Source organism: Ruegeria jejuensis (genome assembly GCF_041537905.1).
Classification (GTDB): Bacteria; Pseudomonadota; Alphaproteobacteria; order Rhodobacterales; family Rhodobacteraceae; genus Ruegeria_C.
In genome coordinates, this window is the sequence record NZ_JBGRUO010000028.1 from 1 (window position 1) to 56,479 (window position 56,479).

The window sequence follows — 56,479 nt, forward strand, 5'->3', positions numbered from 1 at the left end:
CTTCAGCTTCGCGTTCTCGGATTCCAGTGCCCGCAGCTTCTTGGCATCCGACGGCTCCATGCCGCCATACTTCGACTTGCATTTGTAGAACGTGCCCTGACTGATCCCATAGCGCCTGCACACGTCAGCCGTCTTCTCGCCAGCCTCCTGTTCCTTGATCATCTGAATGATCTGTTCGTCGGAGAACCTCGTCTTCATTTGTCCGTCCTTTAGTTGGGCGGACTCTACACAAAGCTGGAGGAGATTCAGGGGCTCAGGTCAACCCCCAAATGTATTGTGCCCTTCCCGGTTCCATCAGGCGGCCGTCGGTTCATCATCTGCCTCAATGGTGGTAGTGCCGTATCGCTTTCAATTCGCTCCGGCTATACCCTAGGTCGAGCAACTCTCTGTCCGACAATCTCCAAATCTCTCTTTGTTTCCTCTTGCGCTCTGCCCTCTTTTTGCGAGCAGCCTTTTGGTCCATCGAATTGGAGAACAGGTGCGGAGTAAGTCCGGTGTTGCTGGTCATTGTATGAACATGTTCCATCCGTTTTCTCCTGAGTGTCTGTTATTCTCTAGACTCCATATGCGCAGCACTTCTGAAGCTGACCGGAAGCAACTCTTAAGCTTTGTTCAGATGCTGGAATTTTGGCTTGCGTTCGGTGCTGCAAACCTAACCGTCTGTCGCACCGCCTCGGGCGACAATCTCAAGCACACCATCAGGCAATGCGCGTTGCAACGCCCCAGCTTCTTCCCAAGGCGCTGTCAGCCACGTTTCAAGCTCATCCGGCGTTTGAAGGATCACCGGCATGGCCTTCGGATGAATCGCGCCCACCACGTCATTCGGTTCAGTGGTCAGGAAGCCGTAGAGGTCTGCGTTGACTTCGCCTTCCTTGACCTTCCGCACACTGGTCTAGTTGGTCCAGACACCCGCGAAGAACGCTAATGGCCGATCCTCGTTGAGTGCAAACCAGACCGGCTCAGATTTTCCCTCTGCATTCCTTCCCGGTTCAGAGAATGAGGTAAACGGCACAAAGCAGCGATACTCTCTTCGCCGCGCAGGCCCTCCAACACAATGCGGATCTTCTCCTCCGCTGAATGGTGCTTCCGCGTCTTGCGGCGAATGTCTTTGACGACTCGTTCAGCCGTCGGTTTGTCGGTTCCAGCTTTCCGTCTCATCTTCTCTCCTTGACGGTTCAGATGAGCCAGAAACCTTCCGTCATGCAAATCCTCTAATCAGGCCCATAGGTGCTGATGTCAGACACTTTTTTGTACGTGAAGCCGAGCTTGCGTAGGAACCGGCCAATTGCATCAGGGTGCGTCTGAACGCCGGTCGCTTCCGCCAGCGCACCGGCCAGTTCGGGCATGGTCATGTCGCCGTCCTGCATTTGAGTTCGACGAGAAAAGACCGGTGGGGATCAAGCTTGCCCTTGCCTTGAGGCCGACCTTGCGGCGCAGCTCTGGCCTGTCCGGTTCGCCGGATTGCAAGTCCCCAGCGCGCCCCGGTGGCAGGCGAAAGCCTAAGCCGCAGCGCCGCAGCGCGACCACTTAACCCTTCCTCAATCAACTTTTGAAACCGCGCCCGAAGCGCATCCGGCAAAGGTGCTGACATGATCCATCCTCCCAAACAGGATGAATCACAAATCAGAACCAATGGGAATCCCAACGATCCAGGTTTTCGGCAGGACGCTTTAGCGTTTGCTGAAAGAAGGGTCGGCAGGCCCCATCAGGCAATTCAGCACCCAGGGATAGGCAGTGGTGACGTAGTAACCGTATTGCCCGTCCACACTCATGCCATTGCACCGGTCCAGGTCACCGTCGCCAGTGAACTCGTAATCCTCCAGATAAGTTCCGTCCGGCATCCCGCCCGGCCCGTTGGGCGGCGCGGGGCGTGGCTCGGTCTTGAGCGCATAACCGGTGCGTGCGGCGCGCACCGCCCCGGTCTCATCGCGAAAGAAGGTGCCGAAGATCGGAAACCCGTCAGCGGCGAACCCGATGACCGGAGAAGGCTCTGCATGGTCGTGATCCAGAAACAGGGCGTTGGGATTGGCGTGGTAGTGATACCGTCCGTCCGGCTGGGCATGGGCATTGTGCTGATCCACCCCGAAATACTCGTCATAGGCGGGCGGGTCGATCAGCCAGGGATCGGTATCGCGGCACCCGGCCAGCACATTGCCCTGCGCATCGGCGCGCCGACCGTCCGGACGCCAGCACCCGGCCGACAGCAAATCCACCGGCGTGCCGTTCAGCATCACCCCATCATAAAAACGCTGCGACAGCTTCGTGGGTGATCCCGAGGGTTTGGGGTTGCGCGGAATGCGAAACGTAGCGGGCAGTTCCTTGACGTTATTGGCGAAATTGGCGGTCGGGCCGTTGAAATCGTGGTTGGGGATGCCGTTCGACGTCAGGATGCAGGCGTCGCCCTCGACCGTGATGCCCACTTGTGAGGTGTATTTGGTCTGGCGCGAGATATCCTCGACCTCGGCCACGTAGCTACCGGCGTAGTCCGCGCAATCGCCGGACCTGTTGGTCAGGATGGCATTGGTGATGTCGGTGCCGTGCGCGATTGCTGTGGCCGGGACAGCGACGGCAACACACAGCACAGCGCCAAGTGGAATGCGGGGGTGAAACCTAATCACATGACATCCTTTCGGTTTGAAACAGAGTCACGCCAGAACAGCGGTTGACTGGAATTTAACATCTTGTTGGCCTGCAAAGTGGGCACTTCGCGCTCCTCCGCAGATTTCCATCGTGGCAAGAATGGAAGGCGCTGACAACGGGTCTTGTCCAAAACCCGAGGTGCCTCGCCATACATGGTCAAACGTCCCAATCTGCGCCCGCCGCGCGGCATCAGGGCTTTTCGCGCGGCGCAATAAGTGCGAAACTTGCTGGATGTTGGATACTCCGTCCCTCGCCTCCGGCTGGTGTCAGAGCCGCGCGCTTTGATGACCCCGCACAATCTCAAGGGGCTTCCGTGACCGACAGCGCCTCCTCCGATCCCGATCAGCCGCACACCGCCGAGCGTGCCGGATCAACCGGCTCTTATGGGGTCTGGACCTGCACCGCGCTTGTGGTTGGCAATATCGTGGGATCGGGCTTCTTTCTGGCCCCTGCGGCACTGGCCCCATATGGGGCGGTGGCGCTGATCGCCTGGGCCGTGGTCTCGATCGGGGCGCTGTGTCTGGGGCTGGTTTTTGCCCGGCTCAGCCGCATCGCACCCGAGACCGGTGGCCCCTTTGCCTATGTGCGGCTGGGCTTTGGGGATTTCGCCGGGTTTCTGGTGGCCTGGCTTTATTGGATCTCGATCTGGATCTCGCTGCCCGCCATCGCCCTTGGCGCGACCGATTACCTGCATTTCTTCGTCCCGGCCCTGCAGGGCAAACCCTATGCCAATTCCGCAGTAGCGCTGGCCATGATCCTTGCGGTCGGGCTGCTGAACCTGAAGGGCACGAAAGAGGTCGGGATGGTTCAGTTGATTGTTGTCAGCGTCAAACTGGTCCCGTTCCTGGCGGTGGCCTTCATCGGCCTGTTCTGGGTGGACTGGAGCCATTTCACTCCGGTCAATCCGACGCCGATGTCGTTCTTTCTGGCCTTTGCCGCAACCACGCCGTTCATCATGTACGCCTTCACCGGGCTCGAAACGGCGACCGTCCCGGCTGGAGAGGTTCGCGACCCGCGCCGCACCATCGCCATCGCAACCATCGCAGGGGTCCTGCTGGCCGCCGCGCTTTATACCTTCGGTACCATGTCTGTTATGGGGGTGATGTCGCGCACTGCGCTGGAGCAATCAAACGCCCCCTTTGCGGACGCCGCCGAGGTGATGTGGGGCAACTGGGCGGGCTATATGGTCGCCGCCGCCGCGATCCTGTCCTCGCTCGCCGCGCTCAATGGCTGGACGCTGGTGATGGCGCAGGTACCGCTGGCGGCCGCGCGCCACGGGCTGCTGCCGCGGGCCTTTGCCGAACTCAGCGCCAATGGCGTTCCGGCCAAGGGCATCGTGATCTCGATGTCGCTATCGATCCTGGTGCTGCTGCTGCAATCCACCGGGTCCAAGACCCTGTTGGCGGCCTATGAGTTCATCATCCAGCTGGCCATCGTGACCGAGATGGCACCATACGTGTTCTGCTGCGTGGTCGAAGGGATGATCCTGCTGTCATTGGGTCGACGCATCGGCTTCCTGCGACCGATGACCTATCTGCCGATCGCCATCATCGCCTTCGGCTTTTCGATGTTCACCATCTTTGGCGCAGGGTCCGAGCCGGTGATGTGGGCGTTTCTGCTGATGCTGGCCGGGTTGCCGGTCTATGTGGCGATCCGGCTGCAGCATGCTGACCCCGAGCTGTGATCCCGAGGCCGGTCCCGCTTTGGGCGCGCAGCCTTTCAGCGGCAGCTGAACGTATAGAGCGATCCGGTGCCGCCCCCGTCAGCCGAGATAAAGCGTGCATCCGGGCAAAGGTCCTTGGCTAATTCCACCATTGCGGCTGGCGGGCGGGCGCTCTGGCCCGTCGCCAGAGGACCGCTGATCACCACGGTGTTGCCATCATAAGACTGCACCCGCCCCGTTCTGGCATCCGACAGTCCCGCACACCCGGCCGTGGCCAAAAGTCCAGCGACGATAACAAAACGGTTCATCCCAAATCTCCAATCGGCCTGTTGTTGGAACCCTAGCATCGTCGCGGGATGCTGCAAGGGTTTGATCAGAAACGGGACTATTGCCGCGGCCCTGTTCCCTATCCGCCGCGCAATCGCTGCATGAGGTAGATTTCATTTTCCGCAGCCACTGGCGCGGTCAGGTCGCTGGCCATGATCCGCCCGTCCACCGACACCGACACACCTGCATCTATTGGTTCCTGCAATGCGGGATACAGACGCACCAATTCACGCAGCATGCCGCCGATGGTGGTGGCCTCGACCTCCACCACGGCCTGCCCGCCGGTCAGGGCGCGCAGCCCCGACCAGAGATGGACCTTAACCGTCACGGGCCTTGAGCGCCGCCAGAATACGCGGCGGTGACATCGGCAGATCGCGCATCCGCACGCCCGCTGCGTTGGAAACTGCGTTGGCTATGGCGGCCAGCGGTGGCACGATGCCGGTCTCACCCACACCACGCACGCCGAAGGGGTGGCCGGGGTTGGGGACCTCGACAATGACCGTGTCGATCATCGGCAGGTCGGAAGCAACAGGAATGCGGTAATCGAGGAAAATCGAGTTCTGCAACCGCCCGTCCTCGCCATAGATATATTCCTCGTTCAGCGCCCAGCCGATGCCTTGTGCGGCTCCGCCCTGATACTGGCCTTCCACATAGGCGGGGTGGATCGCCTTGCCCGCATCCTGAATGACCGTGTAACGCGTGATCGCGGTCTTGCCGGTCTCCGGGTCAACCTCGGCATCGACGATATGGGTGCCAAAGGACACACCCGCCCCTTCCGGCGTTGCCTCGAAATGGCCCGAAATCGGGCCACCGGTTGCGCCCATATTGGCGGTGATATCAGCCAGCGGCAGCGGGTCGAAATCGCCCGCATTGGGGCCCGAGGGCACTGCGCAACCGTCTTCCCATTTCACGGCATCGACCGGGATGCCCCATTTGGCCGCCGCCCGCTCGCAGAGCTTTTCGACCGCGTGCTTGGCCGCCTTGATCGTGGCCAACCCGCTGGCATAGGTCACCCGGCTGCCATGGCTCACATCATTGTAGCCCAGCGTCGCAGTGTCGGCGACGGTCACCCGGATGTTCTCGTATGGAATACCCAGCACCTCGACCGCCATAAGCGCCATCGAAGCACGTGAGCCGCCGATATCCGGTGTGCCGACCATGAGCTGCGCCGAGCCATCCTCCGACAGCGCCAGCGAAACGGAGGTCTCGCCGCCATGGTTGAACCAGAAGCCGCAAGAGATCCCGCGCCCCTGCCCCGGCTTCAGCGGCGCTGCATAGTGCGGATGCGCCTTGGCCTCTTCCAGCGTTTTGACCAGACCGATCTGATCATAGGTCGGACCATAGCTGGCCTTGGATCCATCATGAGCCGCGTTTTTCAGACGGACATCCAGCGGGTCAAGCCCAAGCTGATTGCACAGCTCATCCAGCACGGATTCCACGGCAAACGCCCCCATCGGCGCGCCCGGCGCACGGTAGGCGGCCTGTTTCGGGCGGTTGGCCATCACGTCATAGCCAACCTGTCGCACATTGCTCAAATCATAAGGCGCAAAGGCGCACATCGCGGTCATGTCACCCGGCGCACCCGGAAAGGCCCCGCCCTGCAGGCGAAAGATGCCCTCGGCAGCCGTTATGGTGCCGTCCTTCTTCATGCCGATCTTGATATCCATCGACGCCGAAGAGGTCGGCCCGGTGGCGCGGAACACTTCGGACCGGCTCATCACGATCTTGACCGGACGGTTGGCCTTGCGGCTGAGCGCCAGCGCCACAGGCTCGATAAACACGGTGGTCTTGCCACCAAAGCCGCCGCCGATCTCGGAGGCCGTCACCCGCAGTTGCGCGGTCTCGATCCCCAGAAGGGCAGCACAGGTCTTCTGGGCGATCCAGTGACCCTGCGTACAGCACCACAGCTCGCCCTTGCCATCGCCGCCCAGGGACGCCAGGCAGGCATGCGGCTCGATATAGCCCTGATGGGTGGCCTCGGTGGTAAAGCTGTCCTCGATCACCAGATCGGCCTCAGCAAACCCGGCCTCGACGTCGCCATGCCCGCTTTCGTGGTAGCGCACCACGTTGGGGTGCAGCCCCTCGGGCACCGAATAGTCGGCGGCCCCCTCGCGGATCACCGGCGCATCGGCGGCCATCGCCTTGTCCACGTCGGTAACATGAGGCAGCACCTCGTACTCGACCTCGATCAGCTTGAGCGCATCGCGCGCGGCCAGCGCCGAGGTCGCGGCCACTGCCGCCACAGCATGCCCGTCATAAAGCGCCTTTTCGCCCGCCATGACGTTTTCCAGCACGTTCCAGAACTCGCCCGCGAGCCCGGGCTTGAATTCCACCTTGTCGGAGAAATCGGCGCGGGTGACTACGGCCTTCACATCCCGATGCGCTTCGGCCTTCGAGGCGTCGATTTTCACGATCCGCGCATGGGCGTGGGGCGAGCGCAGGATTGCGCCATGCAGCATCCCGGCCGCATAGGCATCCGCGCCGAATTTCGCGCGGCCCGTGACCTTGTCGAGCCCGTCGGGGCGGTCGGGGCGTGTGCCGACAAATTTGAAGACGGATTTCTGATCGTCGAGTGCCATTATGAAGCCTCCCGCATGTCCGCCGCCGTGTCCATCACGGCGCGAATGATCTTGTCATATCCCGTGCAGCGGCAGAGATTGCCTGCCAGCCAGTACCGAGCCTCTTCCTCGGTCGGGTTGGGGTTCTTTTCCAGCAGCGCCTTGGCCGCGACCAGAACGCCCGGCGTGCAAATCCCGCATTGCAAGGCGGCATATTCGATGAATTTCTTCTGCAGCGGGTGCAGCTCTTCGCCCTCGGCCATGCCTTCGACCGTGGCGATGTCTTTGCCATCCGCCTCGACCCCCAGCATCAGGCAGGAACAGACCAGACGGCCATCGACGGTGACGGAACACGCCCCGCAATCGCCGGTGCCGCAACCTTCCTTGGCCCCGGTCAGGTTCAGCTTGTCGCGCAGGCAATCCAGCAGCGTCTCGCGCGGATCACACAGGAATTCGACGCTGTCCCCGTTCACGGTGGTGGATACGTGCAGTTTGCTCATGCTTGTTCTCCCTTCGCACGGGCATAGGCGATTTTTGCGGCGCGCCGGGCCAGAACCCCGGCCACGTCGGTGCGGAACGCGATGGTGCCGCGCTTGTCATCGATCGGGTTGCAGGCGGCGGAGGCCGCCGTAGCCAGTGCCTCAAGCGCAGCGTCATCCAGCGTGGTGCCGATGATCGCCTTCGCGCAGTCCTCGACCAGCAAGACGGTGGGCGCCACAGCGCCCAACGAGACGCGCGCCTCGGTCAGGGTATCGCCATCCAGCCGCAGGCTGACACCGCAGCCCACTACCGCGATATCCATCTCGGTGCGCGGGATGAAGCGCAGATAGGCGTCTCCAGCATTCTGACCGCGCGGCGGGATATTGACCGCCGAGATTACCTCGCCCCTGGCCAGCGAGGTCTTGCCGGGTCCGGTCGGAATGTCCTCGACCGGCACGACCCGCTCTCCGTTAGGGCCGGTGACAGTGACTGACACCCCCGCCGCGATCATCGCCGGAACAGAATCCGCCGCCGGAGACCCGTTGCACAGGTTGCCCACAAGCGTCGCGCGACCCTGCACCTGAGTCGATCCGATCAGGTCCATCGCCTCAACAATGCCGGGCCAGTCGCGGCCTAAATCGCCATGTTCGCTCATCTCGGCACCGGTCACGGCGACCCCGAGGGTCCAACCCCCATCAGGCGTGCGGGTGATGTCGCTGACGCCGTCGATCTTCTTAATGTCGATCAGCAGGTCAGGCGTCACCATGTCAGAGCGCAATTGCACCAGAACATCTGTCCCGCCCGCGAGGAAACGGGTGACGCCCGTTGTCGCGGCGGCCAGTGCCGAGGCTTCGGTGAAACTGGCAGGGCTGTGATAATCCATCGTCTACCTCGCATGTCCTGAAATGAGAGTCGCTAGGCTCTTGCCGGGACGTTAGTGCAGCAACCCGCCCTCGTCCATCATCGGAACACCGAAAAATCGCACCCTCGCGGTGGTTTTTGTCAGGCGCTATCAGGTCAAGCGCCAAAATCGACGGCGCGGCTTTGATTGTCCGAACCGGCCTTTCAACCTGTCGGGGCGGTCAACAACCCGATGATCTTGTTGAGGACCGCCTGATTGTCGGCCACGAACTGCTGTCCGGTCTTGCGGATAATAGCGATGTTTGCGGGTGAGGGGTCGAACTCGTTCACATCGGCGGGTTCCTCGGGCTTCAGCAGGAAGGCCTGCAGATCAATCGTCGACTCAAAGCCCGAATGGCGCTCCAGCGCATGCGCGCTGACGCTTGCCTCGCCCCGGAATACCATCCGCAGCATCGGCTTGAACCACTGGATCAACCCGCCCTGCTCGGCAATCTCGCCCGAGATCGAGTCGTTTCTGACAGTGCCGAGAGACACGACCACAAATTCCTCGGCCTCGGGCAAATGGGTGCGGGCATGCAGATAAGCGACTTCACCCGGCGCATTCAGGATCATCGCGGGATCGCTGATGAAATGTCCGTCGGCATGGGCGCCGGAAAAAACGATGGCGGGAAAATAGATCGGCGCGCTGGTAACACCGGTCACAAGCGCGCGAAGATACATGTTGCCCTCGACTTCATCCCAGTTGCGAAAGACCGTCAGCCCGTTACTCTGTTGCGAAAAGGCCGGAAACATGGCCGGGCGCAGCAGATCGTTGAACTGTCCGTCACCAAGCAACTCGTTTGCTACCTCAATCCGCCCCTTATTGCGGATCAGTGGGCCAAACAGCCCGCTTCCGGTCAGGATCTTGTGGTAAAGTGGGGTTTCCAGGACATCAGCCCCAAAGCGCGAATAGGCGTCGATTGCCTCAGCGGCGGTCATCGGTTCGCCGGTTTTTGGATCGGGATAGAACAACAGCGTGCTGATAACGGCGCCGGTCGAGGCACCCGCCACGAAATCGAACATTTCGTAGATGCGTTTGCCGGATCTTTCTTCGAGCGCCTTGAGAACCTCAAGCTCGGCGAGGCCGAACAGCGCGCCGCCCTCCAACGCCAGAATGCGCGCGCGTTTGGGATGATCGGTCTGCCAGACTGTTGGTTCACTGAACGCCTCGGTCTCGGGCCAGCCTGCGACCTCGATCTCGTATTCGACCAGATGGCGGTTATAGAGAAACGCGCTCAGCCCATAGAGCGCAATCACCGCAAACAAACACAGTGTTGCGATTCCGGAAATCTGAATCAGACGGCGCATGTACCCTCCAGCGTGAACAACCCCTAATTGCGCCAATTGGGCACCGCCTGCCAAGTCGCAATTGGCGAAACGTCACGTTTTTTTCAGCATGGGCCGTTGGCGCATACGAGCCGCGCGGCCGCTGTTGTCAGCCATCCAACAAGGCCTGCGCCAGAGGGGCCTCTGGGCGGCCCAGCCCTTCGATCACAGAGAAATGGTCCCGCTCCGGTTCATAGCTATTCGGGGCCTGCCAGGCCTCGGCGATCAATCGGGTCTGGCGGATTAGTTCTGGCCGCTCCAGCGCGCCCACCCAGAAATGCGCAGACACGCCCTCACGCGGTTTATGCAATGCCGGGCTCTCGGCCTCGGCCTCTGCCGCATCAAGGCCCAGCACCGCGTTCATCCGCGTGTGCAGCAAAGGGCGCAGATCGTGGATGCCGCTGACCGACAGCACCCGGTCCAGCCGTGTGGTGACCGCGCTATCGGCGCAGGCCAGGCGGGAGACCAGATGGCCGCCCGCCGAATGACCGATCAGCCGCACCGGCCCCGCAACCTGCGCTGCTGCGGCGTTGACGGCCGCAGTTACTTCCTGCGCGATGACGGTGAGACGCGCCTCGGGCGCCAGCGTGTAGCTGGGGATCGCCATCGCCCAGCCCTGCGACAGCGGACCAAGGGCCAGATGCGACCAGTAACTTTTGTCGAGCTTGTGCCAGTATCCCCCGTGGATGAAGACAACCAGCCCTTTGCAGACCCCATCTGGGCGAAACAGGTCCATGCGATTGCAGGGAGCGTCACTATAGGGGATATCGAGCTCTCCGGTCTGGTCGCGGAACACGACGGCCTCGGCGGCCCAGCGCGCCGGTAAAGTATCCGACCCCGGCACGTAGCTGGAATTGTCGAAGGCGTCGTCCCAGTCGATCATTCGCATCCCCCTGTTTGGCGGAACCCTAGAGCGATGACGACGCAGGTCCAAGCGTGAACGAACCACGCTCAGAGATCGATCTCGACCACGCCTCCCGGCTCTGCCGCGCGCGACTGGCACAGGATGATCGCCCCGTCGCGCTGCTTGGCTGACAGCACGAAATCGCGATGCTCAACCGCGCCCGAGACCAAACCGCATTTGCATACCCCGCAGATACCGTCGGAACATTTTACATCCACATGAATGCCGTTTTCGACCAGAACCTGCGCCGCATCCTTGTCCTTTGGCACGAAGATTTCACGCCCCGAGCGGGCCAGTTTCACGGTGAAATCATGGTTCTCATAGTCGGGCTGCTCGGGAACCGAGAAATACTCCAGATGCCGCGCCTCTTCGGGGAACCCCTGCGCCTCGGCGGCCTGCATCACCGCATCCATATAGCGGTCCGGGCCGCAGGTATAGACATGCCAACCGGGCTGGTACCCAGACAGGATCTCATCCAGATCCGCCCGCGTGTCTTCGTCCGAGATGTGCAGATGCACACGATCAGCCCAGGGGGCTGCGGCCAGGTCGTCCAGATACCCCGCCGATGCCCGCGTACTGGCCGAGTAATGCAGCTCGAACGCGGCGCCCAGAGCATGCAGACGGTGGGCAAAGGCGATCATCGGCGTGATGCCGATGCCGCCGCCCATCAAAAAGGTCCGCGTGGCGGTTTCGTCCAGCTCGAAATGATTGATCGGTTTCGAGATGAAGACCTTGCGACCTTCGTTGAATATCCGGTGCAGCAGCGCCGATCCGCCGCGTCCGTCATCCTCGCGCAACACACCGATCTGATACATCGTCCGATCCGAAGGATCACCCGACATCGAATATTGCCGCAGGTATTCCGGTGCGACCAGCACGTCCAGATGCGCCCCAGCGGTCCAGTCCGGCAGGGGCGTGCCATCCAGCGTGGTGAACTCGTACTTGGTGACGTCGTCGGTCATCACGTCCACCTTGGACAAGGCCACGCGCATGACCGGCGCATCACCGTCTATGCTGTAGCGATGGATGACGGAGGTGTCGCCATCCGCCAGCCGCGCCTTGTACTCATCGGCGCTCACCAGCGCCTCGTAAGCGGCGATTCCGGCCTCGCGATCCATCGGGAAGGGATGGGGCCAGGGATGCGGGGCCAACGGTGCGGGGTAGACCGCAAGCGTCTGGTCTTCGTATTTCAGGTCCAGATATTTCTGCAGCCCGCGCCGGTTCAGCGGATGTTCAGACGGGCGAAAGGCGCCATCCGCGCCCCGCTCGACATCCCACCACCACTTCTTGACTTCGTTCAGCCCGCCATTGCCCACCGCATCATCCAGCCTCGCCAGCGCCGACGCGGCAGCGGGGATATTCATCGCCGCCCAGCGGAAGGGCCGCTCCGAAAAAATGCCTTCGAGGTTCCACGGGCAGGTCTTCATGCAGCGCCCGCACATCGCGCCACCCGGCGTGGTGATCCGGTAGGTGGCGCATTTCTGGCTGTCCGATTTCCAGATCTCATAGCCATTGAACATCCGCTTCGGCCCCGCAGTGATCGCCCCCGAGGGGCATTCGCGGGCGCATTTGTTGCAGCTCTCGCAAAAGGCCTGCAGCCCGAAATCGATGGGCTTGTCATGGGTCGTCGGCATGTCGGTGGTCACCGCGCCTGATTTCAGCCGCGGACCCAGATAGGGGTTCAGGATGACCTCGCCGATCCGGCTGACCTCACCCAAGCCGCTGAGCAGCAAAAGCGGCGGCTGTAAAACCTCGCCATCCATCACTGTATGCGCGCGGGCCTTGTAGCCGAGATTGCGGATCTGCTGGGCGATCACGCCGCCAAGCAGCGAAAACCGTAAGTAAGCGCGCATGGACTGAGCGACGCTGATCCAGTCGTCGCCGCTGGCCCCTTCCATGGTCTCGTAGCCCTGATCGATGATCATGCTGATCGCCTGATCATGGGGCGGCACGATCTCCTCGCCGGTGGCGTCATGCGAGTACCACGTCCAGTCCGGGCAGCGCGACAGGCCCACCGCATCGACACCCAGAAAATAGGTGGCAGCCTTGAGATTGGCGGCGTTGCGCGCAGCATCCGTGGGTTTTGCCACCTCGGCGCTCTCGCCATCCTGTAACAGGACAAATGCGCCCAGCGCCCGCCGCTGCGCCGAGCTTGGCGCGGATTTCATCACGTATTTGCCACCCTTGGCGCCGTCCTGCAGCGCCTTGCCCATATCGCCGAAAAGCGCGCGCGCGAACATGTCGGTGCGCTTGGGCACCCGCGCCACATTGGCCTCGTCGAAATAGGTTGTGGGTGTTTCAACGCGTTTCAGGTTTTCGAACGGATGCGCCCCGTCCATATAACGCCGTTTGGCATAGGGATCGCGGTTCAGCGCGTTCTTGGCAAAGCCTGCGCCCAGCCACCAGGCCGGCCCGTTGACCTTGAGCCAGGGCTGCGCCGCCGCAGGCGCAAGCGGTTGGTCATGGGCCAGGTCCATATCGGTGGTCACCGCCGCCAGACCAAAGCGCGCCCCCAGCCACGGCGCGTTCAGTACTCCGCCCTCGACCGAGGCCAGCCCCGCAGCAACAGCCAGCCGGTTCAAATCCACATCGCTGGACGTCACACTATGCGCGCGCGCCGAGTACCCCAGCAGGCGGATGTATTGCGCGATCACCACTGCATTCTCGCTGGCCCGCAGGCAGGCCCGATGATCCTGCGCATCCATGATCCAGTCGCTGCCCGGCTCGTCCGGGTCCGGATCGCGGTGGTGTTCGTAGAGAAACACGATAGCGTGGCTATGCCCGTCGATCGAGCTGGGCTCCGCCGCCATCGCCTCTTTCAGGTCCGCCATGATCATGTCGATGCCAGAGGCCAGCGTCTTGGTCTGCCGGGTTTTCAGCGCATGGGCCAGCCGGTCGATCTCGGGGTTGCGGCGCGGCGCTGGCAACAGCGCCTCACGCTCAAGCGGGCCGATCCCCATCATCGAGGCATCGTTGAAATAGCCAAAGGCTTTCAGGTGGTTGGCGCGCTCAAGCGGGTCCTCGGGGATGTCCGAGCGCACCGGGTTTGCATGCCCCTCGCGGATGGCATCCATCATCGCCTGAAACTCGCCCATGGCATTGACGATGCTCTCGGGCCGCTCTGGCCGAGCGAAGCTGAGCGGGGCCATGGCGGGCACCTCGCCATAGGGCACCACTCCGGGCTGACGCGCCAACCGCTCCAGCGGGTATGGCCCCATATGAACCGGGCGTTTGCGATCCGAAAATACCCGGAACCCCATTTGATCCTCCTCTTGACCCGACAGGTTTACCCCGTGATCGACAACAAATCTATTCATGCCTATTAATAACCGGCATGAATGGTTTCGATTTCACTGACCTCGACGGCAAGGTCCTGCGCTGCTTTCTGACCATTCTGGAAGAAAGCTCTGTCTCGAAAGCCGCCGACCGGATGGGCGTCACGCAATCGGCTATGAGCCATACGCTGGGCAAGCTGCGCAGGGTGCTGGGCGACCCGCTTTTTGTCCGCTCCGGGCAGGGTCTGATCCCGACCGAGCGGGCGCTGACCCTGAAAGAGCCGGTGCAAGAGGTGCTTGACCGCATGAAGACGCTGACTGATGCGCGCCCCTTCGATCCGCAGCGCGAGGCGATGCAGTTCGCCATTGCGACCAATGACATGCCGCGCGATCTGATCTTTCCCGCGCTGCTGCGGGACAGCCTTGCGCAGGGGATCGGTCTGCGGCTGGATTTCGTGCCCTCGGGGGTTCCGGATGCAGATCTGCTGCGCAGCAATCGCTGCCAGCTGATGCTGACCCCGCTGCCACCGGATACGCGCGACCTTTATCAGAAACACCTGCTGACCAGCCCGATGCGGATTTACTACGACGCCACGATGCGCGACCCGCCCCGGACATGGGACGAATATTGCAACGCCGATCATGTCGCGGTCCGGTTTGCGGACGGGCGCAGCGCTCAGGTCGCGCTGCGCGGTGTCGATCAGGGCCAGATGCGCCCGCCGGTCGTCACCCTGCCCCATTTCAACGCGATCACGCCCTTTCTGCGCGGCAGCCGCTTGATCTCGACCGATACTGCGCTGATGCGGCTGGGACCGCTGGCCAGCCTCGATTGCGCGCCCCTGCCCTTCGACTGCCCGCCGGTCTCGATCTACATGGTCTGGCACGAGCGCTCACAGGCTGATCCGGCGCATCGCTGGTTGCGGGACCGGATCGAAGCGGTCGCGCGACCTTTGGCGGATCGTTCAAGTGTCGAGCCACGGATTTTCCGATAGATTTTCTATAGTCACAAGGCCGGCAAACTGATTGGCGAAAGCCGGCGGAGCCCGCCATCCTGTCTTCAGCACACAAACAGGAGACGATGAGATGGCAGATAAAGTGGCTCTGATCTCGGCAGGGGGCAGCGGCATGGGGGCCGATGCGGCAAGGCGCTTGGCGGCAGATGGATACAAGGTTGGCATTCTGTCCTCATCGGGCAAAGGCGAAGCTCTGGCGCAGGAGTTGGGGGGCGTCGGCGTGACCGGCTCGAACCAGTCCAATGAGGATCTGCAAAAGCTGGTGGATACGGCAATGGCCCATTGGGGCCGCATCGATGTGATGGTCAATTCCGCAGGCCATGGCCCCCGCAATGGGGTGTTGGAGCTCAGCGACGAGGACTGGCATTTGGGGATGGAGGTCTATTTCCTCAATGCCGTGCGCCCCTCGCGTCTGGTCACCCCGATCATGCAGGCCCAGGGCGGCGGATCGATCATCAACATCTCGACCTTCGCGGCGTTCGAGCCTGATCCGGTCTTTCCGACCTCGGGCGTGTTCCGGGCCGGGTTGGCGGCCTTCACCAAGCTTTATGCCGACCGCTACGCGACCGACAACATCCGCATGAACAACGTGCTGCCGGGCTTCATCGACAGCCTGCCGGAAAAGGAGGAATTCCGCTCGCGCATCCCGATGGGCCGCTATGGCAACAGCTATGAAGAGATCGCCTCGGTCGTGGCATTCCTCGCCTCCGAGGGCGGTGGCTATATCACCGGGCAGAACATCCGGGTGGATGGCGGCATCACCCGGTCCGTGTAGGCAGACGACAAATAAGAAAAAGGCGCTTCAAAGCGCCTTTTCCTAAGCATTCGAACGGCTTTGTTACGCCGCTCAGACGTCGATGGAGCGGGCAATCAATTCCTTCATCACCTCGTTGGTGCCGCCATAGATCATCTGTACTCGGCTGTCGGCATAGAGGCGCGCGATGGGATACTCCATCATGAAGCCATAGCCGCCAAAAAGCTGCAGACATTCATGCACCACTTCATTCTGGGTCTCGCTGCCCCAGTATTTCACCATCGAGGCGGTGGCCGCGTCCAACTCGCCCTTGTCCGCCTTGGCCACACAGTCATTGACGAAGCTGCGCAGCAGCTCGGCTTTGGTCTTGCACTCGGCCAGCTTGAAACGGGTGTTCTGGAAATCCATCACCCGCTGCCCGAACGCCTTACGCTCCTGTACGTATTTCACTGTCTCGGCGATGGCGAAATCGATGGCACCCAGCGCCATGATCCCGATGGTCAGACGCTCCCACGGCAATTGCTTCATCAACTGGTAGAATCCTTGCCCCTCTTCAGAGCCAAGAAGATTGGTCATCGGCACCTTGACGTCTTCAAAGAACAGCTCGGCGGTATCGTTGGCCTTCATGCCCAGCTTCTTGAGCGGCTGGCCCCGGCGGAACCCTTCGGCGCCCTCGGTCTCCATCGCGATCAGCGAAACACCCTTGGCGCCCTGGCTCTTGTCGGTCTTTGCGGTGACGATGATCAGATCCGCGGTCTGGCCGTTTGTGATAAATATCTTGGACCCGTTCAGACGGTAGGAATTGCCGTCTTTCTCGGCCGTGGTCCGCACCGCCTGCACGTCTGATCCCGTGCCCGGCTCAGTCATGGCCAGCGCGCCGACCATTTCGCCCGAGATCAGCTTGGGCAGCCAGCGCTGCTTCTGGTCCTCGCTGCCATAGGCGGTGATGTAGTGGATCACGATCGACTGGATTCCATACCCCCAGCCCGCATCGCCACGGGAGGCCTGTTCATACAGAACCACCGAGTCAAACCCCAGACCGCCGCCCGAGCCGCCATATTCCTCGGCGACCGCACCGCCCATGATCCCGGCCTCGCCAGCCTTGTTCCAGAACGCGCGATCAACCACACCATTGGCCGCCCAAGTGTCTGTATTGGGCACCAACTCGTCATCCAGAAACCGGCCCACCATGTCCGAGAACATCTGGTGCTCGTCCAGTTTCCAACTTGAAGTGCTTGTAAACAGGGTCATGCGGCAAACTCCTTATCGCGGCTTGAGACGAAGCCTAACGTGCGACAACAGAATTTCCAGACGGCTCAGACCGACGCTACGCAACGTTCTTTCAGACCTGTCGATGCCTCTGCCCCGGCATGGGCGGCGTTTCGGGACCACCTGCAAAACATTGGGCGATCGCCATCCACTCGGTCGCCACCGGGCCAGCGACAGCAAGACCGGTATCCGCGATGTTGCGGGTCTGTGCGACAACCTGTGCAAACTCGACCGCAGCGCCACTGATCGTGTTTGCCGCATCCTCACCGAAACGCCACAGCGCCCCTGAAGGCGCCGTCAGATGCAGCTGCGGGAGGGTTGGTGGCACCTTCCGTCCGTGTACCTGAAAGGACCAGCCAAAGGTGTTTACCCCCAGCATGACGATATTGCGAATGCGATCCTGTTCCTGTCGCTGCTGGCCAAGGATATCGAACACTTCCTGCCCGTGCGCCCAGGTCTCCATCTGTCGTGCTGTCATCGCCGAGCGTACGGACATGTCGGGCCCCACCCATTGCACTCGCGCCTTGGGGTCGAGCCCGGCCCAGCCCGCGCCGATCTCAAGATAGCGCGCGCGCCAGACGTCGCGCAGGGCCGGGCCGCGTTCGGTGACGCGCGCGTTTTCCGTTGCGCGAAAGCCGCTGGCGCTGATCGCAGCCGTAATGTCCCCGGCTTCGCGGGCGAACCCGCCCGGGTCTCGCAGGGCAAGGTCGACCATGCCGTTCCAGAAATGCAGATGCACCAGCACGTCATTGATCGTCCAGCCCTTGAATTGGGTGACGGTGTCCCAGCCCTCACCAACCAGACCGTCCAGAATGGCATCAAGCGCCTCACTTTCGGCGACAAAATCTATGGTCTGCTGCATTGCCCTGCCCCTTTTCCTTACCCGACCTGCTCGCCATCGGCCTCGATCTCGACGATCTCCATGCCTGCATCCAGTTGCTGCCCAACCGAAACAAGGACCCGCGCGATCTGTCCCGACATCGGGGCGGCGATCCGGTGCTGCATCTTCATCGCCTCCATCACGGCCAGCGTATCGCCCGCCGCAACCTGATCACCCTGAGCACAATCGATGCTCAGCACCACGCCCGGCATCGGCGCAACAACCTGGCCACCGGTCTCATCCATCGCCTGGGCCGAGGGGGTGACCTCGTCAAACACGAATTGCCCCGATTGCGTGGCAAGATAGACCCGGCTCTCACTCAGATGGGCCAGAACGCTGCGCCGTTCACCATCCAGATCGACCGAAACCTGCGCACCGCGCCGCGACAGGTGGAGGTGCGTTGTTACGTCTTCTTGTGTGACCTGCCATCCGGGGCCGTGAGCGGTGATCTTCATCTCCAGCACCTGCCCTGCGCAGCGCAGCCGCAGTGGTCTCGGTGCAAGCGGGGCCCCAGACCAGCCAATCAGGTCGGCATCTATGCCCCCTGCGCGCGCCGCCATCCGGTCGCGACGGTGCTGCACCAAAAGAGCGGCGGCGATCGCGGCATCCTGCGCCGTGGGCGACGGGGCGGAGAAGCCATCGGGGTAGGCTTGCGCCAACAGGTCGGTCGTCGCCTGCCCGGCCATGAACGCGGGCTGCGCCAGAACATCGGTCAGAAAGGCCGCATTGGTGTCGCATCCCAGCAGTACGCTCTCTGCCACAGCCCGCCGTAACCGGCGCAGCGCCGTGTCGCGGTCGGGGCCATGGGCAATGATCTTGGCCAGCATCGGATCATAAAAGGCGCTGACCTGCTGGCCTTGGGTGATCCCGGCGTCGATACGCAGACCCTCTGCCTCGGCCGGGTGCCAGAGATGGACCGGACCAGTTGCAGGCAGGAAGCCGTTGGCGGGGTCTTCCGCATAGAGCCGCGCTTCGATGGCATGGCCTGTGATCTGCACATCCCCTTGCGTCAATGGCAGTGCTGCACCCTGGGCAACCGCGATCTGCAATTCCACAAGGTCCAGACCGGTCACGCATTCGGTCACCGGATGTTCGACCTGCAGGCGGGTGTTCATTTCCAGAAAGTAGAACGCGCCGTCCTCGCCCAGCAGGAACTCCACCGTCCCGGCCCCGGTATAGTCGACCGATTTTGCTGCCGCGACCGCAGCCGCGCCCATGCGCGTGCGCTGGTCTTCACTCAGAATGGGGCATGGTGCCTCTTCGATGATCTTCTGGTGGCGGCGCTGCACCGAGCAATCGCGCTCGCCCAGATGCAGGACATTCCCTCGCGTGTCCGCAATGATCTGGAACTCTACATGTCTTGCATTTGTCAGCGCCCGCTCAAGGATCAGCGCCCCGGACCCAAACGCGCTTTCGGCCTCTGATCGCGCCAATGCCAGCGCCGGAACCAGAGCCTCGGGCGTTTCGGCAAGCCGCATGCCGCGCCCGCCACCGCCCGCCGCTGCCTTGACCATGACCGGATAGCCGATCTGGTCGGCGACCTGCACCAGCGCGTCATCGCTCTGATCCGCGCCCTCATATCCGGGCAGGCAAGGCACGCCGCTTGCGATCATCGCGGCGCGGGCGGCGGCCTTGTCACCCATGACGCGCATTGCCTCGGGCGAGGGGCCGATCAGGATCAGACCAGCTCGCGCCACCACCTCGGCAAAATCCGCATTTTCCGACAGGAAGCCATAGCCGGGATGGATCGCCTGCGCGCCGCTATCCTGCGCCGCCGCCAGCAGACGTTCAGCGTTGAGATAGCTGTTGCCAGCAGGCCCCGCGCCGATCCGGATGGCCCGATCCGCCGCCGCCACATGCGGCGCGGCGTGGTCGGCATCGGTATAGACGGCAATGGTGGTCAGCCCCATCCGGCGTGCCGTTCGGATGATGCGCAGGGCGATCTCGCCCCGGTTGGCGATCAGGATCGTATCGAAGGGCGCCATCTCAGAACCTCGCAACGCCATAAGAGCCGGGCCGGACCTGCCGCGCGCGCGCCTCTAGACAGGTTTGCAGGCAAAAGCCTAGTACCCGGCGGGTATCACGCGGATCGATCACGCCATGATCCAGACAGCGGCCCGAGGTATAGAACGCGCCCGCCTGCCGGTCGAAATGCTCCGCGATCAGCGCGCTTTGCCGCGCCAGCTTATCCTCGTCTATATTCTCGCCACGCCGCTGTGCCCCGGCACGGGCCACCATCTCCATCGTGCCTGCGGCTTGCGCACCGCCCATCACACCGGTTGTGGCGTTGGGCCAGGCAAACAGGAAATCGGGCTCATAGGCATAGCCGCCCATGCCGTAATTCCCGGCCCCAAAACTGGCCCCCACGTAAAGCGCGATGCGCGGCACATCGACCGAGGTCACGGCCTGGATCATCTTGGCGCCATGTTTGATCATCCCCGCCTGCTCATAGCGGGTGCCGACCATGAACCCGGTGGTATTGTGCAGGAAGATCAGCGGCGTGCCCGCCTGCCCGCAGAGCTGAATGAACTGCGCCGCCTTGGTCGCCCCATCGGGATCGATCGGGCCATTATTGCCGATCAGCCCCACCGACATGCCACAAATGGAAGCCTGCAGGCAGATCGTCGAGACACCATAGCCCGGTTTGAAATCGCGGAAGGCGGACCCGTCGGCGATGCGTAGCGCGATCTCGCGCATGTCATAGGGCGTGCGCGGATCGACGGGAACCGCCCCGGCTAGCTCATCGGGGGCATGCAGCGGGGCCACCGCGTCGCGCTTGATAGGGGACAGCGCTTTGTTCCAGTCCAGCCGGGCCACCACATCGCGGGCGATGGCGATGGCCTCGGCATCGTCACCCGCCAGATACTCGACCAGACCAGAGACCGAGGCGTGCATCTCCGCCCCGCCCAGCTCGCGCTCCTGTGCCGCCTCGCCGGTTGCGGCCTGCACCAGGGCGGCCCCGGCCAGCGCTGCCATGCCGTTGCCGCGCACACCGATCACGTAATCGGCCAGACCCGGCATATAAGCCCCGCCCGCGGTCGATGGCCCATGCAGCACCGCCAGATTGGGGATGCCCGCCGCCGAGAGCCGGGCCAAATTGCGAAACAGCTTGCCGCCATAGGCCCAGAGGTCAACGCGGTATTCCATCAGGTTCGCCCCGGCGCTTTCCACCAGATGCAGGAAGGGCAGTTTCTGGCGCAGCGCCACCTCCTGCGCGCTGAGGAAGGCGGCGGCGGTCATCTCGGACATGGCGCCCGCCTTGATGCCGCTATCATCGACCACCACCATGCAGCGCGTGCCCGAGACATAGCCGATCCCGATCAACACTGACGCACCGGGCACCGATTGCGCGGGGTCGTCGCTATCCCTGAGGTAGCCAGCCAGCGAGTGCAGTTGCAGGAAGGGCAAACCGGGGTCCAGCAACGCTGCCAGCCGGTCGCGCGGGGTCATCTGGCCGCGCGCCTCCATCCGCTCGCGACGGCGCTCGGACAGGTCTGCCGCCCGCCGTTCCAGACCGCGCAACTCATCGATCAGCGCGATCATGGCGCGACGGTTTTCGCCGTAGGCATCGCTGCCCGTCACGATCTGGCTGGTGAAACTCATTCCGCCACGCCCTCCATTCGATGTATCAGGGATGCGGGCACGGCGATGGACAGCGACAATAGCCGCTGCGCAAAGCTCTTGCCCTGCGGATCATTGCGCAGCGAGGCAATCCCGCCGCCGCCAAGAACCTGCGTCATCACGATATTCATGGCGTGCGACCCCGGCAGGTAATAGCGCTGAACCTCGCCCCTGAGTTCCGGTTCGAACAGCTGTGCGATCACCTCAGCGCTCAGCCCGGCCCAGATACGGGGCAGAGCGTCAGGATGCCGCGCGATGACGCCGATACTGGCACTGTCACCCTTGTCGCCCGATCTTGCCCAGGCGAGTTGCTCCAACGGCACGGTGGCTTGCTCTCCGCCGGTTTCAGGCGCGGGAGGCTGCGGGGCTGGTTCGAGTGTTTCCCGCGGGGGCGAGGGAAGGCCCGGCGCAAAAGCCAACTCGTCTTCATCCAGCGTCACGCGACAGGTAATGTCCGCCGCCTCAATCAGGAACGAAAACAGCGCCACCACCGGCGTGGGCTTCGGTCGGCCTGCCCCGGTGAAGAAATGCAGCCCCGGTGGGGTCGCAAGCGCGGTCCCCGTCAACTCCTTGAGAAACAGACCAACCGCGCGCGCATCGGGATGCCGGACCGCCGCCTTGAAGGCGATCTCCTGATAGTCGCCCTGACCGGGATGGCCGCCAAACGCCTCCAGCGCGGTTTCGGTGAAATCCGGCGCGCCCATGTCCCGCAGCCGCGCGCGCGCCCGATCCAGGCCCGCCTGCGCGAAGGCCCGCGCCTTGCGCCCGGCATTGCGCCCGTTCATCTGAAACACCATGCCGCCGCGATAGCCGTCCTGATAAGTGGCGCAGACCTTGAGTTGGCCGGTTGGCGGACGCCCCCTCGCTCCGGTCAGCGAAACCCGATCAGGCCCGGCCTGAAGCAGTACAACCCGAGAAAAGTCACAGATCACGTCGGGCAACAGATAGGCGCGCGGATCGCCGATCTCATAGAGCATCTGTTCACAGACCGAGGCGCGGGTGACCGTTCCGGTGGTGCCTTGCGGTTTGGTCAGCAGGATTGATCCGTCCTCCGCCACCTCTGCAATCGGATAGCCGATCCTCGCCAGATCACCCGCGGCCTCCCAATCGGTGAAATTGCCGCCGGTTGCCTGCGGGCCGCATTCCAGAAGATGCCCGGCCAGGGACCCCGCCGCCAGCAGATCGTAGCTGCCCGGCCCCCAGTCAAAGCGCCACATGCAGGCCGCCAGCGTCAGCGCGCTATCTGCGCAGCGCCCGGTGATCACGATATTCGCCCCCGCCCGCAACGCCGCGACAACCGGCAATGCGCCCAGATACGCATTCATTGAGGCGATCTTATCCCGTTGCGGCATGGCCGCGCCGGAAAACATCTCGCTAACGCCTGCATATTCTTCGGCGCGGGACATAAGATCATCGCCCTCGACCACCGCGACGCGCAGGGACAGGCCCGCCGCATCAATTGCGGCGCGGACCGCATTGGCGCAGGCCGCAGGGTTCATCCCGCCCGCATTGGACAGGAGTTTCACGCCGCTCTTGGCGATCTCGATCAGGTTGGGGGTGACAGCGTCGGTGACAAAATCAGGCGCATAGCCCGCCCCCGGGTCGCGGGCCTTGGCACGCGCCAGCAAGGACATGGTGATCTCGGCCAGATAGTCGTAAACCAGAACATCCACACCACCCGCCAGCAGTTGGGCTGTGGCATGCGGGGCCTCACCCCAGAAGCCGCAAGCCCCTCCGATCCGCAGAGTCTCTGCCATCCGCGGATCCTCCTCCCTGTGGTGACGCGCCGATGAACGCCTGTATCATTTGTAAGATCGCGCGCCCAACCCGGTCAACAGGAGCGACGCCCCGTCAGCCCGATCTCGGCGCGTTATCAAGCAGCAGGCGCGCGGCGTCCTTGGCCTCGCGGGCAGGACCATCGGCCCCCAGCATAGCGGCGGCAACGATGGCGCCTTCTTTAAGCAACAGCAATTGCATCGCCAGTTGTTCGGGGGCTGCAAAACCGGCTTGCTGCGCCAGCCCGGTCAACCAGCCCAGCAGCAGGCGTTTGTGTTCCGCAGCCTGTGCGTTAATCGGATGCGCCTTGTCCTGAAACTCGGCGCTGGCCTTTATGAACATGCAACCGCGGAACCCGTCCTGCGCAAACCAGTCTGCCAGTACATCGAACATGGCAAGCATTTGCCCCTCGGGCGTGTCTGCCCCATGCTCACATTCGCGAAACAACCAGTTGCGGAAGTTTTCATCCCGTAGCCGTAGCGCGGCGAGGATCAGGTCGTCCTTGGTGCGGAAATGCTTGTACATCGAGGTTTTGGAAACGCCGGTTTCCACCACCAACCGGTCCATGCCAGTCGCATTGAAGCCGTCGCGATAGAAAATCTCCAACGCTTTGCGGACCAGTTCATCGCGTTTGTTGGGACGCATTTCGCAGCCTTTCATGTACCGATCAGTACATACTTTTCGCGCAAGAGAAATTCAAGATGGCCGGGCATTCTGTTGATTTATTGAACTACTTGGCAAGCACCAGTGCTGCGGTGAAAAGAAAATGTGCCCGGCACCCTTGAAATAGCTTACCGATCAGTACACCTTGAGGTAAGTTTACAGATCGGTACACCATGAGGATCGCCAAGCCCACCAAACGCCTCCGCATCCCGCATCAGACGCTTGTCACCCTGTTGTCGCTGGCCATGTTGGCCGCATCGCTTGCCTGATCGGGAAGGAGACCGCAGATGACCCGCCCGCCCCTGCCGCCCTTCACCATCGCGACCGCCACACAGAAGGTGCGGATGGCGGAAAATGCCTGGAACAGCCGCGACCCTGATATCGTCACGGGGGCCTATACCGAGGACAGCGAGTGGCGAAATCGTTCGGACTTCCTGCAAGGGCATGACCAGATCCGCGCCTTTCTGACCGGGAAATGGCAACGCGAACGGGAATATCGCCTGATCAAGGAATTATGGGCCTGCGCAGGCAACCGGATCGCGGTGCGTTTCGCTTATGAATGGAGCGATGGGGCCGGGCTGTGGTATCGTTCCTACGGCAACGAGAATTGGGAATTTGCCGCCGATGGCCGCATGGCCCGGCGCATCGCCTCGATCAACGATCTGTCGATATCCACCAGCGACCGGCTGTTTCACTGGCCGCAAGGTCCACGCCCCGAAGATCACCCCGGCCTGACCGATCTGGGACTTTGAAGGAGAGCAAAAAGATGCCGCGCGCCTTTTCGGAACGTACATTCACCCCCGCCGTCCGCGCCCATCAGGAACGGATGGGGTCGGCCAAAACCTATGCCAAATTCATCGAGGACGGGCCGCAGCAGGGCCACCTGATTGGCGATGCGGAAAAGGCTTTCATCGAGGCACGTGACGGGTTCTATCAGGCCACCGTATCCGAGACCGGTTGGCCCTATGTACAGTTTCGCGGCGGGCCGGAGGGTTTTCTGAAGGTGTTGGGGCCGACAACCATCGGTTACGCCGATTTCACCGGCAACAAGCAGTATATTTCGCGCGGCAATCTTGATGGCAACGACCGGATCGCGATGATCCTGATGGACTATGCCATCCAGCGTCGCCTGAAAATACTTGGCAGGGTGGCGTTTTCCGAAGGCGCGGACACTGCTGCCAGCCTGTTTCCCGACGGGACTGAGGCGACCCCGGAACGCGCCGCGATCATCCATGTCGAGGCGTTGGACTGGAACTGCCCCAGCCATATCACACCGCGCTTCACCGAGGCACAGCTGCAGCCGCAACTTCAGAGGATCGGGGCAGAGATGGAGCAACTCAGGGTCGAAAATGCCGCGCTGAAACGGGCGCTTGCGCAACAGGGGACGACCGACTGAATCTCCCACGGGCCGGGACAAATCGCTCCACCGGGGCGTTTCCGGGACGGCGCTCACCCCATCCAGCGGCGGACCGGTGCGTTGCTTTCTTCCAGCGGCTGGCAGATGACATCGACAAGGGTTGGCCCGTCATGGGTGATGGCTTCACGCAGCACCCGCTCAAGATCGTCAGGGGTCTCGACCCGCCAGGACTTTACCCCATAAGCTGCGGCTACTGCCGCCTGATCGGTCCGGTTGAAATCCACATTGTAGTAGCGCGCATCCTTGTCGGCATATTGGCTGGCCTTGATCCAGCCGAAATTCGCGTTCGAGAACACCAGATAGGTGATCGGCGCGCCGACGCGGCAAACGGTTTCCAGCTCACCGCAGGTAAAGCCGAATGACCCGTCTCCCATCAACGCCACGGTCTTCGAGGCGGGCCGCCCAAACCACGCGCCCAGCGCCGCCGACAGCGCGTATCCCAGCGCGCCGTGAGCGCGGTTGGTTATGAAATGCCGCCCCGGTTTGGGCAATTGGTAATAGGCTGAGAAATAGGGGCAACTCGTGCCCGGGTCCGAAACCACGGTGGCGTCCTCCGGCAGCACCTCCATCAGCGTCTTGATGATCCGTTCCGGGCGGATCGGGCCATTGGTTACCTGCGCAAGACGCTCGAATGTCTCGAATTTGCGCGCCTTCTTCTCGGCCACCGCCGCCGCGCCGCCGAACCCATCAGTTCCTTGACCGCGTTTATCGAGTACCGCGTTTGCCTCCTCCAACGCGAGTTGCAGATCGCCCACAACCGCCATTTCGGTTCGGTAATTGGCGTTCATCACCATCGGATCGCTGTCGAAATGCACAACCCGCGTAGCCGGCCCCGGCGCCTCCCACCGCGCGGTGGTGGTGGACCCGGCCCGGCAGCCCATGAAGATTACCAGATCGGCACCCTCCATCATCTCCCATGTCTCGTCGGTGCCGCCGTTCGATCCGACCACGCCCAGACAGTTGGGATGGGTTTCGGCCAGCGCGCCCTGCCCCGAGATCGAGGTCGCCACCGGGATGTCCAGCCGTGTGGCCAGCCGGTCGAGCGCCTCCCACGCCTGCGCAATCACAACGCCGCCGCCACAGACGATCAGCGGAGATTTTGCCGACAGGATCGCCTCGACCGCCGCCTCGACCGCGCCGGGTGGTGGAGCCTGACGATAGGCCGGATAGGTCGCGGTTGCCGGGTCGGCCCAGATGTCGGAGGGATCGACCGGATCATACTGGATGTCATAGGGCAGCCCGATATGCGCAGCCCCGGATCGCCCGGTGGTCATCGCCCGAAACGCCGCACGCACCATGCGCGGGATGTGATCGGCCCGGCTGAGCACCGTGTTCCACTTTGTCAGCGGCGCCATCAGCGCGTTCTGGTCAACCTCCGTCAGCGGGTATTTCCCGTACGACGAGACCGAGATATCCGTGGTGATCCCCAGCACCGCGTAAGAGCTTTCCGACGCCTCGATCAACCCCGGCAGGATATAGGTCGCGCCACCACCCGATGGCCCCTCGGCCACACCGACCCGCCCGGTCACGCGGGAATAGCCATCCGCCATATAGGCTGCAGAGCGTTCGTCGCGGGTCAGCACGTGGGTGATCGAATGATCCAGCCGCAGCATCGCGTCATAGAAGGGCAAAGTGGTATCCCCGCAGAGCCCGAAAATATGCTGCACACCCTGCGCCTCCAGCATGCGGACCATGGCCTCGGCCCCGTTCATCCGGTTTTCCATGCGACTCATCCGTTTTGCATTCAAAATTGTATACAATTTTGAATGATAGGTTGCGCACATGTCAATCCCGACCTAATCTTTGACGGAACTCAGGAGTGGATATGGCGAAATCCGAAAGCAATGTTGACCGGATCTATGAGGCGCTGCGGCGCATGGCTGCTGATTTCGCTTTCAAGCCCGATGCCCGCATCAACGAAAGCGCGCTGGCTACGCAGTTGAACGCATCGCGCACGCCGATCCGCGAAGCACTGAACCGGTTGGTGGCCGAAGGGTTCCTGACCTTCCGCTCTGGTCGTGGCTTTTTCTGCCGCTCGCTGTCGCCGGAACTGGTGATGGATATCTATGAGGCGCGTGTGGCGGTCGAGACCGAAGCCGTGCGCCTGTCCTGTCTGCGCGCCACGGATGAGGCAATTGCAGCACTTGGGCACGCGCTGGATGCGGTTGCCGCCGATTACATCCCCGCCGCCGATGCCGACAGCCTGCTGGCGTTGGATGAGGCGTTTCACACGCAGCTCTGCCAGTTGTCCGGCAATGGTGAACTCAGCCGGATGCTGGATAATCTCAATGACCGCATCCGCTATCTGCGCCTGATCGACCTGCGCCGCCTGCGTGAAACCGCCCCCGACGGGCAGAGTATGGCCTCCGCCCATCGCCGCATCATCGACGCGGTGACCCGGCGCGATGTCGAGGCCGCCACCGCGCAGATGCGTGCCCATATCGAACGCAGACGCGAAGGTGCGACGCAAGCCGTGCGCGACGCCTTTGCGCAGCTTTACGTTCCCGATCTGTGAGGTTCCGAGATGTCCGTGCAAACAGGTGGCAAGACAGTCTATGGCGCCAGCGTCGGTATCCTGATGCTGGAAACGCAATTCCCGCGCATTCCGGGCGATATGGGCAATGCTCTGACCTGGCCCTTCCCGGTGCAGTACCGGGTGGTGCGCGGCGCCTCACCCGACCGGATCGTGCGCGGTGATCCTAATGCGCGGCTTGAGGGCGTCATCGAGGCCGGGCGCGATCTGGTTGCCATGGGCTGCGACGGGATCACCACCAATTGCGGCTTCCTGTCGCTGGTTCAGGACGATCTGCGCGCCGCGCTTGACGTTCCCGTGGCTACCTCGTCGCTGATGCAGGTGCCGATGGTGCAGGCCCTGTTACCGCCGGGGCAAAAGCCGGTGATCCTGACCATCTCGAAAGCGACCCTGACGCCTGAGCATCTCTCGGCAGCCGGGGTCCCGCTGGACATACCGATCTATGGCACCGATGCCGGTCAGACCTTTACCCGCGACATTCTGGGCGACGCTGCCGAGATCGACTTCGAGGCCTGCCGACAGGACATGCTGGAGGCCGCAGATGCGATTGTCGCAGGTGAGCCGCAGGCCGGGGCGATCATTCTGGAATGCACCAACATGGTGCCCTATGCCGCCGAGATCAGGCGTCGAACCGGGCTGCCGGTGTTTTCGATCTACACCATGATCCAGTGGTTTCAGGCCAGCCTGATGCCCCGCCGCTTCGACTCGGGGATCGATGATCCGCGTTTTGGGTACCAATCCGGCTAAAACGCCAAAAAACGACCGGTGAAACCTTGACCTTCCAGTTACTGGAGGCCTTATCTGAGCTGTGTCCACGACATCGAAAGCCACCCTGCATGTCCGAATCGCACAGCACTACCTTGCACCTGACCGGCCTTTCCTGCGCGTCCTGTGTGGGACGGGCGCAAAACGCGCTGATGGACGCGCCCGGCGTGATCGAGGCCAGCGTCAATCTGGCGACCGGCAAGGCTGTTGTCCGCTTTGATCAACGCCTGACCGACGCGGGCCGGCTTGCACAGGTTGTCTCTGATGCGGGCTATCCGGCGCAGGCGGAAACCGACACCGTCCCGGCGGAGGATGCGGATTCGGCCCTGCTGCGCGCCACGCTGCTTGCGGCAGCACTGGCGCTGCCGGTGTTCATTCTCGAAATGGGCGGCCATGTCATTCCCGCCTTTCACCACTGGGTGCAGCAAATCATCGGCACTCAGACCAGCAACCTTATCCAATTCGCTCTGACCTCACTGCTGCTGCTGGGGCCGGGGCGTATCTTTTATGCCAAGGGCATCCCGTCACTGTTGCGCGGTGCGCCGGACATGAATGCGCTGGTGGCGCTGGGAACGGCGGCGGCCTATGGCTATTCGGTGGTGGCGACCTTCGCGCCAGGCTTGCTGCCGCAGGGCACCGCGCATGTCTATTTTGAGGCCGCCTGCGTGATCACCGTATTGATCCTGTTCGGGCGCTTGCTGGAGGCGCGCGCCAAGGGCCGTGCCAGTTCGGCCATCAAGTCGCTGCTGCGATTGCAGCCAAAATCCGCCCGGGTCGAGCGCGAGGGTGCAACCGCAGACATTCCGATATCCGAACTGCGCGAAGGTGATATCCTGATGATCCGCCCCGGCGAGCGCATTCCAGTGGATGCCATCGTGCTGGACGGCCATTCGCGGGTCGATGAAAGCATGATCAGCGGCGAGCCGGTTCCGGTGGCCAAATCTGATGGCGCCGAGATCATGGGGGGCACGGTCAACGGCACTGGCGCCTTGCGCGCGCAGGCGACCCGCGTTGGCGAGGATACAGTGCTGGCCCAGATCATCCGGATGGTCGAAGAGGCGCAGGCCGCCAAGCTGCCCATTCAGGGGCTGGTTGATCGGATCACCATGTGGTTTGTGCCTGCCGTGCTGCTGATTGCCGCGCTGGCGATTGCGGGCTGGCTGCTCTGGGGTCCCGCCCCTGCGCTGCCGTTGGCTTTGGTGGCGGGCGTATCGGTTCTGATCATCGCCTGCCCCTGTGCCATGGGGCTGGCCACGCCGACCTCGATCATGGTCGGCACCGGACGCGCGGCGGAGCTTGGCGTGCTGTTCCGCAAGGGTGACGCCTTGCAACGTCTGCAAGAGGCAAAGGTGATCGCTTTCGACAAAACGGGGACCTTAACCAAGGGGCGGCCCGAACTAACCGATCTGAGCGTTGTCGAGGGCATCGACCGCGACCATGTGCTGCAGCTTGCAGCCGCTGCCGAGGCGCGCTCGGAACACCCTATCGCCAGCGCCATCACCCGCGCCTGGACCGGCCCCCTGCCCGAGGTGGCGCAGTTCGAGACGATCACCGGGCTGGGCCTCAGCACCCGGATCGATGGTGTGGACGTCCTGATCGGCGCGGATCGGCTGTTTGACCGCGACGCAATCGATCTGGGCGGATTGCGCGCAACCGGGCAGGCCTGGGCCGTGCAGGGCAAGACCCCGGTCTATATGGCGCTTGACGGTCGGGCAGCGGCGGTTCTGGCAGTGGCCGACCCGATCAAACCGGAAGCCGCCCGGACCATTGCCACCTTGCACGAAATGGGCCTGCAAACCGCCCTGATCAGCGGCGACAACCGCGCCACGGCACAGGCCGTGGCCAATCAGTTGGGGATCGATCAGGTGAGCGCCGAGGTGCTGCCCGATGGCAAGGTCCGCGCGCTGGACGCATTGCGCGCGACACATGGCGCGGTCGCTTTTGTCGGCGACGGGATCAACGACGCGCCGGTGCTGGCCAGTGCCGATGTAGGCATCGCCATCGGCACTGGCACCGATGTCGCCATCGAGGCTGCGGATGTGGTACTGATGAATGGCGATCCAAATGGCGCGGTGACCGCGCTGGACCTGTCGCGCCGCACCATGCGCAATATCCGGCAGAATCTGGTCTGGGCCTTTGGCTATAACATTCTGCTGATCCCGGTCGCCGCAGGTCTGCTGCATGTCTTTGGCGGCCCGCTGCTGTCCCCGGGGTTGGCCGCAGGGGCGATGGCGTTTTCCAGCGTCTTCGTGGTCACCAACGCCCTGCGCCTGCGCCGCCTCCGGCCCGCCGGATCGCCGCCGCAGGGCAAACCGTCGCCACAGCCTACCCCTCAGCCGGAGGCATCGAACGCATGAATATCGGAGATGTCGCCGACCGCTCGGGCCTGCCCGCCAAGACGATCCGATACTATGAAGAGATCGGGCTGATCTCTCCCAACCGCGATGGCAATGGCTATCGTCGCTTTGCCGAACAGGATCTGCACAAGCTGGCCTTTCTGGCCCGTGCCCGCGCGCTTGGCTTCACGATCGAGGACTGCCGCGCGCTACTGGCGCTTTATGAGGACAACACCCGCGCCAGTGCCGATGTAAAACGGATCGCCCGCGATCATCTGCAACGGATCGAGGCCAAGATCGCCGACCTGCGCGCGATGCAGGACACGCTGACCGAGTTGGTCGATGCCTGCGCCGGTGACGCGCGGCCGGATTGCCCGATCCTGCGCGATCTGGGGCGCGAGGGCTGATCTGCCTTGCCCTTTGGCCGCGGCTTTGCTTTGTCTCTGGGCAGCAATGACAAGCGACCAAAGGAAGGATACTCACATGGCGAAAGTCGCATTTCTCGGGCTTGGGGTCATGGGCTATCCCATGGCGGGGCATCTGCAAGCCGCAGGCCAAGAGGTCACCGTCTATAACCGCACCACCGCCAAAGCCGAGGCCTGGGCGGCCCAGCATGGCGGCGCGATCGGAAAGACCCCGGCAGAGGCCGCACAGGGTGCCGATTTCGTGATGGCCTGCGTCGGCAATGATGACGACCTGCGCAGCGTTTGCACCGGCGCGGAGGGGGCCTTTGCCGCGATGGAATCCGGCGCGATCTTTGTCGATCACACCACGGTTTCGGCCAAGGTGACGCGCGAGCTTTACGAGGCGGGCAAGGCGCTTGGGCTGGCCTTTATCGACGCGCCGATCTCGGGCGGTCAGGCGGGGGCGGAAAACGGCGCGCTCTCGATCATGTGTGGCGGGGATGCGGGTGCTTACGCACAGGCGGAACCGGTGATGCAGGTCTATGCCCGTATCTGCCGCCGTATTGGCGAAAGCGGTGCGGGGCAGATGACCAAGATGTGCAATCAGATCGCCATCGCCGGTCTGGTTCAGGGCCTGAGTGAGGCGCTGCATTTTGCCGAGAAGGCGGGGCTTGATGGCCGCGCAGTGATCGAGGTGATCAGCCAGGGCGCCGCCGGTAGCTGGCAGATGTCGAACCGCTACGAGACGATGCTGGACGATCATTTCGAACATGGGTTTGCGGTCGACTGGATGCGCAAGGATCTGGGCATCTGCCTGGACACCGCCGATGAAACCGGGGCCAGCCTGCCGGTCACCGCGCTGGTCGATCAGTTCTATAAGGATGTGCAGAAACTGGGCGGCGGGCGCTGGGACACCTCCTCGTTGATCAAACGGTTGCGCGCGATGGGCTGACGGATCGAGGGCGCTGCCCCGTCGCGCGCAAGGCTCCTCCCAAGGATATATTGGCCAGATGAAGAGCAGATCACCGCGCTTGGAAAAAAGAGGCAAGATGCAGCACTGGATGAACGCGCTGAACCGGCATTGGGGCATTGCCGCCGAGCTGAGGCAATTGGCCGGGGAATATGACCTGAACTTTCTGGCCGAGGCGGCAAACGGTGCGCGCTATCTGCTGAAAGTGATGCGCGCCGGGTGTGATCCGGCGCTGGTTCAGATGCAGATCGGGGCGCTGGATCACATTGGCGCGGCGGCACCCGGCCTGCCCGTTGCGAAACCTGTTGCGGCGCTGGATGGCTCCAAGCTGGTCGAGATCGCGGATGCCGAGGGGCTGGCCCGGCTGGTCTGGGTGCAGGAGGCGTTGCCTGGGGCGTGTTACGCCGATGTGACGCCGCATTCCGAAGACCTGATCCTGCGGCTCGGACGGGTTTTGGGGGCAAGTGACCGGGCGTTGGACGGGTTTGCCCATCCCGCGCTGACGCGTGACTTCAAGTGGGACCTGACCGCCGCCCGCTGGATCGAGGGCGAGTTGGATGTCATTCACGACGATACACGGCGCGCGCTGATCAATGGCATCGCGGATGACTTTGCGCGGGTCGAGGACCAGCTGAACGCATTGCCGAGACAGGCAATTCACAACGATGCAAATGATTACAACATTCTGGTTGAGGGTGAATTGGGGCGGACCGCGATCTCGGGGCTGATCGATTTCGGGGATATGTGCGCCGCGCCGAAAGTCTGCGAATTGGCCATTGCCGGGGCTTATGTGGTGCTGGATCACCCCCGCCCCGAGCGGGCGCTGGCGGCCTTGGTGCGGGGCTATCATGCCGCCAACCGGCTCTCGGTCGACGAGGTGGAGCTGATCTGGCCGCTGCTGCGGATGCGGCTGGCGGTGTCGGTGGTCAATTCCGCGCTGATGGCGCTGCAGGTGCCGGATGACCCCTATGTGACGATCAGCCAGGGCCCCGCCTGGCGGTTTCTGGAAAACACTGCGGTCAAAGGCGGGCTGGTCTCCGCCCGCCTGCGCGCGGCCTGCGGATTTCCGGTGACGGAGGGGGCGGACCGGATACGCGACCATATCGACGCGCATCGCGGCTCTTATCCGGCGCTGATCGGCGAGGATCTGGCGCAGGCTCCGATGGGTTCGCTATCGGTCGAAACCTCGACCTACCCGCGCGATCCATTCCACATGCCGGTCGAGGATGCGGCACGGCTTGGCGCCGTGGTGCCTGATGCACCGATCTGGTTTGGGTCTTACAATGAACCCCGGCTGATTTACGCCGGGCCAGCTTTTCGGTCCGGGCCCTGGCGGGCGTCAGATCGCCGGACCGTGCATCTGGGCGTTGATATCTTTGCACCTGCGGGCACCCTACTCTATGCGCCGCTCAGCGGTCGGGTCGAGGCGGTCGAGAACCGCTCTGATCCGCTGGATTATGGCGGGGTGGTGATCCTGCATCACGAAACACCGCAAGGCGATGCGTTTTATACGCTTTATGGTCATCTCGACCCCGAAATCTGTGACCGGCTGAAACCCGGTGATCCGGTCGCGCAGGGCTCAGCCTTTTGCCGGTTGGGCACGCCTGAACAGAATGGCGGCTGGGCACCGCATGCGCATTTTCAACTGGCTTTGACCGCAGACGGCATGGCGCCAGACTGGCCCGGTGTCGCGGACCCGGATGATATCACCTTCTGGCAGGCGATCTGCCCAAATCCGGCAGCACTTCTGAACCTGCCGGATGAGAAGACCGCCCACTTTCCGACCTCCAAAGAGGCGGTGTGGCAGGACAGGCAGGCGCATTTCGCACCCAATCTGCGGCTGAGCTATGACGACCCGGTCATGGTGGTGCGAGGCTGGCGGCATCACCTGTTCGATGAATGGGGTCGGCCCTATCTGGATGCCTATAACAATGTACCGCATGTGGGCCATGCCCATCCGCGCCTTCAGGCCGTTGCTGCCGAGCAACTGGGACGGGTGAACACGAACACCCGCTATCTTCATCCCGCGCAGACGGCGTTTGCGGACAAGCTGCTGTCCAAGCTGCCTGACCCGCTCCAGGTCTGCTTCTTTGTCAATTCCGGCAGCGAGGCCAATGAGCTGGCCTTGCGGCTGGCCCGCGCCTATAGCGGCGCGACGGGCATCGTGACGCCGGATCATGGTTATCATGGCAATACCACCGGCGCGATCGACATCTCGGCCTACAAGTTCAACGCACCGGGCGGCATCGGGCCAAGCGATTGGGTCGAACTGATCGAAGTGGCCGATGATTTTCGCGGCCGGTTCCGGCGCGATGATCCTTACCGCGCCCGCAAATTTGCCGATCTTGTTGATCCGGCCATTGCCGCGTTGCAGGCCAAGGGGCACGGGCTGGCGGGCTTCATTGCCGAAACCTTCCCCTCGGTCGGTGGTCAGATCATCCCACCGGTGGGCTATCTGCCTGCGGTTTATGACAAGGTGCGTGCTGCCGGTGGCGTCTGTATTGCGGACGAGGTGCAGACCGGGCTGGGGCGGTTGGGCGAATATTATTTCGGCTTCGAACAGCAGGGTGCAGTGCCTGATATCGTGGTGCTGGGCAAGCCCATCGGCAACGGCCACCCCATCGGCGTGGTCATCACCACACGCACCATCGCCGACAGTTTCGCGCAGGGGCCGGAGTTTTTCTCGACCTTCGGCGGCTCAACCCTGTCCTGCCGGATTGGCAAGGAAGTGCTGGATATCGTCGACGAGGAAGGCTTGCAGGACAACGCCCAGCGCATGGGCGCGCGGCTGATCGACGGCTTGCGCCAGATCGAGGGCGATTTCGTCTGCGTCGGCGATGTACGTGGCATGGGGTTGTTTCTGGGGGTCGAACTGGTGAATCCGAACGGCTCTGAAGCGACCGAGATCTGCGCCTATCTCAAAAACCGGATGCGTGATCACCGCATCCTGATCGGCAGCGAAGGACCCAAGGACAATATCCTGAAAATCCGCCCGCCCCTGACCATTGAGGCAGAGGATATCGACATGATCCTGATCACGTTGCGGGACATTCTGGAAGAGGTGGGCGATTACGCCCCGCCTGCCACATGCGACCACACCCACCATCATAGCGGGTGTGGCTGCTGTTAGTGCAGTACGCGGTCACCGGTGGTGACCGGGCCGGACATGGTCTTGAGCGCCAAGCCGAACTCTTCGGAGAGCGCCGCCAGAGCGGGGGCGAAGTCAGGGCGCACGATCAGGGTCGCCAGCATCATCGCATCTTCGCGCACGCCATCAGCGGCGGCACCGATCATCTGGGCGAAGAAGTTCTCGTCGGCGCCCAGGCAATTGCACCCCAGCGAATGCCGCATCAGCGGTCTGCGCCCGTGCTGGGCACAGAGCGTGCAGATTCGCTCCAGTGTCTCCAACGCGCGCGAGCCCGCATCAACCTCGCGCATCAGGCGCATGTCGCGCGCCTCCTGCGCGGCGTCACTGCTGCCCCACATCCGCAGGAACAGCACCGCGCCTGCCTCGACAGGAGCAAGATCATCGACGCGCCCGACAACCTCTCCGCCACGGTGACGCGCGCTCATTTGGTCAGGATCAGCTTGCCAGCGCGGGTGATGCGCAGGGTGTAGAGCTGATCGCCCAGCTCGATCTGCGCGAGATTACCACCCTTGGTCAGGTCCTCGGCCTTGTGCGAGGGCAACATGCGGACCGGGTAGGCCTGTGTGGGGGTCGGGTTGGGGGCGTTCATGGCGGACTCTCCGTGACGATTGAAGGGGGTGGATGGGGAATCGGCACCGGGACCGGTCAAAGAGGTCGATTTGATTTTCATGTCCGACACCGGCGCTCTGTAAGGTTCAGAATATGTCTGGCTGGCTCGGACTCGGCGAGGGTGGCTGACAGTCTCAACCTTAATCTGAGTAAATTACTAGGATTTGTCAAGCCATGGTTCTGCAACTGTATTTTGCGTGGCGGAACGATGCCTGCGCAAATGCGGTTGCATCACGGACACGCCCCTGTCACCCATGTCGTAACTCAAAGGAGAACACCAATGAGCGCGGCAATCGTCTTCGATCTGGATGGCACGCTTATCGACAGCGTGCCCGATCTGGCGGCGGCCGTGAACGACATGCTGGCGGCGCAGGGCGCGGCAGAACTGGACCTGCCCACAATCACCGGCTTTGTCGGCAGCGGCCTGCCCAAACTGGTCGAGCGGGTCATAAACCATTGTGGGATGGACATGCGCCAGCATGGTGAGATCACCCGGATCACGCTGGACAATTACATGCGCGCGCCCACCAAACGGACGGTGCTCTACCCCGGTGTGCGCGACATGCTGGAGAGGTTCCGCACAAACGGCCACGCACTGGGGATCTGCACCAACAAACCCGAAGATGCGACGCATCAGGTTCTGAATGCGCTTGATCTGTCGCGGTTCTTTGCGGTCGTGGTCGGCGGCGACACGCTGGCGCAGCGCAAACCCGACCCGTCCCCGTTGCTGCATGTATTTGACAGGCTGGGCCCAGGATCGCGCTTTTATGTGGGCGACAGCGAGGTGGACGCGGAAACGGCCAAACGTGCCGAGGTTCCCTTTGCCCTCTTTACCGAAGGGTACCGCAAGAGCCCGATCTCGGCCCTGCCCCACCACTTGGCTTATGCCGATAGCAGCAAACTGCCGGACCTGATCGGGGACGCGCTGAACGCCGCCATTTCCAGCCCGGCCAAAGGGCACTAGCCTAGCGGTTGCGATCAGGGAGACAGGCGCGATGGGTAAGGCAAAGAACATCCTCTTCATCATGTTCGACCAGCTGCGCTGGGACTACCTGAGCTGTTATGGCCACCCGCATCTGCACACGCCTCATATCGACGGGCTGGCCGCGCGCGGGGTGCGCTTCACCCGCGCCTATATCCAATCGCCCATCTGCGGCTCGTCGCGGATGTCGACCTATACCGGGCGCTATGTGCACAGCCATGGCGCCTCGAATAACGGCATACCGCTGAAGGTGGGCGAGCTGACAATCGGCGATCACCTGCGCAGGGCGGGGATGGACAGCTGGCTGGTGGGCAAGACCCATATGCGCGCCGATGCCGAAGGAATGGCGCGACTGGGCCTGTCCCCCGACAGTCTGATCGGCGCACGGGTGGCAGAATGCGGGTTCGACGTGTTCGAACGCGATGATGGGATGCGCCCCGAGGGTCCCGACGGGTTCTATGACCCGGACGGAGCCAAGGCCTATAACGAGTACCTGCGCAGCAAGGGGTATGACAGCGACAACCCCTGGCATGACTTTGCGAACTCGGCTCTGGACGCGGACGGCAACGTCCTGTCCGGCTGGTTCCTGAAACACGCGACCCATCCGGCCAATATCGACGAACCCGACAGCGAAACGCCCTATCTGACGACGCGCGGTATGGAGTTCATGGAGACCCATGACGGCCCCTGGTGCTGCCACCTGTCCTATATCAAGCCGCATTGGCCCTATATCGTGCCCGAGCCCTATGCCTCGATGTATGGCCCCGAGCATGTGCTGCCGGTGCACCGCTCTGACGCGGAGCGTCAGCAGGCGCATCCGGTGCTCAAGGCCTTCATGGACACCAAGGTCGGGCAGGCGTTTTCCGAGGATCATGTGCGCGAGGCCGTCATCCCCGCCTATATGGGGTTGATCAAACAGGCCGACGACCAGATCGGTCGACTGCTGCGCTGGATGGAGGATACCGGGCGGATGCAGGACACGATGATCGTCCTCACCTCGGATCACGGTGACTTTCTGGGCGATCACTGGATGGGCGAAAAGACGTTCTTTCAGGATGCCTCGACCAAGGTGCCGCTGATACTCTATGATCCGTCGCCCGAGGCGGACACCACGCGCGGCACCACCTGCGATGCGCTAGTCGAAAGCATTGATCTTGCCCCGAGTTTTCTGGATGTCGCGGACGGTGAGCCGGTCGATCACATCCTTGAGGGCGAAAGCCTGTTGCCGATCCTGCACGGTTTGCGCAGTGACACGTTCCGCAGCCATGTGATGTGCGAATACGACTATTCCACCTCACCGATTGCCGAGCAGTTGGGCGTGGAAACGCGTGACGCGGTGATGTTCATGATCGCCAATGAGAAATGGAAGCTGATCCATTGCGAGGGCGGCTTCCTGCCCCTGCTCTTCGATCTTGAAAACGACCCGCAGGAACTGGTCGATCTGGGCGAGAGCGCCGCGCATGAAGACGTGATCGAGGAACTCTACGAGCATCTCTTTGCCTGGGCGCGCCGCCCCTCGCAAAGGACCACCCGGTCGCTCCGGCAACTGGAAGAGATGCGCACGAAATCGCGCGGGCGCGGCATCGTGCTGGGTATCTATGACGAAGGCGACGCGCCGCTGGAACTGACGACAAAATACCGGGATCGCAAAGCCCCGGACTGGCGACGACGCTGAGAGGCGCACCTCACGGCAATGCAAACAAAAAACCACCCGGCAAAGCAGGTGGTTGCGTAAAACCGATGCTGGCTTGATTCAGGTTGGGCTGGCTGGCTTCGCTGGCTGTCTGGCGACCTTTGAAAGGTGGCTGGATTGCTTGCTGCGGGCGCACGCCTGAGTCTGGCTTGCTCTGTGTTCTGCATCCTATTTAGGTACGACCCCACCAAAGGTAAAGAGATAAAATTATTATTTTTCAAATAGTTGAATCATTTAATCAGATATTGCCATCCGATGATTTCAATCGGCTTTGCCTCGCTCAAAAATCCGGCGCTTTTTTCGGCCAACCCGAATTTCGGCGCAATCATGCCATGCCCTTGCCATGCCGCGCCCCTATATCACGCGCATGACCGAGCTCAGCGAACTCAGGCCCAAGCGCAAAACATACAAGCGTCAGCAACGTCGCGAAAAGCGCGCCGCGGCAACCCGCGCCAAGGCACTATCGCCCACGCGGATCATTGCGTTGATTGCCAGCCTGCCGCTGGTGATGTGCAGCACCGCGCTTGGCGTCTATATCCGCACCAGCCCCTACCCCGCCGAACAGGCGCTGCAACATCTGGTCGCCATGGCAGGATGCGAGGCCGCCGCCAGGGTCGGCGTCTTTGAGGTGCGCGAGGGCATGGCGGGATATCACGCGCGCAACGACACTGACGGCAATGGCGTCGCCTGCGAGGTGCCGGGCAACACTGCCAGCCTGGTGGTCGCAGACGACACGGTCCAGGCCGCCCGCGTAAGCGCACCTGCTGCAGGCGATACGGACAGGCGATCCATCGGCAACGCCAAATTCATCCGGCCCTGAGCCTCAAAGCGTCAGCAGCGGCTCGAAGTGATGCATGTTTTCGAAGCGGCAGAACTCGACCGGTCCGATCCGGATGTTGTGCAGATCAGCGCTGTGCTCTGCAAAAAGCTGATCTGAAAGGGCCAGAACATCCCGCGCGGCGTGCAGATCGAGCCATTGGACCTGATAAGCCAGCGTGATGTGGAAGCCGTAGCTGTCGTGATTGCTCCGCCGCACACGCAGACAGTCCGAAAGCTGATCCCGGCAGGCGCGCAACCGCCGTTCCTGCGCCGCATCAGCGCCGGTCACCGGGCAGGTATAGCCGCCCACCACCGCCTCAACGCTGATCTCGAAATTTTGCGGTAGTTGGACGTCTTGCAGCCGGGTGCGCCAGTTTGCGGCGATCTGATCGATCGAGGCATCCGCAGCCATGTCGGACGGCCAATTCGCGCCATCGCGGCGATAGTCGATCACCCCGTCAAAGACTGTCATGTGGAAACTCTCGGGCGGTAGAAACGCAAAGGCATGGGCATGCGGCCCTGCCCGCAGCCCCGATGCCACCCGGCACAGCGCCGCGTAAGCGGCCGAGCGTTGGTCGATATGGCAGAGCGTGGTCAGACCCGGGGTTGCACGCACCTGACCGGCATCGTCGAACTTCTCGATACTCCAGGCTGGACGCGGACCGGAGGTATCGTCGGGGCAAAGGGATTTGGGACTCATAAACTGTTCCGATCAATGACGTGCGGCAGGCCTATCCGCGGATGTTACCGGCATGTGACATGGGCATTCAACCGCCTGCTACGGCCCTCTTCTTGTGCCGGTACCGAATGCCGCAGATGACAAGCAAGGGCCCCACCCCCATCTGGGTATGAACCAAAGGGAGACCGAGATGAAATGTCCGATTGATGGAAGCGAATTGGTAATCACCGAGCGCAGCGGGGTCGAGATCGATTATTGCCCGCAATGCCGGGGCGTGTGGCTGGACCGCGGAGAGCTGGACAAGATCATCGACCGGTCCGCCGCCTATTCCGCGCCTCCGCCACCGCCTCAGCATAGCCGAGACGACCGGTCAGATCACGGCTATCGCAAGAAAAAGAAACGCGGCGGGTTTCTGGACGAGCTGTTTGATTTCTGAGACTGCGCGGCGCGCACCGCTTCGACTGTGGATAAGTAACCGGCGCCGAGCGTTGGCTGCTGACTTGCTTCATCTGCGCTTCGATAGAATAGTGCATTGACGCGCGCAAGCGGACGCTTATCGGAGGGAACCCATGGCCCAGACGTCGGATGTGATCGTGATCGGCGGCGGGCTTGCGGGCCTTGTCGCCGCAACCGAAGCCGCCGAGGCCGGGCGCCGCGTGCTCGTGCTGGATCAGGAGAGCGAGGCCAATCTGGGCGGTCAGGCTTTCTGGTCGCTTGGCGGGCTGTTCATGGTCGATACCCCCGAACAGCGGCGGCTGGGCATCAAAGACAGTTTCGATCTGGCTTGGCAGGATTGGCAGGGCACCGCAGGCTTTGACCGGGATGAGGATCACTGGCCGCAGAAATGGGCCCGCGCCTATGTGGAGTTTGCCGCCGGCGAGAAACGCGACTGGCTGCGCGCCATGGGGCACCGGATTTTCCCGATCATCGGCTGGGCCGAACGCGGCGGGGTCGATGCCTCATCGCAGGGCAATTCGGTGCCGCGCTTCCATATCACCTGGGGCACCGGGCCGGGGACGGTCGAGGTATTCGAGACCCGCGCCCGTGCGATGGAAGCCGAGGGCAAGATCATCTTCAGGTTCCGCCATCAGGTGGATCACCTGATCATCGAAAGCGGCGCCTGCGTGGGCGTGTCGGGCTCGGTGCTCGCCCCGGATGACAAACCGCGCGGGCAAAAGACCAACCGCGATGTGGTGGGTGATTTCGAGCTGCGCGCACCTGCGGTGATCGTCTGTTCCGGCGGCATTGGCGGCAATCTGGATCTGGTGCGGCAAAGCTGGCCCAAGCGGTTGGGCGCCCCCCCGGAGCATATGATCAAAGGCGTGCCCGCACATGTGGATGGCCGCATGATCGGCATCTCGGAAGAGGCCGGTGCCAACACGATCAACAAGGACCGCATGTGGCATTATGTAGAAGGCGTGCGCAACTGGGACCCGATCTGGCCCGATCACGCAATCCGCATCCTGCCCGGCCCATCCTCGATGTGGTTCGACGCCACCGGCAAGCGCATGGTCGAGCCGAACTATCCCGGCTATGACAGCCTCGGCGCGCTCGAAGCGATCACCAAAACCGGGCATGACTATACCTGGTTCATTCTGACCCAGAGCATCATCAAGAAGGAATTCGCGCTGTCTGGGTCCGAGCAGAACCCCGACCTGACGGGCCGCGACTGGAAACAGGTTCTGGGCCGCGCCTTTGGCCCCAAAGCCACCGGCCCGGTCGAGGCGTTCAAGGAACATGGCGCGGACTTCGTGGTGGCCGACACGCTGCCCGAGCTGATCAACAAGATGAACGACGTGGCCGGAAATAGCCTGCTGAAACTGGAGGACATCCAGCGACAGATCGAAGATCGCGACCGGCAGATGGACAACAAATTTTCCAAGGATCAGCAGATCATGGGAATCCGCACCTTCCGAAATTATGTCGGCGACAGGCTGATCCGCACTGCCAAGCCGCACAAGATTCTCGACCCCTCCAAAGGGCCCCTGATCGGGGTCAAGCTGCACCTGCTGACGCGCAAGACGCTGGGCGGGCTGGAGACCGATCTGGGCGGGCGCTGCTTCCGTCAGGCAGAAGGGCGCGGGAGTGAGACCTTGCCTGGGCTTTATGCGGCGGGCGAGGTGTCAGGCTTTGGCGGTGGCGGCTATCACGGCTATCGCAGCCTTGAGGGAACCTTTCTGGGGGGCTGCATCTTCTCGGGCCGCCAGGCGGGGCGCGCTGCCTCCTCTGACATCGGCTAGCAAGGCACACCCAAAACCTTCGCCATGCCGGCAACACACGATATTGCTGCCTTCCGGCAAGTCGCGGCCGATTGTTCGCTCACACACATCCCCTGTGCCTTGGGTTGGCTGGGTTTGGGCTGTTCCGCCCCCGCCACGCCCTTATGTTGAGATCATGGAACATAACGGAGTGACCCATGCCCGATCTTTCCTCTTTTCCGATCACCCGGAAATGGCCGCCGCAGAACCCAGATATCCTGCAGCTCTACTCCTTTCCCACGCCAAATGGCGTCAAAGCCTCGATCATGCTGGAAGAAACCAGGCTGCCTTATGAGGCGCACAAGGTCACTCTGGCGGATGCCGATGTCAAAAGCCCCGAATTTCTGTCGCTGAACCCAAACAACAAGATCCCCGCCATCATCGACCCCAAGGGACCGGATGGTGAACCGCTGCAACTTTTTGAAAGCGGCGCGATCCTGCTTTATCTGGGCGAGAAGACCGGCAAGCTGATCGGCAGGACCGCAGGCGAGAAGGCGCAGATCACCCAATGGCTGATGTTCCAGATGGGCGGCATCGGGCCGATGTTCGGGCAGCTTGGGTTCTTCCACAAGTTCGCCGGCGCCCAGATCGAAGACCCGCGCCCACGCGAGCGCTATATCGCCGAGGCCATGCGCCTGCTGGCGGTGGTGGACAAACAATTGGAAGGACGCGAGTGGATCGCCGGCGACTATTCGATCGCCGATATCGCCATCGCGCCCTGGCTGCGCGGGTTGGAGTTCTACGGCGCGCAGGAAATCGTGGGCTGGCACAGCAACAAGAACGTGGTCGCCTATCTCGATCACTTCCTGGAACGTCCCGCCGTGCAGAAAGGCCTGGTCACGCCGCCGCGCAATTGATCTCAGCCTTCATTCCCTCGGCAATCTTTTCAGCGATCATGATGGTTGGCGCGTTGGTGTTGCCCCCAATCAGGCGTGGCATCACCGAAGCGTCGACCACCCGCAGCCCCTCGCAACCGCGCAGGCGCGCCTGCGGGTCAACCACAGCCATGTCGTCAGTTCCCATCTTGCAGGTGCCGACCGGGTGATAAATCGTGTCGGCGCGGGCACGAATATCAGCCTCGTAGGCCGCATCCGAGCCGTCATGCGGATACAGCCGCTTGCCACGCCACGGGTCGAGCGGCGGCGCGGTCAACAATGCCTCCATCCGTTTCGCGCCCGTGATCATCAGATCCAGATCGCGCCGGTCGCTCAGGAAGGCGGGATCGATACGCGGCGCATCCTTGGGGTTGGTCGAGAGCAGACCGACATGACCCCGGCTTTCGGGGCGCAGCACGCAGACATGGCAGGAATAGCCGTGCTGCAGGTGAATCTTGCGCATGTGATCATCCACGATCCCCACAACGAAATGCAGCTGCAGATCGGGGCGGGTGACATCCGGGCGCGACTTGAAGAACGCCCCGCCCTCGGCAAAGGGCGACGCGAACATGCCGCTGCCATCCTTACGCCACTGCAATCCGGCGCGGGCAAGGTCCAAAAGACCGCGCGGATTCAGCCCCAGCACATCCTTGCGTTTCGAATGGTAGCTGATGATGTAATCCAAATGATCCTGCAGGTTCCGACCGACGCCGGGGCTTTCCAGAACCGGCTCGATCCCGTGCGCGGCCAACTCGTCACGCGGACCGATGCCTGATAGCAACAGCAGTTGCGGCGAGCCGAAGGAGCCCGCGGACAGGACGACCTCGCGCTTCGCTTCAGCCATGGCAACCTGACCGCGTCTGGCATATTCCACGCCGGTCGCCCGCTTGCCGTCAAAACGGATACGGCGCGCGCTGGCGCGGGTGATCACCGTCAGGTTGGGGCGGCTCAGAACCGGGTGCAGATAAGCCGCCGCCGCCGAGCAACGCTCGCCGCGCTTGTGCCCATCATGGTATTGCGTGACCTGATAAAGGCCTGCCCCCTCCTGCTCGGCCCCGTTAAAATCTTCTGTCTCGCGGATCTGCACCTGCGTCGCCGCCTCGACAAAGGCGCGGGTGATCGCGCGTGGCTCGGACTGGTTTGCCACCTGCAACGGGCCGTCGCTGCCATGCAACGTATCGCCACCAAGCTGATTTCGCTCGGACTTCTGAAAATAGGGCAGAACACTCTGCCAATCCCAGCCGTCACAACCCAGATCGGCCCATTCGTCATAATCGCCCGGGTGGCCGCGCACATAAAGCATGGCGTTGATCGCCGAAGACCCACCCAGCGTGCGCCCGCGCGGCTGGAACCCGCGCCGCCCGTTCAGTTCGGGCTGGGGTTCGGTGTGGAAGGCCCAGTTATTGATCTTGGGCCGCCCCGAAATCATCGCGGTGACCATGGCCGGTGCGCGGATCACGAAGTCCTTGCCAGCACCGCCAGCCTCCAGCAGGCAAACCGATAAGGTTGGGTCCTCGCTGAGCCGCGCCGCCATCACGCAGCCCGCCGAGCCGCCCCCAACAATCACGTAATCATATGCCATGCAATGCTCCTCCTCGAAGGGACGCTAGCAACATGGGACGGCGCATGACACCGGGCCGGAAAGGTGACGTTACGCCACTTAGCCCGGCAGTTTTCCGGTCAGAACATAGCGCAGGATTTCAACCACTTGCGCAGGCTCTTCGGCAACGGCCAGCGCGGCGGCATGGACCTCTTTCAGGGCGTGCTGATGCTCGGGCGGGTTCAGAACAATAATCGACTTGCCCAGTGCGGCGGCATAGCCCGCATCGAAGGCCGCATTCCACTGTTTGTACTTCTCGCCAAAGCGCACGACAACCACATCAGCGTCAGAAATACCCTTACGGGTCCGGATCGCGTTGACCATCGCGCCCTTGTGGTCATGCCAGTATTTGTTCGGCTCCTCGCCCAGGATTGCAACGCCGCAATCATCCGAGGCCGCGTGATCGGTGACCGGGCTGGCGAAATGCACATCCAGCCCATAGGCCCCTTCGATGATCTGCTCGCGCCAGTCGGTATGAATCTCGCCAGAAAGGTAGACGGTCAGGCCCATGATGTGCTCCTTTATTCACTGCGCCGAAACCTGAACGCCCGGTCCCGGGCGATGACGGCTTCCTGCAAGGCGACCATACGCGGAGCGCTCAATTGGACAAGGGCCCAATCGGTTCCACCCATGACACCACGCACATCTCGAAACTGGCAAGCGCGACCTCGCTCTTACTCATTTCCTCAACTAACCAGTTCTGGACGATCGTCAAATGGCCTCATCCAAGTGAGCAGTGAGGCCCAGCAAATTTGCCTATCCTCAATAGAGCCGCTGGCATCGCAAATATAGGATCTGGACACATTGAATTTCAAAGCCAATCCTCGTGGTGCGAGGCTACTCAGTCTATGTCGCCAAGGAGCCTGCCTCTAGCAGGCAAGATATGGTCTGACGTTATAGGTTCGGCTGGATCCGAGCGTTTCGCGCAGCGCGGGTGTGCAGAACCAGGGCCCTTAGGGGTCCGGCCACCAGCGAACATTCGCAACTGCATGTTTGTCTCTGCCAATACGAAGGAACAGGGCTCAGCAACATCTTGCGACTGATGCTTCTACGCCCCGGAGAGCGGCTGAACTAGCCGAGGCTGGATAGCTAAAGCATTTCGGTTTTAACCTACGACATACCCGGCAGCTTTGAAGTAGTTTCAACACTCATTTGGGTCGTACAGATCACAGATTGATCCGATGGCCTCAAAGACTTCGGTGAAGGTTCTCGCTCCAATTCTTCGTAAGTGAACTTTGCGTTTGGAGAACGCTTGTTCGATGGGGTTCAGGTCCGGCGAGTATGGTGGCAGATATTAGGAGGCAGCAGCCGTGGTCGCTCTGAGCTTGGGCCGTTTCCTTGTTTTGGTGGGTCGCCAAGTTGTCGAGAATGACGACCGTACCGGGCACGATTTCGGGAACCAGTGTTTCGCGGATATAGGCGGCAAAGGCAGGGCCATCCATCCACTGCCCGGCAGTGCGTGTTTACATGCATGAGGGGGGCGCTTTTGATCACCCATGGCGCGATGAAGGCTTCCTGGGTCAGCCCCGCGATCAAGGTTTGAGTTCCCCAGCTTCCAAAGGGCGCATCCATGGTAAGACGCTCAGACTTTCTGGACGCCTACAACTTCGCACGTCGCTTAAAAACGCTCAGCGGTCTCACGCCTTACGAATACATCTGCAAAATCTGGACATCAGAGCCAGATCGATTCATCCTAAACCCGATCCACCAGATGCCGTGACTGAGCCCCTAATAATTCTTCATCTGCTTTCCACTTGACGAAACCCAAGATAGGCGGTTTTTTGCGCAAGCTGGGGCGATTAATAGTTACAGGGTACCTGCTCAATGGTTGTCACAACACAATTTTCCGTTGAAACGATTCTAGATGATCTCCAATTAAACGGTTTTGAGAGCGGCGACCAATTCGGATCGACGGTGCAAGCTCTATCTGGCGGCGGGTTCGCTGTCGTATACGGGAACCACTTCAACACCACTGATACTCTTGCGGTGTCAATCTACTCAGATGATGGCATTCCGGTTCAGACAGCGACCGGAACCTACGTGTTGCCTTATTCTGGGTCAGCTCTCGGCGTGCAGATGTCTGGCGACCCGGTTATTGCCGAAAACGCAGACGGAAGCATCCTGCTTCGCTGGAACAGCGACGATGGCTCATTCGGTCACGGTACTGACTTGTTCACCGCGTCGGTCGACCCCGTTAGCGGCACGATAGTCCGGCCACAAGCGCTTGTTCAAAACTCTACCGAGATTGGGAACATGGCTTTGACCATTGGGAGCAATGGAAATCAGTACACACTATATCAAGATGCCACCTTTGAATCTCTTGATCTTTCCCGAAAAAACCCGGATGGCTCCCATATCGCAATCAGTTCGATTGGAGATCATTTTAAGGACTACGAAAGTGTCGACATCGTTACGCTTGCTGACGGACGATTGCTTATTGCCGCCACTGCGGAGGGCACCGGAGATACAAATCCAATCTACGTTCAATTTCGAACGGGAACTGGCCAACCGATTGGTTCCTACACCGCGATGACACAAATCGATCTGGTCGGACCATCTGATGCAGATACAGATATAAAGCTGGCGGCGCTGCCTGATGGAGGGTTTGCGATTGCATATGCGGGCGAAGTTGACGGTGAGGCCGGCGTGCTCTTGCGCATTTTCACAGATTTGGACACTAATCCCGACGGAATTGGGCCAATCCGGGTCGACGCCAATCTGGCTGCAGTCGAAAGTGCAGTTGACATCGTTGCATTGGTCAACGGTTGGGTAGCGGTGAGTTGGACGGAAGCGAACGCAGACGGGGGAACGGACATTCTGGCGCGTGTCTTCGATGATACCGGCACTCCGTTAACAGAGGCTTTTCTGGTTTCAAGCGGAGAAACGGACGCGGATGACTCGAGCCTTGCGGCTCTTGCCAATGGAAGCGTTGTTGTCTCTTGGACTGACGCACAAGCGGACTCCGACGGAACATCTATTCAGGGAAAAATATTGGCTGCAGGTATGGATATTACAGGGGATCAATTCGCGAATTCACTGCTCGGTGGACCACTGGACGACAAGATCAGCGGCGGCGGCGGGGATGACTCGATCAATGGGTATGGGGGCGACGATCTGCTGCATGGCCAGGGCGGCAACGATACGATCGATGGAGATCTTGGTAACGATAGACTCACGGGCGGTGAGGGTCACGACAGCCTCTATGGTTGGAGCGGAAACGATACACTCGTTGGCGGCCGCGGCGATGACACCTTACTGGGTGAACTGGGAAATGACAGACTGTTTGGCGGGGACGGCTCGGATCAATTGTTTGGCGGTGCCGGCAACGATTACCTGAACCCCGGTAACACGACTGGCGCAGATTATGTACAGCCGGGAACCGGAAACGACACCATTGACTTTTCTGACCTGGCTTCGCCGGACGCCTATGTTGAGATCGACAATTATGGCCTCTCCTCGGGTGTGACGGTCACAATTGATGGCGCTACCAATACCGGCAGTATCGGCAAGGGTGCCGAGGGAACGACAACCTTCCTAGACATCAATCAGGCTATGGCCGCCGAAAATGGCGGTGCTGGAATATACGGAACCATTCATAACGACACGTTCAACATTGCCCCGACAAAGGATGGGTTTTTGTTGATCATGGGCATGCACGGCAATGATGTGTTCAACATTTTGAACGGTGAAGGCCTCATCCGCTTAGGATCGTCATGGTGGAACGCGACGACGGGTATAGTCATTGACCTGTCTACGGGCATCGTGAGTGAGGATGGCTACGGCGGTCAGGATACCATTATCGGTGTGGAAAACTTGCGCGAAGTCCGTACCAGCATGATGGATGACAGCGTGCTGGGAAGCGCGGGCAACGATCAGGTTATCCTGATGGCAGGCAATGACACCGCTGACGGTGGCGCTGGTTTTGACGTGCTGCGCTACGACCGACCCGGCGTCGAGGCAGTAAATGTGAACCTGCAGACAGGCGTCGCAACCGGCACGTGGCGGGGTGAGACCTTCAACCACTCGATAAAAAACTTCGAAGAGGTGCGCGGATCACGCGAGGGCGACGATACTATCGTTGGCGGAGATGGCCAGAACAACTGGATCGAGGGGCGGGGCGGAAACGATTCAATCCTGGGCGGTTATGGCAGTGATACGCTGCTAGGCGAAAGCGGCAACGACTCCCTCTATGGCGGCAATCAGGACGATACGCTTGACGGCGGTGACGGCGACGACCGCATATGGGGCGGTCTGGGGCGCGATAAGGCGTATCTGGGCGATGGCAACGACGTTTTCAACGATGAAGCACAAAACGATCAGTTCGGCGGTGACAAGGTTTACGGCGGGAGCGGGAATGACACGATCAACGGTGGCGGTGGCCATGACCAGTTTCGAGGCAACGACGGCGCAGACCGAGTAAGCGGTGGCGTGGGGAACGACACACTCTATGGCGGCAACCAGAACGACACGCTCCACGGTGGTGACGGTCACGATCGCATCTGGGGCGGCCTTGGACGCGACGATATCTTCATGGGCAATGGCGATGATGTGTTCACCGATGAAGCGCAAAACGACCAATTTGGGCGAGACAAGGTTTACGGCGGAAGCGGCAACGATACGATCAACGGTGGCGGTGGCAATGACGAGTTTCGAGGCAATGCCGGCGCAGACCAAGTAAGCGGTGGCACAGGGAACGACACGCTCTATGGCGGAAGCCAAGATGACACGATTATTGGTGGCGACGGCGATGACCACATTTGGGGCGGTTTAGGGCGCGACAGGATTTTCATGGGCGACGGCAATGATGTGTTCACCGATGAAGCGCAGAACGATCAGTTTGGGCGGGACAGAGTCTACGGCGGCGACGGCAATGACACGATTAATGGCGGTGGCGGCGATGACACGATTAGTGGCGGCGACGGCGACGACCACATTTGGGGCGGTCTAGGGCGCGACACGATTTTCATGGGCAACGGCAATGATGTGTTCACCGATGAAGCGCAAAACGACCAATTCGGGCGCGACACGGTCTACGCCGGAAGTGGGAATGACACGATCAATGGCGGCGGCGGCGATGACGTGATCTATGGCGGCGCTGGCGGTGACGATTTGCGAGGCGGTAGTGGCACTGATTCATTGAACGGTGGAGCAGGCAATGACACATTGAGCGGCGGTGCGGATGCGGATGTGCTGATCTTCTCGAGCGGCGAAGATCAGGTGATCGGTTTTGGTCCCGGCGACCGGATTGTCCTGAGCGGTGTTTCGGAGATCACTGATTTTGCGGATCTACAAGCCAACCATCTTTCGGGTGGCGCAGATGCAGTGATCGACGATGGCGAGGGCAACACGATGACACTCGTGGGCGTGGCCGAGGGTGTGCTTGATGTCGGCGACTTCATCTTCTGATCTGGGAAGACCCGTATTGATCGTGAGCATCATCAGCGTTTGAGGAGTTTGCTGACGATAGATAAGGCAGATTCTATCCTGAGAATGCGCCCACCTGCATGGCCATGGCGTTCGAAGATGATGGTTACCCCCATTTGGCTCAGAGGCGGTTGAACCCGGCGGATTGGCACATGACGCCCCGTATCTTTGCGGGCCCGCTGGATGTGGTTTCCGCGCGCCCTGCGCAGCCTTGGTACCGTCCTCAAAAGTAATTCAATGCTGGCTGTTTCGCGGGTTGCGGGTTCGATTATTTTATTTTATACGCCGGCTCATCCAGTAAGGCGCATACGGATAGTCTCAAAAATACGAGGTCCCTTAGGTTCGCCTTGACTTTTGATGCCGAGCGATTCGATAGGCAACGCCCAGAGGTTATCTGGGATACGCATGTGGTGTCGCACAATGAAGTGGAGAAAGTGCCCCTATAGCTCAGCTGGTAGAGCAACTGATTTGTAGCGTCGCTTCAGGCTCCAATACTGAGGCATTGTTGCAGCCCTCGATGGAAACGTTGAGGTGAACTGGTGTCAAATTCGGGGAAACCTGAGCAGGTAGAGCTGCTGGCAATCCCGAGCGAAGCTTTCTGGGGCAACCTAGATTGAACGTGTAGAGACTTGACGGCACCCACCTAAAGCCCTTTCGGGCCATGGTGAAGAGAAAGTCCAGACCACGAAGCGCCACGTGCGTGGCGACGAAAGTCGTAGTGGTATGAATCAGTAGGTCCGCGGTTCGAGTCCGTGTGGGGGCACCATTTCTACTTTGTGAGCTATTGGCTCGAATATCCTAAAAATATCAGCTGGTTACGCGGTTCGACAACCGGCTTTGAGGTCATAGGCCAAGGGGCCGTTAAAGGCCGCTTTCACTGTCCGGCACCTCCCCAAATGGTGTGGCAAATGACATTGCAATCTTGTGGTCGCCTGACGGCGTTCCATTCGTTGTCACGGTTTTCATCGACACGCAGCAGGGAAAGACACGCGAGGCCGTCGCCTCTGTCAGTGAGGTTGCTAGATTGGCGCTGGATATGGCTGTGTGACAAATTTCAGACGTTCGCGCGCTGTGCATCATCGGTGAAATTGGGCTCTTCCGACACTTTCGCAGCGTTATGTTAGAAGGGCGGTTCAACTCATGGTATGCGGAACTTTGCTGCCATCCAATGAAGCGCGTTACTATTTGACTGGATTGTCGTGCCCCCAAGCCGGTGAGCGTGGGCCGCTGTAAGGCTGTAGGTCTACGCAGAACTGATAGGTCGTCTTGCCTTCCAACTCGAAGACGACATGCTTGGTTGCAAACACAAGGTAACGGATCGGTTCCTTGGGCGTGCCGATTCTGCCAACGCCGTCAAGACGATCCCAACCGTGATCGTCAAAGCGTTCGCCAACGTGAAGCGGCATAAAGGGGCGTTCTGACTGAAATACGGCCACAGGCTTATGTTCGCCCGAAATGTCGCAAAGAACGAGTTCGTAAATATCTGGCATCAGAACAATTTTCTTCCTTCCAAATTCCCCGAGAACCTAACCCAGTGCTTACCATCTGACGAGCAGAAAGGGTCTTCGCGGTCATCGGATGCAAGGCGGCATCTACCAAAACTCCGTTTGGGGGCAGTCTTAGACGCTCCAAACTGCCGCCCATGCGGTTTCTACGCCAGCTCAGCTTCATCCTAGAGCCTTTGAGTACAACCTCTCACTCTCCACCAAGTCTGGTGACGGGATATGTGCAAACTCACGTAGTTCAGAGCTCTAGGAATTGAGCAATCGCGCCGATGGAGGCTTCATGCGCCTCCGGTCGATCCCACCCTTCAGGGTCATCGCAGATCGGGTCTTCGCCTTCTTCAATCAGCAATTGCGGGGCGATCTCGGTGCAGACGGGAAGGAATGAGTAGTGGTGGGCATTGGGGATCACCGTGTGCTCGGCATTCGGCAGCATCTCGGCCAAACCGCTGCCTTCGGCGCGCAAATCGGTTGTGAGCCACGGGAAGTTATCACCGAGGGAGACCAGTTGCACCGGCCGCTTGATGGCCGCAGCGCTTTCCGGAACCGCCGCATAGGTAAAGCCGGGATCAACTGCAACAATGCTGGTAAAGCGCGTGTCGGCCATGTCGGCCGAAAACTCTGTCGGACCAATTCATTTGATGACGGACATGTCGAATTTGGTAACGTTCCAACGATCCAGATCGGACCGTAGCCACCAAGCCAAACATGGCACTGTCGCCTTCACATTGCGGTTATTTGTGCGTCGTGCAGCATTTGCGGTAGAGCGAAGACGGCATCGCGGGACTACTCAAGAAAGTTCGCGATTGGTTCGTTCTCAAAGTCGGCCAGTGCTGCGCCGAGCGCATCCTTGTCGGTCTTAAATCGCTCATCTGAGATGAAGGATGTACCCTTGGCGTTGGTGATCTCCAAAATCCACTCTGCTTCATCAACCCCTCGGTAGATGCTGATCTCAAACGGATGCCCTTCCACGAGCAGCTTTTGGCAAAGAGGGCTTTCGATGATGGGATAGTCGTCATCGTCTGCAAACATATCGGGGTTCAATCCGCGTTCTTTGAGGTAAAGTGTTGCGGCGTCATAGGCGGCTTTGTCAGCAACAAACACATGCGGCCATTCCACAGGTTTGCCATCGACTTGCATTTTCGAGGGTCCAGGCAAATGTTCCGATCTCGCGGAATATCTCGATATCCACATCATGGTTGCCAATGATGATGGACTGGCAAAAATCGCTATATTCGAAATCGGCTGAAAGCATGGATCACCTCCTGATCTCTTTGGCGTGTTTTTCGCCGCCCGGCGTTGGTGTGTCAACGGACGTCGCGCAAGCATCTGGTTGCAAATGGGTTTCCACCGACCAATCTCACGCATACTGTTGCCCCATCACGCTTGCTGAGAGGGAATGGCGATGAGCCATACGAAGAAGTCTTGGAAGGATATCAAGCCGGTTCTGTCTGGATTTTCTTCGCCTCAACTGCTGGGATTGGTCCAGGACCTATACCGATTGAATGCAGAAAACGCGTCGTTTATGCATGCCCGTTTCTTGAGTGACGATGCAGAGCAGGACCATCTTGCCCCTTACATGGCAAGGATACAGCGCGCCATCAGCCCAAAGCAGCCTTGGAAGCGGCATGTAAAACTGATCGAAGGCAGAAAAGCCATCAGTGAGTTCAAGAAAGCCAACGGCAACATCCGCGATACGCTGGCTCTCATGATTTACTACGTCAAATGCGGTAATGATTTTACACTTGAGTTCGAGGACATCGACGAGGGTTTCTATGACAGCTTGTGTTCAATGTTCTCGAGTGTCGTTGAAACCCTTCTGAAACAGCAGGATCAGGAGCTTTTTGCGGAGTTTTTGCCTTCGCTTGAGACTGAGCTTCACCGCGTTGATGGTCAAATTGGTTGGGGCTATCCCGATGAGCTGTCAGATCACCTTGCCGACCTAAAGGATGCGTTTGAATAGCAGCTCGGGGTTGTAAAACACTCGGCTTGAATTGGGAGGCGCCCGCACCGACAAGGACGGCCCATAAGAGACAGACTTCAGCACCCAGCTACGATGCTGCGGTCGCAGCCCGCTTACCGGCCATTCGCGGCGACCGCGAAATTTGGAGACGGTCGAACTCACAGTATGCGGGACACAGCTGCCTTTTGCTTGCGCCGCATTTGCTGACGCCGAAAATGCTCGCATCTGCCGCACGTAATTTTTTGCGCCGCAGCGGATTTCCCGATTGCGGTCATTCGAGCCGGTAGAAACAAGCGAGATCCAAACCGTCATTTCGCTGTGGCAAGTTTCGACCATCCAGGAGCGGGACTTTGCGGTCGTTCGAGACGATTAATTCAATGTCCGCTGTGACCGATACCCCGGCTAGCCCCCAGCATTTTTACCTGTTGTCAGCTAATGAGCTTTGTCAGCAAATTCAGGGCGATAAGAAAGAAGGCCACGGCAAATACCGCTGAGATATATCGTTGCCTGGCATAGTATTTTTCCACCATTCGTGGCCGAGACAGCACCGTCGTGGTGAAAGTATGCCCCAAGGTGGGAATAACGCCGCTCAGAAACACGGCCGCTATCTTCCAAGTGGCGCTTGCATCCGGTGGAATAAGCGCTGTGAACACTGACGCGAAGAACAGAATCGCCTTTGGGTTTGTGAAGATGACAATAAGCCCGGTCACATAGAATGAGCCGCGACCTTTTGGTGCTTGTGGAACACCGTTATCTGCATTTGGTGTCAGTGTTGTTCTTAGGGAGCGATAACCCAGGTATAGAAGATAGGCGCACCCCAACAGTTGGATTGCTAGAATGAGCTGAGGAAACTCGCGAAAAACCACATCGCTGCCAGCAATCGCAACAATGCTCCAAACGACGTTTCCGGTTGAAATACCGAGCCCCGTTATGAATCCGGCGGACCAGCCGCCTCTCAGAGAAGAGTCGATCACTGCAAGCATGTTGGGACCCGGTGTCATCCAGGCTAGAGCCAAAATTCCTGAAATAGTGAGCAGCGAGAAAAGAATATCGGAGTGTGGCATTTAGTTGGCCTTCATGCAGCATCATCGTTACAGTTCTCTGTCCTATCTCACCACTTCACTTCATTGACTAACCATGATTTCAGTCATAGGGTTTAGAAAACCTAATACCTTTGAGTGCCCGTGAAAAACCTGAATCTGAATTCCCTCAGAATGTTCGCATCCGCCGCCCGTCATGGCAGCTTCCTCAAGGCAGGAGTGGAGACGAACCTTTCTCAAGGCGCCATTTCCCAACGCATCAAGCAGCTTGAGATAGAGTTGGGTGTAATGTTGTTTGAGCGCGAACCGCGCGGTGTTTCACTCACACAGGCTGGTCAAGAACTATTCCAAACCGTCGAAACTTGTCTCGAAATGTTGGATAAGACGGCAAGCCAGGTCCAGCAGCTTGGCAATGAAGTCACGGTGCATGTTTCGCCGACTATCGCGCGGAAATGGCTCGCCCCTCGACTGCCGATGTTTTCAAAGCTGAAACCGGGGTTAAAATTGACCATCGAAGCCAGCGCACAAGTGCTTGAGCGGCCATTGCATCAAAACGAAATCGCTCTGCGACATGGGAAGACTTTTGGAACCGGTCGCGGACAGCAGATGCAACAGCTTATCGAACTGGAACTGGTCGCAGTGTGCAGTTCTGATCTGTCCAGTATCGGGGCTCAACCCAGTTTAGAGAAAATACTCGCGTCATCGCTGATACAAGATAGCCACCGGAGATGGGATAAGCTGTTAGCGCGTCATTGCTCCCAAGAGACTCTGGAGCCGTTGAATTTCAACTCCGCCTCGCTGGCGATAGATGCGGCAATAAACAAGCAGGGCATTGCAATCGTGCCATTATTGTTTGTCCAAGATGACATTGATGCAGGCCACCTTAGAGAGGTTTGGCGAGATGAGCAGGCCTCTGGAGAGCATATTTTTCTGGTTTGGCCGACGCAGCCGGTTACGTCAAAACCAGTGATGGACGTAGTTCATTTGATTCAAAACGAATTTTGTCAAAATCCAAATGGCTAAAGTATATGCGGGTACCTGTTACCGGTCTGAATCTCAAATGCTGACATTCGTGCGTGGTGCAGCATTCGATAGAATGGGCTCGCAACCGCCGTTAGATCGATCACAGCATGTTCACTTGTTGGATCTTATCGTCCCAACATGGACGGCCCAGAGCGGATGAGGTGGGTGGCTCCTGCTCCACCGGCATCGAATGTGCCAAAGTGCAGTTGTAGTTGACTGCTAGGAAAAGTGCAGTTGTAGTTGACTGCTAGGCTCCAGACTCATTGATTTACAGCCAGAATAGGACTGTAGCAGCGAGAGCGATGGCCGAGAGGAATACCTTTGGGCATCTGTCATATCGGGTGGCGACGCGCCGCCAATCCTTCAGGCGTCCGAACATGATCTCAATGC

At 60.9% G+C, this 56,479-nt stretch carries 51 protein-coding genes and 3 pseudogenes; 22 read left to right on the top strand and 32 right to left on the bottom strand.

Annotation, left to right across the window (positions count from 1 at the left end):
- The 6 genes and pseudogenes from AB1E34_RS22905 to AB1E34_RS22930 all read right to left on the bottom strand — a co-directional run.
- A partial coding sequence (locus AB1E34_RS22905) for a transposase (RefSeq protein ID WP_372574630.1) occupies positions 1 to 198 on the bottom strand: 198 nt, incomplete at its 3' end.
- A gap of 124 nt (positions 199 to 322) precedes the next feature.
- Complete coding sequence (locus AB1E34_RS22910; RefSeq protein ID WP_372574631.1) at positions 323 to 526, bottom strand: YjiS-like domain-containing protein; 204 nt, start codon at positions 524 to 526, stop codon at positions 323 to 325.
- Between the two features lie 126 nt (positions 527 to 652).
- Positions 653 to 886 (bottom strand): SOS response-associated peptidase family protein, encoded by a 234-nt coding sequence (locus AB1E34_RS22915; protein WP_372574632.1) that lies wholly within the window; start codon positions 884 to 886, stop codon positions 653 to 655.
- A 119-nt stretch (positions 887 to 1,005) separates the two neighbouring features.
- Positions 1,006 to 1,158: pseudogene (locus AB1E34_RS22920) on the bottom strand (IS3 family transposase); the annotation flags it as partial.
- Between the two features lie 53 nt (positions 1,159 to 1,211).
- On the bottom strand, positions 1,212 to 1,352 hold the full coding sequence (locus tag AB1E34_RS22925) for a winged helix-turn-helix domain-containing protein (protein ID WP_372574633.1): 141 nt from the start codon (positions 1,350 to 1,352) through the stop codon (positions 1,212 to 1,214).
- A gap of 318 nt (positions 1,353 to 1,670) precedes the next feature.
- Positions 1,671 to 2,618 (bottom strand): YHYH protein, encoded by a 948-nt coding sequence (locus AB1E34_RS22930; RefSeq protein WP_372574634.1) that lies wholly within the window; start codon positions 2,616 to 2,618, stop codon positions 1,671 to 1,673.
- 335 nt (positions 2,619 to 2,953) lie between these two features.
- Between AB1E34_RS22930 and AB1E34_RS22935 the strand changes: the two genes are divergently transcribed.
- On the top strand, positions 2,954 to 4,324 hold the full coding sequence (locus AB1E34_RS22935) for an amino acid permease (protein ID WP_372574635.1): 1,371 nt from the start codon (positions 2,954 to 2,956) through the stop codon (positions 4,322 to 4,324).
- 35 nt (positions 4,325 to 4,359) lie between these two features.
- Here the strand turns inward: AB1E34_RS22935 and AB1E34_RS22940 are convergent, their stop codons facing one another.
- The 8 genes from AB1E34_RS22940 to AB1E34_RS22975 all read right to left on the bottom strand — a co-directional run bounded on the left by AB1E34_RS22940 (position 4,360) and on the right by AB1E34_RS22975 (position 14,058).
- Complete coding sequence (locus tag AB1E34_RS22940; RefSeq protein WP_372574636.1) at positions 4,360 to 4,611, bottom strand: hypothetical protein; 252 nt, start codon at positions 4,609 to 4,611, stop codon at positions 4,360 to 4,362.
- A gap of 98 nt (positions 4,612 to 4,709) precedes the next feature.
- Positions 4,710 to 4,958 (bottom strand): MoaD/ThiS family protein, encoded by a 249-nt coding sequence (locus AB1E34_RS22945; protein WP_372574637.1) that lies wholly within the window; start codon positions 4,956 to 4,958, stop codon positions 4,710 to 4,712.
- Entirely contained in the window at positions 4,948 to 7,209 is a 2,262-nt protein-coding gene (locus AB1E34_RS22950; RefSeq protein ID WP_372574638.1) for a xanthine dehydrogenase family protein molybdopterin-binding subunit, read from the bottom strand. The genes AB1E34_RS22945 and AB1E34_RS22950 overlap by 11 nt, the downstream gene beginning before the upstream one ends.
- Positions 7,209 to 7,688, bottom strand: coding sequence for a (2Fe-2S)-binding protein (locus AB1E34_RS22955; RefSeq protein ID WP_372574639.1), 480 nt, complete (start codon positions 7,686 to 7,688; stop codon positions 7,209 to 7,211). Before AB1E34_RS22955 ends, AB1E34_RS22950 begins: the two co-directional genes overlap by 1 nt.
- Positions 7,685 to 8,551: an FAD binding domain-containing protein gene (locus AB1E34_RS22960; RefSeq protein WP_372574640.1), complete on the bottom strand. Its 867-nt coding sequence runs from the start codon at positions 8,549 to 8,551 to the stop codon at positions 7,685 to 7,687. Before AB1E34_RS22960 ends, AB1E34_RS22955 begins: the two co-directional genes overlap by 4 nt.
- Before the next feature lie 182 nt (positions 8,552 to 8,733).
- A complete protein-coding gene (locus AB1E34_RS22965) occupies positions 8,734 to 9,876 on the bottom strand; it encodes a patatin-like phospholipase family protein (RefSeq protein WP_372574641.1) in 1,143 nt (380 codons plus the stop codon).
- A 127-nt stretch (positions 9,877 to 10,003) separates the two neighbouring features.
- On the bottom strand, positions 10,004 to 10,777 hold the full coding sequence (locus AB1E34_RS22970; protein WP_372574642.1) for a hormone-sensitive lipase: 774 nt from the start codon (positions 10,775 to 10,777) through the stop codon (positions 10,004 to 10,006).
- Between the two features lie 68 nt (positions 10,778 to 10,845).
- The gene (locus AB1E34_RS22975; RefSeq protein WP_372574675.1) at positions 10,846 to 14,058 is read right to left on the bottom strand and encodes a reductive dehalogenase; all 3,213 of its coding nucleotides are present in this window, start codon (positions 14,056 to 14,058) and stop codon (positions 10,846 to 10,848) included.
- A gap of 74 nt (positions 14,059 to 14,132) precedes the next feature.
- Here AB1E34_RS22975 and AB1E34_RS22980 point away from each other — a divergent pair, with 74 nt between their 5' ends.
- Both AB1E34_RS22980 and AB1E34_RS22985 read left to right on the top strand, forming a co-directional pair.
- Entirely contained in the window at positions 14,133 to 15,065 is a 933-nt protein-coding gene (locus tag AB1E34_RS22980; protein ID WP_372574643.1) for a LysR family transcriptional regulator, read from the top strand.
- A gap of 91 nt (positions 15,066 to 15,156) precedes the next feature.
- Positions 15,157 to 15,861, top strand: coding sequence for an SDR family oxidoreductase (locus tag AB1E34_RS22985; RefSeq protein ID WP_372574644.1), 705 nt, complete (start codon positions 15,157 to 15,159; stop codon positions 15,859 to 15,861).
- Between the two features lie 72 nt (positions 15,862 to 15,933).
- Here AB1E34_RS22985 and AB1E34_RS22990 read toward each other — a convergent pair whose 3' ends face one another.
- From AB1E34_RS22990 to AB1E34_RS23015, 6 genes are all read right to left on the bottom strand, one after another.
- The gene (locus AB1E34_RS22990; RefSeq protein WP_372574645.1) at positions 15,934 to 17,091 is read right to left on the bottom strand and encodes an acyl-CoA dehydrogenase family protein; all 1,158 of its coding nucleotides are present in this window, start codon (positions 17,089 to 17,091) and stop codon (positions 15,934 to 15,936) included.
- Between the two features lie 91 nt (positions 17,092 to 17,182).
- On the bottom strand, positions 17,183 to 17,971 hold the full coding sequence (locus tag AB1E34_RS22995) for a TIGR03084 family metal-binding protein (protein ID WP_372574646.1): 789 nt from the start codon (positions 17,969 to 17,971) through the stop codon (positions 17,183 to 17,185).
- Positions 17,972 to 17,988: 17 nt separating this feature from the next.
- A complete protein-coding gene (locus AB1E34_RS23000; RefSeq protein ID WP_372574647.1) occupies positions 17,989 to 19,974 on the bottom strand; it encodes an ATP-binding protein in 1,986 nt (661 codons plus the stop codon).
- A gap of 1 nt (position 19,975) precedes the next feature.
- Complete coding sequence (locus AB1E34_RS23005) at positions 19,976 to 21,592, bottom strand: acyl-CoA carboxylase subunit beta (RefSeq protein ID WP_372574648.1); 1,617 nt, start codon at positions 21,590 to 21,592, stop codon at positions 19,976 to 19,978.
- Positions 21,589 to 23,367: an acyclic terpene utilization AtuA family protein gene (locus AB1E34_RS23010; protein ID WP_372574649.1), complete on the bottom strand. Its 1,779-nt coding sequence runs from the start codon at positions 23,365 to 23,367 to the stop codon at positions 21,589 to 21,591. Before AB1E34_RS23010 ends, AB1E34_RS23005 begins: the two co-directional genes overlap by 4 nt.
- A 94-nt stretch (positions 23,368 to 23,461) precedes the next feature.
- The gene (locus AB1E34_RS23015; RefSeq protein ID WP_372574650.1) at positions 23,462 to 24,046 is read right to left on the bottom strand and encodes a TetR/AcrR family transcriptional regulator; all 585 of its coding nucleotides are present in this window, start codon (positions 24,044 to 24,046) and stop codon (positions 23,462 to 23,464) included.
- A 290-nt stretch (positions 24,047 to 24,336) separates the two neighbouring features.
- Here AB1E34_RS23015 and AB1E34_RS23020 point away from each other — a divergent pair, with 290 nt between their 5' ends.
- Together AB1E34_RS23020 and AB1E34_RS23025 are read left to right on the top strand one after the other, a co-directional pair.
- Complete coding sequence (locus AB1E34_RS23020) at positions 24,337 to 24,801, top strand: nuclear transport factor 2 family protein (protein ID WP_372574651.1); 465 nt, start codon at positions 24,337 to 24,339, stop codon at positions 24,799 to 24,801.
- A gap of 14 nt (positions 24,802 to 24,815) precedes the next feature.
- On the top strand, positions 24,816 to 25,445 hold the full coding sequence (locus AB1E34_RS23025) for a pyridoxamine 5'-phosphate oxidase family protein (protein WP_372574652.1): 630 nt from the start codon (positions 24,816 to 24,818) through the stop codon (positions 25,443 to 25,445).
- 53 nt (positions 25,446 to 25,498) lie between these two features.
- On the opposite strand, the gene AB1E34_RS23030 is transcribed toward AB1E34_RS23025, so the two are convergent.
- The gene (locus tag AB1E34_RS23030) at positions 25,499 to 27,190 is read right to left on the bottom strand and encodes a thiamine pyrophosphate-binding protein (protein ID WP_372574676.1); all 1,692 of its coding nucleotides are present in this window, start codon (positions 27,188 to 27,190) and stop codon (positions 25,499 to 25,501) included.
- Between the two features lie 101 nt (positions 27,191 to 27,291).
- Between AB1E34_RS23030 and AB1E34_RS23035 the strand changes: the two genes are divergently transcribed.
- The 6 genes from AB1E34_RS23035 (at position 27,292) to AB1E34_RS23060 (ending at position 35,604) form a co-directional block, all read left to right on the top strand.
- Positions 27,292 to 27,981, top strand: coding sequence for a GntR family transcriptional regulator (locus AB1E34_RS23035; protein ID WP_372574653.1), 690 nt, complete (start codon positions 27,292 to 27,294; stop codon positions 27,979 to 27,981).
- A gap of 9 nt (positions 27,982 to 27,990) precedes the next feature.
- Positions 27,991 to 28,746 (top strand): aspartate/glutamate racemase family protein, encoded by a 756-nt coding sequence (locus AB1E34_RS23040; RefSeq protein WP_372574654.1) that lies wholly within the window; start codon positions 27,991 to 27,993, stop codon positions 28,744 to 28,746.
- Between the two features lie 89 nt (positions 28,747 to 28,835).
- Positions 28,836 to 31,121 (top strand): heavy metal translocating P-type ATPase, encoded by a 2,286-nt coding sequence (locus AB1E34_RS23045; RefSeq protein WP_372574655.1) that lies wholly within the window; start codon positions 28,836 to 28,838, stop codon positions 31,119 to 31,121.
- Positions 31,118 to 31,507 (top strand): Cu(I)-responsive transcriptional regulator, encoded by a 390-nt coding sequence (gene cueR / locus AB1E34_RS23050; protein WP_372574656.1) that lies wholly within the window; start codon positions 31,118 to 31,120, stop codon positions 31,505 to 31,507. The genes AB1E34_RS23045 and cueR overlap by 4 nt, the downstream gene beginning before the upstream one ends.
- Positions 31,508 to 31,553: 46 nt before the next feature.
- On the top strand, positions 31,554 to 32,456 hold the full coding sequence (locus AB1E34_RS23055) for an NAD(P)-dependent oxidoreductase (RefSeq protein WP_372574657.1): 903 nt from the start codon (positions 31,554 to 31,556) through the stop codon (positions 32,454 to 32,456).
- 97 nt (positions 32,457 to 32,553) lie between these two features.
- Positions 32,554 to 35,604, top strand: coding sequence for an aminotransferase class III-fold pyridoxal phosphate-dependent enzyme (locus tag AB1E34_RS23060; protein WP_372574658.1), 3,051 nt, complete (start codon positions 32,554 to 32,556; stop codon positions 35,602 to 35,604).
- On the opposite strand, the gene AB1E34_RS23065 is transcribed toward AB1E34_RS23060, so the two are convergent.
- Complete coding sequence (locus tag AB1E34_RS23065; RefSeq protein WP_372574659.1) at positions 35,601 to 36,047, bottom strand: hypothetical protein; 447 nt, start codon at positions 36,045 to 36,047, stop codon at positions 35,601 to 35,603. The two genes, AB1E34_RS23060 and AB1E34_RS23065, sit on opposite strands and share 4 nt — an antisense overlap.
- Complete coding sequence (gene hemP, locus AB1E34_RS23070) at positions 36,044 to 36,211, bottom strand: hemin uptake protein HemP (RefSeq protein ID WP_306200511.1); 168 nt, start codon at positions 36,209 to 36,211, stop codon at positions 36,044 to 36,046. Before hemP ends, AB1E34_RS23065 begins: the two co-directional genes overlap by 4 nt.
- Before the next feature lie 300 nt (positions 36,212 to 36,511).
- Here hemP and gph point away from each other — a divergent pair, with 300 nt between their 5' ends.
- The 3 genes from gph (at position 36,512) to AB1E34_RS23085 (ending at position 39,726) form a co-directional block, all read left to right on the top strand.
- Positions 36,512 to 37,195, top strand: a complete 684-nt coding sequence (gene gph / locus AB1E34_RS23075; RefSeq protein WP_372574660.1) for a phosphoglycolate phosphatase — start codon at positions 36,512 to 36,514, stop codon at positions 37,193 to 37,195.
- Between the two features lie 31 nt (positions 37,196 to 37,226).
- Positions 37,227 to 38,888, top strand: coding sequence for a sulfatase-like hydrolase/transferase (locus AB1E34_RS23080; protein WP_372574661.1), 1,662 nt, complete (start codon positions 37,227 to 37,229; stop codon positions 38,886 to 38,888).
- A gap of 361 nt (positions 38,889 to 39,249) precedes the next feature.
- Positions 39,250 to 39,726 carry an excalibur calcium-binding domain-containing protein gene (locus AB1E34_RS23085; protein WP_372574662.1) on the top strand — a complete coding sequence of 159 codons (477 nt, stop codon included), beginning with the start codon at positions 39,250 to 39,252 and terminating at the stop codon, positions 39,724 to 39,726.
- 3 nt (positions 39,727 to 39,729) lie between these two features.
- Here AB1E34_RS23085 and AB1E34_RS23090 read toward each other — a convergent pair whose 3' ends face one another.
- Positions 39,730 to 40,425 (bottom strand): DUF1868 domain-containing protein, encoded by a 696-nt coding sequence (locus AB1E34_RS23090; RefSeq protein WP_372574663.1) that lies wholly within the window; start codon positions 40,423 to 40,425, stop codon positions 39,730 to 39,732.
- A 169-nt stretch (positions 40,426 to 40,594) separates the two neighbouring features.
- Between AB1E34_RS23090 and AB1E34_RS23095 the strand changes: the two genes are divergently transcribed.
- From AB1E34_RS23095 to AB1E34_RS23105, 3 genes are all read left to right on the top strand, one after another.
- Positions 40,595 to 40,840, top strand: coding sequence for a TFIIB-type zinc ribbon-containing protein (locus AB1E34_RS23095; protein ID WP_372574664.1), 246 nt, complete (start codon positions 40,595 to 40,597; stop codon positions 40,838 to 40,840).
- A gap of 133 nt (positions 40,841 to 40,973) precedes the next feature.
- On the top strand, positions 40,974 to 42,644 hold the full coding sequence (locus AB1E34_RS23100) for an FAD-binding dehydrogenase (protein ID WP_372574665.1): 1,671 nt from the start codon (positions 40,974 to 40,976) through the stop codon (positions 42,642 to 42,644).
- A gap of 176 nt (positions 42,645 to 42,820) precedes the next feature.
- A complete protein-coding gene (locus AB1E34_RS23105; protein WP_372574666.1) occupies positions 42,821 to 43,519 on the top strand; it encodes a glutathione S-transferase family protein in 699 nt (232 codons plus the stop codon).
- On the opposite strand, the gene AB1E34_RS23110 is transcribed toward AB1E34_RS23105, so the two are convergent.
- From AB1E34_RS23110 to AB1E34_RS23120, 3 genes are all read right to left on the bottom strand, one after another.
- Positions 43,500 to 45,119: a GMC family oxidoreductase gene (locus tag AB1E34_RS23110; protein WP_372574667.1), complete on the bottom strand. Its 1,620-nt coding sequence runs from the start codon at positions 45,117 to 45,119 to the stop codon at positions 43,500 to 43,502. The two genes, AB1E34_RS23105 and AB1E34_RS23110, sit on opposite strands and share 20 nt — an antisense overlap.
- A 78-nt stretch (positions 45,120 to 45,197) precedes the next feature.
- Positions 45,198 to 45,647, bottom strand: a complete 450-nt coding sequence (locus tag AB1E34_RS23115) for a YtoQ family protein (protein WP_306200610.1) — start codon at positions 45,645 to 45,647, stop codon at positions 45,198 to 45,200.
- A gap of 631 nt (positions 45,648 to 46,278) precedes the next feature.
- Positions 46,279 to 46,428, bottom strand: coding sequence for a hypothetical protein (locus tag AB1E34_RS23120; protein WP_372574677.1), 150 nt, complete (start codon positions 46,426 to 46,428; stop codon positions 46,279 to 46,281).
- Positions 46,429 to 46,719: 291 nt separating this feature from the next.
- On the opposite strand from AB1E34_RS23120, the pseudogene AB1E34_RS23125 reads away from it, so the two are divergent.
- The 3 genes and pseudogenes from AB1E34_RS23125 to AB1E34_RS26150 all read left to right on the top strand — a co-directional run.
- Positions 46,720 to 46,857 (top strand): annotated as a pseudogene (locus AB1E34_RS23125) (IS481 family transposase); the annotation flags it as partial.
- A 104-nt stretch (positions 46,858 to 46,961) separates the two neighbouring features.
- Positions 46,962 to 50,543, top strand: coding sequence for a calcium-binding protein (locus tag AB1E34_RS23130; protein ID WP_372574668.1), 3,582 nt, complete (start codon positions 46,962 to 46,964; stop codon positions 50,541 to 50,543).
- An 895-nt stretch (positions 50,544 to 51,438) separates the two neighbouring features.
- Positions 51,439 to 51,609 (top strand): serine hydrolase, encoded by a 171-nt coding sequence (locus tag AB1E34_RS26150; RefSeq protein WP_510769687.1) that lies wholly within the window; start codon positions 51,439 to 51,441, stop codon positions 51,607 to 51,609.
- A 133-nt stretch (positions 51,610 to 51,742) separates the two neighbouring features.
- Here AB1E34_RS26150 and AB1E34_RS23135 read toward each other — a convergent pair whose 3' ends face one another.
- The 3 genes from AB1E34_RS23135 to AB1E34_RS23145 all read right to left on the bottom strand — a co-directional run bounded on the left by AB1E34_RS23135 (position 51,743) and on the right by AB1E34_RS23145 (position 53,203).
- On the bottom strand, positions 51,743 to 52,051 hold the full coding sequence (locus tag AB1E34_RS23135; protein ID WP_372574669.1) for a hypothetical protein: 309 nt from the start codon (positions 52,049 to 52,051) through the stop codon (positions 51,743 to 51,745).
- A gap of 253 nt (positions 52,052 to 52,304) precedes the next feature.
- Positions 52,305 to 52,670, bottom strand: a complete 366-nt coding sequence (locus AB1E34_RS23140; protein ID WP_372574670.1) for an alpha/beta fold hydrolase family protein — start codon at positions 52,668 to 52,670, stop codon at positions 52,305 to 52,307.
- A 179-nt stretch (positions 52,671 to 52,849) separates the two neighbouring features.
- Positions 52,850 to 53,203, bottom strand: coding sequence for a hypothetical protein (locus AB1E34_RS23145; RefSeq protein WP_372574671.1), 354 nt, complete (start codon positions 53,201 to 53,203; stop codon positions 52,850 to 52,852).
- 265 nt (positions 53,204 to 53,468) lie between these two features.
- Here AB1E34_RS23145 and AB1E34_RS23150 point away from each other — a divergent pair, with 265 nt between their 5' ends.
- Positions 53,469 to 54,026 (top strand): hypothetical protein, encoded by a 558-nt coding sequence (locus tag AB1E34_RS23150; protein ID WP_372574672.1) that lies wholly within the window; start codon positions 53,469 to 53,471, stop codon positions 54,024 to 54,026.
- A gap of 428 nt (positions 54,027 to 54,454) precedes the next feature.
- Here AB1E34_RS23150 and AB1E34_RS23155 read toward each other — a convergent pair whose 3' ends face one another.
- On the bottom strand, positions 54,455 to 55,090 hold the full coding sequence (locus AB1E34_RS23155; protein WP_372574673.1) for a LysE family translocator: 636 nt from the start codon (positions 55,088 to 55,090) through the stop codon (positions 54,455 to 54,457).
- Positions 55,091 to 55,210: 120 nt separating this feature from the next.
- Between AB1E34_RS23155 and AB1E34_RS23160 the strand changes: the two genes are divergently transcribed.
- Complete coding sequence (locus tag AB1E34_RS23160; RefSeq protein ID WP_372574674.1) at positions 55,211 to 56,089, top strand: LysR family transcriptional regulator; 879 nt, start codon at positions 55,211 to 55,213, stop codon at positions 56,087 to 56,089.
- A 268-nt stretch (positions 56,090 to 56,357) separates the two neighbouring features.
- On the opposite strand, the pseudogene AB1E34_RS23165 reads toward AB1E34_RS23160, so the two are convergent.
- A pseudogene (locus AB1E34_RS23165) lies at positions 56,358 to 56,479 on the bottom strand (IS5/IS1182 family transposase); the annotation flags it as partial.

Excerpts from the sequence above, each read along its gene's own strand:
- AB1E34_RS23100 (WP_372574665.1), top strand. The coding sequence starts at position 40,974 with ATGGCCCAGACGTCGGATGTGATCGTGATCGGCGGCGGGCTTGCGGGC.
- AB1E34_RS23090 (WP_372574663.1), bottom strand. The coding sequence starts at position 40,425 with ATGAGTCCCAAATCCCTTTGCCCCGACGATACCTCCGGTCCGCGTCCA.
- AB1E34_RS22940 (WP_372574636.1), bottom strand. The coding sequence starts at position 4,611 with ATGAACCGTTTTGTTATCGTCGCTGGACTTTTGGCCACGGCCGGGTGT.
- AB1E34_RS23085 (WP_372574662.1), top strand. The coding sequence starts at position 39,250 with ATGCCGCGCCCCTATATCACGCGCATGACCGAGCTCAGCGAACTCAGG.
- AB1E34_RS23030 (WP_372574676.1), bottom strand. The coding sequence starts at position 27,190 with ATGGAAAACCGGATGAACGGGGCCGAGGCCATGGTCCGCATGCTGGAG.
- gph (WP_372574660.1), top strand. The coding sequence starts at position 36,512 with ATGAGCGCGGCAATCGTCTTCGATCTGGATGGCACGCTTATCGACAGC.
- AB1E34_RS23000 (WP_372574647.1), bottom strand. The coding sequence starts at position 19,974 with ATGGCGCCCTTCGATACGATCCTGATCGCCAACCGGGGCGAGATCGCC.
- AB1E34_RS22965 (WP_372574641.1), bottom strand. The coding sequence starts at position 9,876 with ATGCGCCGTCTGATTCAGATTTCCGGAATCGCAACACTGTGTTTGTTT.
- AB1E34_RS23105 (WP_372574666.1), top strand. The coding sequence starts at position 42,821 with ATGCCCGATCTTTCCTCTTTTCCGATCACCCGGAAATGGCCGCCGCAG.
- AB1E34_RS23140 (WP_372574670.1), bottom strand. The coding sequence starts at position 52,670 with ATGGCCGACACGCGCTTTACCAGCATTGTTGCAGTTGATCCCGGCTTT.
- AB1E34_RS23080 (WP_372574661.1), top strand. The coding sequence starts at position 37,227 with ATGGGTAAGGCAAAGAACATCCTCTTCATCATGTTCGACCAGCTGCGC.
- AB1E34_RS22955 (WP_372574639.1), bottom strand. The coding sequence starts at position 7,688 with ATGAGCAAACTGCACGTATCCACCACCGTGAACGGGGACAGCGTCGAA.
- AB1E34_RS23150 (WP_372574672.1), top strand. The coding sequence starts at position 53,469 with ATGAGCCATACGAAGAAGTCTTGGAAGGATATCAAGCCGGTTCTGTCT.
- AB1E34_RS23025 (WP_372574652.1), top strand. The coding sequence starts at position 24,816 with ATGCCGCGCGCCTTTTCGGAACGTACATTCACCCCCGCCGTCCGCGCC.
- AB1E34_RS23110 (WP_372574667.1), bottom strand. The coding sequence starts at position 45,119 with ATGGCATATGATTACGTGATTGTTGGGGGCGGCTCGGCGGGCTGCGTG.
- AB1E34_RS23005 (WP_372574648.1), bottom strand. The coding sequence starts at position 21,592 with ATGAGTTTCACCAGCCAGATCGTGACGGGCAGCGATGCCTACGGCGAA.
- AB1E34_RS22990 (WP_372574645.1), bottom strand. The coding sequence starts at position 17,091 with ATGACCCTGTTTACAAGCACTTCAAGTTGGAAACTGGACGAGCACCAG.
- AB1E34_RS23055 (WP_372574657.1), top strand. The coding sequence starts at position 31,554 with ATGACAAGCGACCAAAGGAAGGATACTCACATGGCGAAAGTCGCATTT.
- AB1E34_RS22910 (WP_372574631.1), bottom strand. The coding sequence starts at position 526 with ATGGAACATGTTCATACAATGACCAGCAACACCGGACTTACTCCGCAC.
- cueR (WP_372574656.1), top strand. The coding sequence starts at position 31,118 with ATGAATATCGGAGATGTCGCCGACCGCTCGGGCCTGCCCGCCAAGACG.
- AB1E34_RS23040 (WP_372574654.1), top strand. The coding sequence starts at position 27,991 with ATGTCCGTGCAAACAGGTGGCAAGACAGTCTATGGCGCCAGCGTCGGT.
- AB1E34_RS22970 (WP_372574642.1), bottom strand. The coding sequence starts at position 10,777 with ATGATCGACTGGGACGACGCCTTCGACAATTCCAGCTACGTGCCGGGG.
- AB1E34_RS23015 (WP_372574650.1), bottom strand. The coding sequence starts at position 24,046 with ATGAAAGGCTGCGAAATGCGTCCCAACAAACGCGATGAACTGGTCCGC.
- AB1E34_RS23010 (WP_372574649.1), bottom strand. The coding sequence starts at position 23,367 with ATGGCAGAGACTCTGCGGATCGGAGGGGCTTGCGGCTTCTGGGGTGAG.
- hemP (WP_306200511.1), bottom strand. The coding sequence starts at position 36,211 with ATGAACGCCCCCAACCCGACCCCCACACAGGCCTACCCGGTCCGCATG.
- AB1E34_RS23035 (WP_372574653.1), top strand. The coding sequence starts at position 27,292 with ATGGCGAAATCCGAAAGCAATGTTGACCGGATCTATGAGGCGCTGCGG.
- AB1E34_RS23135 (WP_372574669.1), bottom strand. The coding sequence starts at position 52,051 with ATGCCAGATATTTACGAACTCGTTCTTTGCGACATTTCGGGCGAACAT.
- AB1E34_RS22950 (WP_372574638.1), bottom strand. The coding sequence starts at position 7,209 with ATGGCACTCGACGATCAGAAATCCGTCTTCAAATTTGTCGGCACACGC.
- AB1E34_RS22985 (WP_372574644.1), top strand. The coding sequence starts at position 15,157 with ATGGCAGATAAAGTGGCTCTGATCTCGGCAGGGGGCAGCGGCATGGGG.
- AB1E34_RS22925 (WP_372574633.1), bottom strand. The coding sequence starts at position 1,352 with ATGACCATGCCCGAACTGGCCGGTGCGCTGGCGGAAGCGACCGGCGTT.
- AB1E34_RS22995 (WP_372574646.1), bottom strand. The coding sequence starts at position 17,971 with ATGCAGCAGACCATAGATTTTGTCGCCGAAAGTGAGGCGCTTGATGCC.
- AB1E34_RS23065 (WP_372574659.1), bottom strand. The coding sequence starts at position 36,047 with ATGAGCGCGCGTCACCGTGGCGGAGAGGTTGTCGGGCGCGTCGATGAT.
- AB1E34_RS23060 (WP_372574658.1), top strand. The coding sequence starts at position 32,554 with ATGCAGCACTGGATGAACGCGCTGAACCGGCATTGGGGCATTGCCGCC.
- AB1E34_RS22960 (WP_372574640.1), bottom strand. The coding sequence starts at position 8,551 with ATGGATTATCACAGCCCTGCCAGTTTCACCGAAGCCTCGGCACTGGCC.
- AB1E34_RS23155 (WP_372574673.1), bottom strand. The coding sequence starts at position 55,090 with ATGCCACACTCCGATATTCTTTTCTCGCTGCTCACTATTTCAGGAATT.
- AB1E34_RS22975 (WP_372574675.1), bottom strand. The coding sequence starts at position 14,058 with ATGGGGTTCCGGGTATTTTCGGATCGCAAACGCCCGGTTCATATGGGG.
- AB1E34_RS23115 (WP_306200610.1), bottom strand. The coding sequence starts at position 45,647 with ATGGGCCTGACCGTCTACCTTTCTGGCGAGATTCATACCGACTGGCGC.
- AB1E34_RS23095 (WP_372574664.1), top strand. The coding sequence starts at position 40,595 with ATGAAATGTCCGATTGATGGAAGCGAATTGGTAATCACCGAGCGCAGC.
- AB1E34_RS23130 (WP_372574668.1), top strand. The coding sequence starts at position 46,962 with ATGGTTGTCACAACACAATTTTCCGTTGAAACGATTCTAGATGATCTC.
- AB1E34_RS23045 (WP_372574655.1), top strand. The coding sequence starts at position 28,836 with ATGTCCGAATCGCACAGCACTACCTTGCACCTGACCGGCCTTTCCTGC.
- AB1E34_RS23020 (WP_372574651.1), top strand. The coding sequence starts at position 24,337 with ATGACCCGCCCGCCCCTGCCGCCCTTCACCATCGCGACCGCCACACAG.
- AB1E34_RS22980 (WP_372574643.1), top strand. The coding sequence starts at position 14,133 with ATGAATGGTTTCGATTTCACTGACCTCGACGGCAAGGTCCTGCGCTGC.
- AB1E34_RS23145 (WP_372574671.1), bottom strand. The coding sequence starts at position 53,203 with ATGCAAGTCGATGGCAAACCTGTGGAATGGCCGCATGTGTTTGTTGCT.